This is a genomic window from Streptomyces sp. NPDC088707, assembly GCF_044752725.1.
Lineage (GTDB): Bacteria > Actinomycetota > Actinomycetes > Streptomycetales > Streptomycetaceae > Streptomyces.
The window spans coordinates 1-53,626 of sequence record NZ_JBIVLV010000019.1; the positions used below are offsets into that span (position 1 = coordinate 1).

General features: G+C 72.0%; 59 protein-coding genes (1 of these 59 cut by a window edge). 28 read left to right on the plus strand and 31 right to left on the minus strand.

The window, feature by feature from the left end:
- Positions 1-120: 120 nt before the first annotated feature.
- From ACIP84_RS37055 to ACIP84_RS37065, 3 genes are all read right to left on the minus strand, one after another.
- Positions 121-588, minus strand: a complete 468-nt coding sequence (locus ACIP84_RS37055) for a GNAT family N-acetyltransferase (RefSeq protein ID WP_401804508.1) — start codon at positions 586-588, stop codon at positions 121-123.
- Between the two features lie 168 nt (positions 589-756).
- Positions 757-1,107, minus strand: coding sequence for a hypothetical protein (locus tag ACIP84_RS37060; RefSeq protein WP_401804510.1), 351 nt, complete (start codon positions 1,105-1,107; stop codon positions 757-759).
- Between the two features lie 554 nt (positions 1,108-1,661).
- Positions 1,662-2,420: a phosphoglyceromutase gene (locus tag ACIP84_RS37065; protein ID WP_030323222.1), complete on the minus strand. Its 759-nt coding sequence runs from the start codon at positions 2,418-2,420 to the stop codon at positions 1,662-1,664.
- A 126-nt stretch (positions 2,421-2,546) separates the two neighbouring features.
- Between ACIP84_RS37065 and ACIP84_RS37070 the strand changes: the two genes are divergently transcribed.
- Positions 2,547-3,917, plus strand: a complete 1,371-nt coding sequence (locus tag ACIP84_RS37070; RefSeq protein ID WP_401804512.1) for an MDR family MFS transporter — start codon at positions 2,547-2,549, stop codon at positions 3,915-3,917.
- Here ACIP84_RS37070 and ACIP84_RS37075 read toward each other — a convergent pair.
- On the minus strand, positions 3,907-4,851 hold the full coding sequence (locus ACIP84_RS37075) for an MBL fold metallo-hydrolase (RefSeq protein WP_401804515.1): 945 nt from the start codon (positions 4,849-4,851) through the stop codon (positions 3,907-3,909). The two genes, ACIP84_RS37070 and ACIP84_RS37075, sit on opposite strands and share 11 nt — an antisense overlap.
- Before the next feature lie 115 nt (positions 4,852-4,966).
- Between ACIP84_RS37075 and ACIP84_RS37080 the strand changes: the two genes are divergently transcribed.
- Positions 4,967-6,037 carry an AraC family transcriptional regulator gene (locus ACIP84_RS37080; protein ID WP_401804518.1) on the plus strand — a complete coding sequence of 357 codons (1,071 nt, stop codon included), beginning with the start codon at positions 4,967-4,969 and terminating at the stop codon, positions 6,035-6,037.
- On the opposite strand, the gene ACIP84_RS37085 is transcribed toward ACIP84_RS37080, so the two are convergent.
- The 3 genes from ACIP84_RS37085 to mshA all read right to left on the minus strand — a co-directional run bounded on the left by ACIP84_RS37085 (position 6,024) and on the right by mshA (position 9,628).
- Positions 6,024-7,682: a glycosyl hydrolase family 28-related protein gene (locus tag ACIP84_RS37085; RefSeq protein ID WP_401804519.1), complete on the minus strand. Its 1,659-nt coding sequence runs from the start codon at positions 7,680-7,682 to the stop codon at positions 6,024-6,026. The two genes, ACIP84_RS37080 and ACIP84_RS37085, sit on opposite strands and share 14 nt — an antisense overlap.
- A gap of 85 nt (positions 7,683-7,767) precedes the next feature.
- Positions 7,768-8,268, minus strand: coding sequence for a YbjN domain-containing protein (locus tag ACIP84_RS37090; RefSeq protein ID WP_401804522.1), 501 nt, complete (start codon positions 8,266-8,268; stop codon positions 7,768-7,770).
- Positions 8,261-9,628: a D-inositol-3-phosphate glycosyltransferase gene (gene mshA, locus ACIP84_RS37095; RefSeq protein ID WP_401804524.1), complete on the minus strand. Its 1,368-nt coding sequence runs from the start codon at positions 9,626-9,628 to the stop codon at positions 8,261-8,263. Before mshA ends, ACIP84_RS37090 begins: the two co-directional genes overlap by 8 nt.
- Positions 9,629-9,900: 272 nt before the next feature.
- On the opposite strand from mshA, the gene ACIP84_RS37100 reads away from it, so the two are divergent.
- The 3 genes from ACIP84_RS37100 (at position 9,901) to ACIP84_RS37110 (ending at position 13,665) form a co-directional block, all read left to right on the plus strand.
- On the plus strand, positions 9,901-10,734 hold the full coding sequence (locus ACIP84_RS37100) for a class I SAM-dependent methyltransferase (protein WP_401804526.1): 834 nt from the start codon (positions 9,901-9,903) through the stop codon (positions 10,732-10,734).
- A gap of 207 nt (positions 10,735-10,941) precedes the next feature.
- On the plus strand, positions 10,942-11,991 hold the full coding sequence (locus tag ACIP84_RS37105; protein ID WP_355964387.1) for a C40 family peptidase: 1,050 nt from the start codon (positions 10,942-10,944) through the stop codon (positions 11,989-11,991).
- Positions 11,992-12,429: 438 nt separating this feature from the next.
- On the plus strand, positions 12,430-13,665 hold the full coding sequence (locus tag ACIP84_RS37110) for a PP2C family protein-serine/threonine phosphatase (protein WP_401804529.1): 1,236 nt from the start codon (positions 12,430-12,432) through the stop codon (positions 13,663-13,665).
- A 31-nt stretch (positions 13,666-13,696) separates the two neighbouring features.
- Here ACIP84_RS37110 and ACIP84_RS37115 read toward each other — a convergent pair whose 3' ends face one another.
- The 3 genes from ACIP84_RS37115 to ACIP84_RS37125 all read right to left on the minus strand — a co-directional run bounded on the left by ACIP84_RS37115 (position 13,697) and on the right by ACIP84_RS37125 (position 15,259).
- Positions 13,697-14,041, minus strand: coding sequence for a DUF2516 family protein (locus ACIP84_RS37115; RefSeq protein ID WP_055600520.1), 345 nt, complete (start codon positions 14,039-14,041; stop codon positions 13,697-13,699).
- Positions 14,042-14,130: 89 nt separating this feature from the next.
- Positions 14,131-14,709, minus strand: a complete 579-nt coding sequence (locus tag ACIP84_RS37120) for a hypothetical protein (RefSeq protein WP_401804531.1) — start codon at positions 14,707-14,709, stop codon at positions 14,131-14,133.
- Positions 14,710-14,761: 52 nt separating this feature from the next.
- Positions 14,762-15,259 (minus strand): helix-turn-helix domain-containing protein, encoded by a 498-nt coding sequence (locus ACIP84_RS37125; RefSeq protein ID WP_401804534.1) that lies wholly within the window; start codon positions 15,257-15,259, stop codon positions 14,762-14,764.
- Between the two features lie 119 nt (positions 15,260-15,378).
- Here ACIP84_RS37125 and ACIP84_RS37130 point away from each other — a divergent pair, with 119 nt between their 5' ends.
- Entirely contained in the window at positions 15,379-16,062 is a 684-nt protein-coding gene (locus ACIP84_RS37130) for an ATP-dependent endonuclease (RefSeq protein ID WP_355964383.1), read from the plus strand.
- A gap of 37 nt (positions 16,063-16,099) precedes the next feature.
- Here the strand turns inward: ACIP84_RS37130 and ACIP84_RS37135 are convergent, their stop codons facing one another.
- Positions 16,100-16,489 carry a winged helix-turn-helix transcriptional regulator gene (locus tag ACIP84_RS37135; RefSeq protein ID WP_401804537.1) on the minus strand — a complete coding sequence of 130 codons (390 nt, stop codon included), beginning with the start codon at positions 16,487-16,489 and terminating at the stop codon, positions 16,100-16,102.
- A 115-nt stretch (positions 16,490-16,604) separates the two neighbouring features.
- Here ACIP84_RS37135 and ACIP84_RS37140 point away from each other — a divergent pair, with 115 nt between their 5' ends.
- The 4 genes from ACIP84_RS37140 to ACIP84_RS37155 all read left to right on the plus strand — a co-directional run bounded on the left by ACIP84_RS37140 (position 16,605) and on the right by ACIP84_RS37155 (position 18,858).
- The gene (locus ACIP84_RS37140) at positions 16,605-17,012 is read left to right on the plus strand and encodes a RidA family protein (protein ID WP_401804539.1); all 408 of its coding nucleotides are present in this window, start codon (positions 16,605-16,607) and stop codon (positions 17,010-17,012) included.
- A 63-nt stretch (positions 17,013-17,075) separates the two neighbouring features.
- On the plus strand, positions 17,076-17,471 hold the full coding sequence (locus ACIP84_RS37145; RefSeq protein ID WP_401804541.1) for a helix-turn-helix domain-containing protein: 396 nt from the start codon (positions 17,076-17,078) through the stop codon (positions 17,469-17,471).
- A 115-nt stretch (positions 17,472-17,586) separates the two neighbouring features.
- Positions 17,587-18,003: a VOC family protein gene (locus ACIP84_RS37150; protein WP_266967640.1), complete on the plus strand. Its 417-nt coding sequence runs from the start codon at positions 17,587-17,589 to the stop codon at positions 18,001-18,003.
- A gap of 99 nt (positions 18,004-18,102) precedes the next feature.
- Positions 18,103-18,858 (plus strand): DUF5710 domain-containing protein, encoded by a 756-nt coding sequence (locus ACIP84_RS37155; protein WP_401804544.1) that lies wholly within the window; start codon positions 18,103-18,105, stop codon positions 18,856-18,858.
- 21 nt (positions 18,859-18,879) lie between these two features.
- Here the strand turns inward: ACIP84_RS37155 and ACIP84_RS37160 are convergent, their stop codons facing one another.
- Positions 18,880-19,164: a hypothetical protein gene (locus ACIP84_RS37160; protein WP_401804546.1), complete on the minus strand. Its 285-nt coding sequence runs from the start codon at positions 19,162-19,164 to the stop codon at positions 18,880-18,882.
- Between ACIP84_RS37160 and ACIP84_RS37165 the strand changes: the two genes are divergently transcribed.
- The 3 genes from ACIP84_RS37165 to ACIP84_RS37175 all read left to right on the plus strand — a co-directional run bounded on the left by ACIP84_RS37165 (position 19,163) and on the right by ACIP84_RS37175 (position 21,806).
- A complete protein-coding gene (locus ACIP84_RS37165) occupies positions 19,163-19,648 on the plus strand; it encodes a MarR family winged helix-turn-helix transcriptional regulator (RefSeq protein WP_401804547.1) in 486 nt (161 codons plus the stop codon). The genes ACIP84_RS37160 and ACIP84_RS37165 overlap by 2 nt on opposite strands.
- A 209-nt stretch (positions 19,649-19,857) precedes the next feature.
- Entirely contained in the window at positions 19,858-21,285 is a 1,428-nt protein-coding gene (locus tag ACIP84_RS37170; RefSeq protein ID WP_401804629.1) for an MFS transporter, read from the plus strand.
- Positions 21,282-21,806 (plus strand): HTH domain-containing protein, encoded by a 525-nt coding sequence (locus ACIP84_RS37175; RefSeq protein WP_401804549.1) that lies wholly within the window; start codon positions 21,282-21,284, stop codon positions 21,804-21,806. Before ACIP84_RS37170 ends, ACIP84_RS37175 begins: the two co-directional genes overlap by 4 nt.
- Before the next feature lie 103 nt (positions 21,807-21,909).
- On the opposite strand, the gene ACIP84_RS37180 is transcribed toward ACIP84_RS37175, so the two are convergent.
- Complete coding sequence (locus ACIP84_RS37180; protein WP_401804551.1) at positions 21,910-23,154, minus strand: GNAT family N-acetyltransferase; 1,245 nt, start codon at positions 23,152-23,154, stop codon at positions 21,910-21,912.
- Between the two features lie 65 nt (positions 23,155-23,219).
- Positions 23,220-23,840 carry an ABC transporter substrate-binding protein gene (locus ACIP84_RS37185; RefSeq protein ID WP_355964376.1) on the minus strand — a complete coding sequence of 207 codons (621 nt, stop codon included), beginning with the start codon at positions 23,838-23,840 and terminating at the stop codon, positions 23,220-23,222.
- Positions 23,841-23,979: 139 nt separating this feature from the next.
- On the opposite strand from ACIP84_RS37185, the gene dtd reads away from it, so the two are divergent.
- On the plus strand, positions 23,980-24,405 hold the full coding sequence (gene dtd, locus ACIP84_RS37190; protein ID WP_355964375.1) for a D-aminoacyl-tRNA deacylase: 426 nt from the start codon (positions 23,980-23,982) through the stop codon (positions 24,403-24,405).
- A 56-nt stretch (positions 24,406-24,461) separates the two neighbouring features.
- On the opposite strand, the gene ACIP84_RS37195 is transcribed toward dtd, so the two are convergent.
- The 6 genes from ACIP84_RS37195 to ACIP84_RS37220 all read right to left on the minus strand — a co-directional run bounded on the left by ACIP84_RS37195 (position 24,462) and on the right by ACIP84_RS37220 (position 29,310).
- The gene (locus ACIP84_RS37195; RefSeq protein WP_401804555.1) at positions 24,462-25,442 is read right to left on the minus strand and encodes a YgfZ/GcvT domain-containing protein; all 981 of its coding nucleotides are present in this window, start codon (positions 25,440-25,442) and stop codon (positions 24,462-24,464) included.
- Positions 25,443-25,451: 9 nt separating this feature from the next.
- Positions 25,452-25,889, minus strand: coding sequence for a Fur family transcriptional regulator (locus ACIP84_RS37200; RefSeq protein ID WP_055600541.1), 438 nt, complete (start codon positions 25,887-25,889; stop codon positions 25,452-25,454).
- A gap of 71 nt (positions 25,890-25,960) precedes the next feature.
- Positions 25,961-26,533 (minus strand): FABP family protein, encoded by a 573-nt coding sequence (locus ACIP84_RS37205; RefSeq protein ID WP_209496056.1) that lies wholly within the window; start codon positions 26,531-26,533, stop codon positions 25,961-25,963.
- 238 nt (positions 26,534-26,771) lie between these two features.
- Positions 26,772-27,647, minus strand: coding sequence for a hypothetical protein (locus ACIP84_RS37210; RefSeq protein WP_355964373.1), 876 nt, complete (start codon positions 27,645-27,647; stop codon positions 26,772-26,774).
- Positions 27,644-28,492: a hypothetical protein gene (locus ACIP84_RS37215; RefSeq protein WP_401804558.1), complete on the minus strand. Its 849-nt coding sequence runs from the start codon at positions 28,490-28,492 to the stop codon at positions 27,644-27,646. Before ACIP84_RS37215 ends, ACIP84_RS37210 begins: the two co-directional genes overlap by 4 nt.
- Before the next feature lie 17 nt (positions 28,493-28,509).
- Positions 28,510-29,310, minus strand: coding sequence for a hypothetical protein (locus ACIP84_RS37220; RefSeq protein ID WP_401804560.1), 801 nt, complete (start codon positions 29,308-29,310; stop codon positions 28,510-28,512).
- A 211-nt stretch (positions 29,311-29,521) separates the two neighbouring features.
- Between ACIP84_RS37220 and ACIP84_RS37225 the strand changes: the two genes are divergently transcribed.
- Positions 29,522-29,887, plus strand: coding sequence for a DsrE family protein (locus ACIP84_RS37225; RefSeq protein ID WP_209496053.1), 366 nt, complete (start codon positions 29,522-29,524; stop codon positions 29,885-29,887).
- Positions 29,888-29,893: 6 nt separating this feature from the next.
- On the opposite strand, the gene ACIP84_RS37230 is transcribed toward ACIP84_RS37225, so the two are convergent.
- From ACIP84_RS37230 to ACIP84_RS37265, 8 genes are all read right to left on the minus strand, one after another.
- A complete protein-coding gene (locus ACIP84_RS37230) occupies positions 29,894-30,157 on the minus strand; it encodes a DUF3099 domain-containing protein (protein ID WP_401804564.1) in 264 nt (87 codons plus the stop codon).
- Between the two features lie 97 nt (positions 30,158-30,254).
- On the minus strand, positions 30,255-30,542 hold the full coding sequence (locus ACIP84_RS37235) for a DUF1416 domain-containing protein (protein ID WP_015035121.1): 288 nt from the start codon (positions 30,540-30,542) through the stop codon (positions 30,255-30,257).
- Positions 30,543-30,591: 49 nt separating this feature from the next.
- Positions 30,592-31,437, minus strand: a complete 846-nt coding sequence (locus tag ACIP84_RS37240; protein WP_073911714.1) for a sulfurtransferase — start codon at positions 31,435-31,437, stop codon at positions 30,592-30,594.
- Between the two features lie 199 nt (positions 31,438-31,636).
- Positions 31,637-31,717, minus strand: coding sequence for a putative leader peptide (locus tag ACIP84_RS37245; protein ID WP_350497993.1), 81 nt, complete (start codon positions 31,715-31,717; stop codon positions 31,637-31,639).
- A 274-nt stretch (positions 31,718-31,991) separates the two neighbouring features.
- The gene (locus ACIP84_RS37250; RefSeq protein ID WP_355964369.1) at positions 31,992-32,678 is read right to left on the minus strand and encodes a DUF2993 domain-containing protein; all 687 of its coding nucleotides are present in this window, start codon (positions 32,676-32,678) and stop codon (positions 31,992-31,994) included.
- A 101-nt stretch (positions 32,679-32,779) separates the two neighbouring features.
- Positions 32,780-34,030: a hypothetical protein gene (locus ACIP84_RS37255; protein WP_401804567.1), complete on the minus strand. Its 1,251-nt coding sequence runs from the start codon at positions 34,028-34,030 to the stop codon at positions 32,780-32,782.
- A gap of 10 nt (positions 34,031-34,040) precedes the next feature.
- Positions 34,041-34,295, minus strand: a complete 255-nt coding sequence (locus ACIP84_RS37260; protein WP_355964367.1) for a MoaD/ThiS family protein — start codon at positions 34,293-34,295, stop codon at positions 34,041-34,043.
- A gap of 45 nt (positions 34,296-34,340) precedes the next feature.
- On the minus strand, positions 34,341-35,147 hold the full coding sequence (locus ACIP84_RS37265; RefSeq protein WP_401804570.1) for an alpha/beta hydrolase: 807 nt from the start codon (positions 35,145-35,147) through the stop codon (positions 34,341-34,343).
- Between the two features lie 226 nt (positions 35,148-35,373).
- Between ACIP84_RS37265 and ACIP84_RS37270 the strand changes: the two genes are divergently transcribed.
- The 5 genes from ACIP84_RS37270 to ACIP84_RS37290 all read left to right on the plus strand — a co-directional run bounded on the left by ACIP84_RS37270 (position 35,374) and on the right by ACIP84_RS37290 (position 40,694).
- Positions 35,374-36,204 carry a response regulator transcription factor gene (locus ACIP84_RS37270; RefSeq protein WP_401804572.1) on the plus strand — a complete coding sequence of 277 codons (831 nt, stop codon included), beginning with the start codon at positions 35,374-35,376 and terminating at the stop codon, positions 36,202-36,204.
- A 24-nt stretch (positions 36,205-36,228) separates the two neighbouring features.
- On the plus strand, positions 36,229-37,257 hold the full coding sequence (locus ACIP84_RS37275; RefSeq protein WP_355964364.1) for a LacI family DNA-binding transcriptional regulator: 1,029 nt from the start codon (positions 36,229-36,231) through the stop codon (positions 37,255-37,257).
- A gap of 124 nt (positions 37,258-37,381) precedes the next feature.
- The gene (locus ACIP84_RS37280; protein ID WP_355964363.1) at positions 37,382-38,518 is read left to right on the plus strand and encodes a trypsin-like peptidase domain-containing protein; all 1,137 of its coding nucleotides are present in this window, start codon (positions 37,382-37,384) and stop codon (positions 38,516-38,518) included.
- Positions 38,519-38,550: 32 nt separating this feature from the next.
- A complete protein-coding gene (locus ACIP84_RS37285; protein ID WP_401804574.1) occupies positions 38,551-39,279 on the plus strand; it encodes a response regulator transcription factor in 729 nt (242 codons plus the stop codon).
- The gene (locus ACIP84_RS37290) at positions 39,276-40,694 is read left to right on the plus strand and encodes a sensor histidine kinase (RefSeq protein WP_401804577.1); all 1,419 of its coding nucleotides are present in this window, start codon (positions 39,276-39,278) and stop codon (positions 40,692-40,694) included. The genes ACIP84_RS37285 and ACIP84_RS37290 overlap by 4 nt, the downstream gene beginning before the upstream one ends.
- Here the strand turns inward: ACIP84_RS37290 and ACIP84_RS37295 are convergent.
- A complete protein-coding gene (locus ACIP84_RS37295) occupies positions 40,659-41,510 on the minus strand; it encodes a phosphatidylinositol-specific phospholipase C (RefSeq protein WP_355964361.1) in 852 nt (283 codons plus the stop codon). The two genes, ACIP84_RS37290 and ACIP84_RS37295, sit on opposite strands and share 36 nt — an antisense overlap.
- A gap of 159 nt (positions 41,511-41,669) precedes the next feature.
- Positions 41,670-43,478 carry a bifunctional metallophosphatase/5'-nucleotidase gene (locus tag ACIP84_RS37300; protein ID WP_401804579.1) on the minus strand — a complete coding sequence of 603 codons (1,809 nt, stop codon included), beginning with the start codon at positions 43,476-43,478 and terminating at the stop codon, positions 41,670-41,672.
- A 162-nt stretch (positions 43,479-43,640) separates the two neighbouring features.
- On the opposite strand from ACIP84_RS37300, the gene mshD reads away from it, so the two are divergent.
- The 7 genes from mshD to ACIP84_RS37335 all read left to right on the plus strand — a co-directional run bounded on the left by mshD (position 43,641) and on the right by ACIP84_RS37335 (position 50,829).
- Positions 43,641-44,567 (plus strand): mycothiol synthase, encoded by a 927-nt coding sequence (gene mshD, locus ACIP84_RS37305; RefSeq protein WP_401804580.1) that lies wholly within the window; start codon positions 43,641-43,643, stop codon positions 44,565-44,567.
- Between the two features lie 104 nt (positions 44,568-44,671).
- A complete protein-coding gene (locus ACIP84_RS37310; RefSeq protein WP_401804632.1) occupies positions 44,672-45,055 on the plus strand; it encodes a GntR family transcriptional regulator in 384 nt (127 codons plus the stop codon).
- Positions 45,052-45,900, plus strand: a complete 849-nt coding sequence (locus ACIP84_RS37315) for an ATP-binding cassette domain-containing protein (protein WP_401804582.1) — start codon at positions 45,052-45,054, stop codon at positions 45,898-45,900. The genes ACIP84_RS37310 and ACIP84_RS37315 overlap by 4 nt, the downstream gene beginning before the upstream one ends.
- Positions 45,897-46,865: an ABC transporter permease gene (locus ACIP84_RS37320; protein ID WP_401804585.1), complete on the plus strand. Its 969-nt coding sequence runs from the start codon at positions 45,897-45,899 to the stop codon at positions 46,863-46,865. Before ACIP84_RS37315 ends, ACIP84_RS37320 begins: the two co-directional genes overlap by 4 nt.
- A gap of 259 nt (positions 46,866-47,124) precedes the next feature.
- Positions 47,125-49,392, plus strand: a complete 2,268-nt coding sequence (locus ACIP84_RS37325) for an RNA degradosome polyphosphate kinase (protein ID WP_401804588.1) — start codon at positions 47,125-47,127, stop codon at positions 49,390-49,392.
- Positions 49,379-50,380, plus strand: a complete 1,002-nt coding sequence (locus ACIP84_RS37330; protein ID WP_401804590.1) for a CHAD domain-containing protein — start codon at positions 49,379-49,381, stop codon at positions 50,378-50,380. Before ACIP84_RS37325 ends, ACIP84_RS37330 begins: the two co-directional genes overlap by 14 nt.
- Positions 50,377-50,829 (plus strand): NUDIX hydrolase, encoded by a 453-nt coding sequence (locus ACIP84_RS37335; RefSeq protein ID WP_355964354.1) that lies wholly within the window; start codon positions 50,377-50,379, stop codon positions 50,827-50,829. Before ACIP84_RS37330 ends, ACIP84_RS37335 begins: the two co-directional genes overlap by 4 nt.
- On the opposite strand, the gene ACIP84_RS37340 is transcribed toward ACIP84_RS37335, so the two are convergent.
- The gene (locus tag ACIP84_RS37340; RefSeq protein ID WP_401804593.1) at positions 50,780-52,195 is read right to left on the minus strand and encodes a recombinase family protein; all 1,416 of its coding nucleotides are present in this window, start codon (positions 52,193-52,195) and stop codon (positions 50,780-50,782) included. The genes ACIP84_RS37335 and ACIP84_RS37340 overlap by 50 nt on opposite strands.
- Before the next feature lie 525 nt (positions 52,196-52,720).
- On the opposite strand from ACIP84_RS37340, the gene pstS reads away from it, so the two are divergent.
- Positions 52,721-53,626, plus strand: partial view of a phosphate ABC transporter substrate-binding protein PstS gene (gene pstS / locus ACIP84_RS37345; RefSeq protein WP_355964352.1) — the 5' portion only. It continues 237 nt past the right edge of the window; only the first 906 of its 1,143 coding nucleotides appear in the window; the start codon lies at positions 52,721-52,723; the stop codon falls past the right edge of the window.

Below are 53,626 nucleotides of genomic sequence, written 5' to 3' on the forward strand. Positions count from 1 at the left end.
GGCAACCCCCTTTGGCGGTTTGTACCCGTCACGGCGCCCGGGGGGGGGGGGGGGGGGGGGGTTTTGGGGGGGGGGGGGGGGGGGGGGGGGGGGGGGCCCCACCCCACCCCTCCGCTCGCGCTATATGTCCAGAACGCCGACGGTCTGGTCGCCGCTGGTCTCCCCCGTCGTACGGAAGCCGAGACGGTCGTAGAAGGCGCCGGGCCCGTCCTCGCCGGGTTCCCAGGTGACGTACAGCTGCGAGGCGCCGCGCCGGCGCAGCTCGTCGCGGACGGCTTCGACGGCGAAGCCGCCGTATCCCTTGCCCTGCTTGTCGGCGGCGATGTTGAGCCGCCAGAGGCCGCTGCGCCGGTCGTCGGGGTCCTTCTTCGCGTTCCACTGGATGTCGACGAAGGCCATCAGGAAACCGACGAGCTCGTCCCCGTCGAAGATCAGCCGCGGCCAGACGACGTCCCCGAAGGCGTAGGCCTCGGCGAGGGAGGTCGAGACGGGAGCGACGTTCCGCTCCTGATGGGGGTGGACGCGCAGGGCGAGGGCGGCGTCGATGGTGGCGGGGGTGATCTTCTCCAGGCGGAGTGCGGTGGTCATGGCCCGGACGGTAGCGGAATCGTGGGCGGTCGTCGCGCCGATTGATCCGGGCGCGAGGGGCGGCGGCGGGCCTGCCCGGTCCGGGCCGCCGCCCGCTCGCGTTCCGCGTCCTAGGCCCTGTCGTCACACTCCCGTCGCGGGGCAGACGGGAGTGTGACGACAGGGGGCCTAGCCCCCGAACACCACGGAACGGAGCTTCAGCCGCTCCGAGGCGGGTCGGCCGTGGGGGCGCAAGGTCCAGGAGTCGCCCGTGCAGTCGGGCTCGGTGAAGACGATCGCGAACTCGTCGGTGTCGTTGTGCGGCGCGAAAGCGGGCTCGGAGGCGTCGGGGTCGGCGGCCTCGGGGATCGTGACGCACTCTCGGCTCGCCGGATCGAGCAGCGTGCCGGTCTGCGGCTCTCCGGTGATGCCGATGAACCGGTAGTGGAACTCGCCGGTCGCGGCGTGGGCGGGCGTGGCCAGGGTGGCGGTGAGGGCAAGGGCGCCGCAAGCGGCGGCGAAGGAGTGCCGGAGACGCACGTTTCTTCTCGATTCCGGTGTGGAGGAGCGGTTTCACCTGCACCTCTTTCACCATGCCTCCGCCGCCATGCGGGGAGCGCACGCCGGAAGGTTTCCCCCTCACCCGTCCGGCCGAACACCCCCGCCGCACGAGGGCTATCCGTCCGAGACCGACAGATCGATCATCCGCTGCGCGTTCCCGATCAGGGCGCCCGGCGCCACGACACCGCCGCTCGCGAACGTACAACCGCCCTCTGACAAGGGGGCGTTGTCACTGTCCGGATGCCGCAGCGCGGAACGTTACGGGAAGCGGCTGCGGGGTGCCGGCGACCGGTGGGCACTGCGGTGGAACGGGTTCCCGTACGCGCGTGACGTCGCCGCATCCCACACCTTCCCGCTGATCGGCCTTCCGGGCGCCACCACGCACGACGAAGGCGGCCGGCTCTCGCCCCGTCCGGACGAAGGATCCGAGGAGGCCCCGCCACCCCTCTGACGAGACACAGCCGACCCGGGGGCATGAACAAGGCCCCCACCCGCGGGGAAACCGCGGGCGGGGGCCTTGATCGCGTGTAGGGCTACTTCTTGCCCTGGTTCTTGACCGCCTCGATCGCCGCTGCCGCGGCCTCCGGGTCGAGGTAGGTGCCGCCCGGGTTGAGGGGCTTGAAGTTCTCGTCCAGCTCGTAGGCGAGCGGGATGCCCGTCGGGATGTTGAGGCCCGCGATGGCCTCGTCCGAGATGCCGTCGAGGTGCTTCACCAGCGCGCGGAGGCTGTTGCCGTGGGCCGCGATCAGGACCGTGCGGCCCGACAGGAGGTCCGGGACGATCGCGTCGTACCAGTACGGGAGCATGCGCTCCACGACGTCCTTCAGGCACTCGGTGTCCGGGCGCAGCTCCGGCGGGATCGTCGCGTAGCGCGCGTCGTGCGCCTGCGAGAACTCGCTGTCGTCCGAGAGCGGCGGCGGCGGGGTGTCGTACGAGCGGCGCCACAGCATGAACTGCTCCTCGCCGAACTCGGCGAGCGTCTGGGCCTTGTCCTTGCCCTGGAGGGCGCCGTAGTGGCGCTCGTTGAGGCGCCACGAGCGGTTCACCGGGATCCAGTGGCGGTCCGCCGACTCCAGCGCGAGCTGGGCGGTGCGGATGGCGCGCTTCTGGAGGGAGGTGTGCAGTACGTCGGGGAGCAGGCCGGCGTCCTTGAGCAGCTCGCCGCCGCGCGTCGCCTCCTTCTCACCCTTCGCGGTGAGGTTCACGTCCACCCAACCGGTGAACAGATTCTTCTCGTTCCACTCGCTCTCGCCATGGCGGAGGAGGATCAGCTTGTACGGTGCGTCGGCCATGCGTACGAGCCTAATGGACCTCTGACGATTGACGCGCGTCGTCAATCCGCTGGCGTCCGGCACATGAGATGCGTAAGTTACGAGAGCCGTAAGAGGGACTTACAGATAGCAGGGGGCCGGCCACACATGTCCATCGACTCGCTCAGACGATCAGCCAGCGCGACCGTCTCCGGCCTCCCGCAAGGCTTCTGGTGGCTGTGGCTGTCGACCCTGGTCAATCGGACCGGGGCTTTCGTCCTGACGTTCCTCTCCCTCTATCTGACGGTGGAACTCGGGCACTCGGCGTGGTTCGCCGGACTCGTCGTCGCCCTCCACGGCCTCGGCGGGGTCGCCGGCTCCCCGCTCGGCGGCGCGCTCACCGACCGCTGGGGCCGCCGCCCCACCATGGTCACCATGCACCTCGCGGCCGCCGCGTCCGCCGCCGCCCTCGCCGTCGTCACCAGCGCCTGGGCCATCGCGACGGTCGTGCTCCTCATGGGCGTCGCGATGCAGGCCGTCCGCCCGTCGATCAACGCCACGATCGCCGACATGGTCCCCGCCCACGACGTGCGCCGGGCCTACGCCCTCAACTACTGGGCCCTGAACCTCGGCTTCGCCATCGCCTCCATCGGCGGCGGCGCCGCGATCTTCCTCGGGTACCGGACGCTGTTCGTCGTCGACGCCGTCGCCACCACGCTGTGCGCCCTGATCGTCTTCCTCCGCCTCCCCGAGACCCGTCCCGAGGCCCGGACCGACAAGGCCGGCAAGCCGGTCGTCGAGGCCAAGGTCAGCATGCTCACCGTGCTGCGCGACGCGCCGTTCCGCACCCTCGTGCTCCTCAACCTCTTCGTCTGCCTCGTCTTCACCGCCCCCTGGATCGGCCTCCCCCTCACCATGGCGGACAAGGGCCTCTCGCCCTCGTCCTACGGCGTCGTCATCGCCGTCAACGGCATCGTGATCGTCGGTTTCCAGCTGCTCGTCAACAAGGTGACCGACAAGCGCTCCCCCGTCCTCCTGCTGACCCTCTCCTCTCTTCTCTTCGCCCTCGGCACCGGCGCAACCGCCCTCGCGGGCTCGTCCGTGGTGGCCTTCGCCGCGACCGTCGTCGTCTGGACCGTCGGCGAGATGATCCACGTCCCGACCAACGCCGCCGCCACCGCCCGCCTCGCCCCCGAGCACGCCCGCGGCCGCTACCAGGGCGTCATGGGCATGTCCTGGGCCGTGGCCGGTTTCGTCGCCCCGATCGGCGCCGGCGCCATCGTCGGCGGCCCCGGCCCGAACGTCCTCTGGGCCGCGACCTTCGCCATCGGCGTCCTGGCCGCCGTCGGCTACACCGTGCGGCTGCGCAAGACCCTCGACGACGACATCGACATCGACCGTGACGCCGACAGCGGCATCAGCACCGACAGCGGCGTCGACGCGGTCATCGACGCCGCCGTCGAGCCCGGCCTCGTCGTCGAGCCCGGCAAGGGCCTCGGCGACGTCGACCCCGCCGGGAAGTCCCCCGTCACCGCCTGACCCGGGGCTCCCTCCCGAGGAGCCCGAACCCGCTCCCCTCCCTGCGCACTTCGGCGATGCCCGACCCGCCGAAGTGCGCGGGCACGACCAGCTCCCGCTCGTCCGCGGCCCGTCCGAGGATGCGGCGGCGGCTCGCCGACGCCCCTCGCGCGTCCAGGCAGAAGCAGCTGTTGTGCGCGGGGTCGAGGATCTGTACGGGACTGTGCAGCAGGTCCCCGACGAAGACCGCCCGCTCCCCCGCCGACGCGAGCCTCAGCACGGCCGATCCGGGCGTGTGGCCGGGCGCGGACTCCAGGGTGAGGTGCTCGTCGATGCGGTGGTGGCCGTCCCAGAGCACGATCCGGCCCGCGCGGTGGAGGGGCGCGACGCTGTCCTCGTAGACGAACCGGTCGCTCTGGCTCCGGCCGCCGCCGTAGGCGTTGTCCGGCCCGAAGTGGGCGTCGTCCGCCGCCGGTACGAGGTACTCGGCGTGGGGGAAGGTCGGCACCCACTCCCCGCCGCCGCTGTCACCGCCGCCGTCGGTGCCGTCGGCGGCCCGGGTGTTCCAGCCGACGTGGTCGGCGTGGATGTGGGTGTTGACGACGACGTCCACGTCCTCGGGGCGGACCCCGGCCCGTTCCAGGTGGCCGAGGAAGTCCCCCTGCCAGTGGTGGAACTGCGGCGAGCCGGGCCGCTCGCGCCCGTTGCCCACCCCGGTGTCGACCAGGATCGTCCGTCCCCCGCTGCGCAGCACCCATGTCTGCAGCGCCATGACCGCCCGGTCGCTCTGCGGGTCCCAGTGGTCAGGCGCCAGCCAGTCCTCGTTGTCCTTCCAGGTCTCCTCGCCGGCCGAGGGGACCAGCTCGCCGGCGGCCGCGAACGGCCCCTGCCACTCGACGACCCGGATGACCTCGACGTCCCCCACCACCATGCGCTGCGCGCTCTCCTGTGTCATGCCGTCGACGTTAGGGAGCTCCGATGAGCCTCTCAATGCACCTACGGCTCCACCGGATACGCGTACGTCTCACCGTGGAGGCCGTCGGCCGGGCGGGCAGGGCTACGCTGGCGCGATGGACGTGGTGAGCGACGCGATCTCGGCGGTGCGGATCGGGCGGCCCTCCTCCCAGCGGGTGCGGGTCGCCGGGAGCTGGTGCACCCGCCTCGCCGCGTACGACGGCGCGGGCTTCCACGTCGTCCTGGAGGGGCACTGCTGGCTGCTGCCCGACGGCGGCGACGCGATCGAACTCGGCCCGGGCGACGCCGTCCTGCTGCCGCACGGGACCGGGCACGTGATCGCCGACGGGCCGGCCGACGCGGCGCGGCTCGCGCGCGCCGTTCCCTTCGAGCGGTGGCGGGCCGGGACCGGGTCGCGGCCGCGGAGGACGGAGCCCTCCGGCCCCGGGGACGGCGCCGTGGTGGAGATGCTGTGCGGCAAGTACCGGCTCGACCGGAGCCACGTCCACCCGCTCCTCGCGGAGCTCCCCGCGCTCCTCCATCTGCCGAACCGGACCGACCGCACCGGCCGTGCCGGCCGGACCGACCGCTCCGACAGCTCCGACAGCTCCGACAGCCGAGGCGGCACCGACGGCACCTGCGGTCCCGGCGCCCCCGCCGGCGTCGATCCCGGCCTCCGCTCCGCCATCGCCCTGCTCGGCCACGAGGTGGACGAGCGGCTTCCCGGCTCCGGGGTCGCCCTGCCGAGCCTGCTCGATCTGCTCCTCGTCTACATGATCCGGTCCTGGACGGCCGAGCACGCCGCCCCGGGGAGGCGGGTCGGCACGGCCGGGACCTGGCCGGCCGCCCTCGGTGATCCGGTGACCGCCGCCGCCCTGCGGGCCCTGCACACCGACCCGGCCGCCCCCTGGACCATCGAACTCCTCGCGGCCGAGGCCGGGGTCTCCCGGCCCACCCTGGCCCGCCGCTTCACCGCGCTCGTCGGCCGGCCCCCGATGGCGTACCTCACCTGGTGGCGGCTCACCCGCGCCGCCGCCCTGCTCCGCGACACCCCGGACCCGTTGGCCGCCGTCGCCCGCCGCGTCGGCTACAGCACGCCGTACGCCCTCTCGCACGCCTTCCGCCGGGAGTTCGGCACGACACCGGGGCAGTACCGGGCGGGCCTGGCCGCGGCTACCGCCGGCTGAGCGCGCGCTGCGCCTCGTACAGGTTCGCCGGGCGCACCGCACCCGGGCTGCCGTACGCCTCCACGCGCGCGTGGAGCTCGCCGGTGAAGTCCGGGACGTCGATCTGGTCGAACTCGCGGACCTCGCTGATGCCGACGGTCGCGCTGTACGGGGCGATGGTGTCGATCTTCACCAGACCGGCCCGGCCGTTCGTCACCGTCACGTTCCAGTGGGTGAACCGGGCCCCGTAGAGGGGGCCGGCGGAGGCGTCGCCGCCGTGCCGGCCGTCGTTCTCGACCGTGATCTCGGTCCGTACGTTCGCGAAGGGCATGCCCCGGTGGGTGTCGAAGGTGCCCGTCTCCATCACCCCGCGCGACCAGACGTTGTGGCTGGACAGGCCCTCGACGTTGATGCCGTGGAGCTGGGTGCCGGCCGGGGCGGGGACCGTACGGGCCGCGATGCGGAAGTCCTCGACCAGGTTGTCGTGCGCGCCCTCCCGGCAGAAGTACGGGTGGTGGGAGCCGCGGCCCTCCACCCGGGTGCGGCGCAGGGTGCAGGCGGAGGCGGCGACGAGCCCGAAGCCGTTGTCGACGTGCCGGACCACCACGTCCTCCGCCCAGCAGTCGTACGCACACTGGAAGGTGACGCCGTTGAAGCCCTTGTCCAGGAGGTGCGGGGACTGCGGGGTCTCGACCGCCTCCAGGGTCAGGCCCACCACCCCGGAGTCGGTGAGCGCCTCCGCCCCCGCGATGAGCCGGGGGTCCCACTCCGGTCGGGCGTCGAGCGGGAGCGGGCGTTCCAGGGTGACCGTCCGGCCGCGGACGGCGGTGATCCGCACGGGCCATTCGTAGGGGACGTAGCTGGTCAGCTTGGTCTTGTCGTCCCAGACGTACGCCTGCGGGCCCGCGCCGTCGCCCGCCATGTGCTCCAGGAGCGTGTGGTCGGCGTCGTCGGCGAGGCGGAGGATGACGAGTCGGCCTCGTCGGAGGGCGGAGGGGTCGTCGACCGTGATCGTGCGGTCGCCCCGGCGGGCGGGGCGGACGGTCGTGAGGGTGCTCCATTCGTCGCGCCTGTTGCCGGTCCAGCCCTCGAAGGGCCAGGCCCGGTCCCGTATCGCGGCGACGAGGGAGGCGTGCCGGGCCTGCGGGGAGAGCCAGATCAGGCCGCCGGCCCAGGACCAGGAGGACTTGTCGCCGCCGTAGCGGGAGCCGTAGGGGCCGATCAGTTCGGTGAGGTGCCGGGTGGCGAGCAGTCTCGTACGGCCGGAGCCGGCGCCGCGCAGGACGACACCGCTGTGGCCGATCCGCAGGTAGTCGTCGATCCGGTACGTGCCGGGCGGGAGGAGGACCGTGCCGCCGCCGCGCTCCCCCGCCTCCGCGAGGGCGCGGTTGATCGCGGGCGCCGAGTCGGTCGAGCCGTCGGGGGTGGCCCCGTGGGCGAGGGCGTCGGCGACGACGCGGGGGCGGGGTGCGCGGCGGGCGCCGCCGTGGGCGCCGGCCCGGCCCACGTACGGGATCTGGGGGTGGGTGCAGGGGGCGGCCTCGAACTCCCGCCAGAGCCCCGCGGGGCGGGTGGGGGCAGTGAAGCCGGTGGTGCCGAGTGCCGCGGTCGCGGCTCCCGCGACGGCCACCGCGCCGCCGACGAACTGCCTTCTGCTCAGTGCCATACCCCTGAACCTTTCATGTATATGAACGGTGTTCAGATCTGCGTCGGGCGTGAGCATGGCACTGGAAGAACCGTGCGGGAAGAGGTCAGCTACCGGATTTCTGGATCAGGTTCTTGAACGCGTCGAGGTTCCGGGTCGACTCGCCGCGCGAGACCCGCCACTCGTACTCACGCCGGATCGCCGACGCGAAGCCCAGCTCCAGGAGCGTGTTGAAGTCGCCGTCCGCCGCCTCCAGGACCGAGCCGAGGAGCCGGTCCAGCTCCTCGGACGTCACGGCGGAGAGCGGCAGCTTGCCGGCCAGGTAGATGTCGCCGAGGCCGTCGATCGCGTAACCCACCCCGTACAGCTTGAGGTTGCGCTCCAGAAGCCAGCGGTGGACACCGGCCTCGTTCTCGTCGGGGTGGCGGATGACGAAGGCGTTGAGGGAGAGCGAATGGCGTCCGACGCGCAGCGACAGCGTGGTGAAGAGCTTGCGCGTGCCGGGGAGCTTGACCACGTAGGAGCCCAGCTCCGGGGACTCCCACTCCAGTTCCGCGTCCTTGAACGTGTCCTCGACGGTCCGCCGGACGGCCTCAAGATCAGACATGGTGGGAGCGTACGCGACGGCGGTTCTCGCGCAGCCGATGGTCGTGCACGGCGGCCGTGTACACGTCCGCGGTGCCCGAGGCCGCCGTGTCCCAGCCGAACGAGCCGGCGTGCAGCGCCGCGGCCGCACCCATCCGCGCCGAGAGCGACGGGTCCGCCACGAAGCGGCCGAGCGCCCGGGCGTAGTCCACCGGGTCGTGCCCCTGGACGAGGAAACCGGTCACATCGTCCCGAACGGCCACGGGCAGGCCGCCCACCGCCGCCGCGACGACCGGGGTGCCGGCCGCCTGCGCCTCGATCGCGACCAGACCGAAGGACTCGCTGTACGACGGCATGACGAGGACGCTCGCCGCCCGGAACCAGTCGGCGAGCCGGTCCTGGCCCACCGGCGGGTGGAAGCGCACGATGTCCGCGATGCCCAGCCGGGCCGCCAGCTTCTGCAGCCCCTCCGGCTTCGCCAGACCGCTGCCGCTCGGGCCGCCGACCACGGGAACGACCATGCGCGAGCGCAGCGAGGGGTCCCGGTCGAGGAGCTCCGCGGCGGCCCGCAGCAGGATGTCCGGGGCCTTCAGCGGCTGGATGCGGCCGGCGAAGACCGGGATGAAGGCGTCCTGCGGCAGCCCCAGCCGGGCGCGGGCGGCGGCCCGGCCGTCGGCCGGGCGGAAGTGGTCGAGGTTGACGCCCGGATGGACGACCGCGATCTTGCCGGGGTCCGCGTCGTAGAAACGGGCGAGCTCGTCGGCCTCCTCGGCCGTGTTCGCGATCAGCCGGTCGGCGGCGTCGACGATCTGCGTCTCGCCGATCACCCGGGCCGCGGGCTCGGGCGTGTCGCCCTCGGCGAGCGCCGCGTTCTTGACCTTCGCCATGGTGTGCATGGCGTGGACGAGCGGGACACCCCAGCGCTGGGCGGCCAGCCAGCCGACGTGGCCGGAGAGCCAGTAGTGGGAGTGGACCAGGTCGTAGTGGCCGGGCCGGTGCCCCGCCCATGCCTGCATCACGCCGTGCGTGAAGGCACAGAGCTGGGCGGGCAGCTCCTCCTTGGCCAGACCCTCGTACGGACCGGCGTCGACGTGCCGGACGAGGACACCGGGGGTGAGCTCGACGACCGGCGGGAGGCCGCCGGTGGTGGCCCGGGTGAATATCTCGACCTCGATGTCGATGGCGGCGAGTCGTTTCGCCAGCTCGACGATGTAGACGTTCATGCCGCCCGCGTCGCCCGTGCCGGGCTGGTGCAGCGGGGAGGTGTGGACGCTGAGCATGGCCACGCGGCGCGGGGTGCGGCTCCGGCCGGGGAGCCGGAGTCGGGCCGGAGCCGGGTGCCGGTGCCGGGTGCCGGCGAACCGGGACACGTACTGGCTCACGTCGGCGGTCCTTCCGCTCGGGGGCGAACGTATCGGGTCCGACACGTCCGGGCTGAGCACGTCGGGCTGAACAAGTCGAACAGGTCGGGCCGGGCAGGTCGACCCGGACGGGTCGGCCGAGCTCGGCGCCATGGCATGACGGCCGGAGGGCGTGGTGCGCCCTCCGGCCGGGACAACACCGGAACGGACCCTTTCATTTCCATCGGCGACGCCACTTTGCCAATTCATTGCCGGGGCGCGCCACCCCCACCCCCACCCCGTAACCTTTCGGCATGGCCCCGCGCACCACCCGCCCCCGGAGCTCCGCCTGGGGGCACCCCCAGTCCGCTTCGCTCGTCGGCACCCCGACCCGCGGGACCACCAACCCCAACCGGCTGCGCCGCATGGACCGCTGGATCGCCGCCGTCCACGGGCCCGCCCTGCGCCGCTCCCCCGAGCCGCCGCTCGCCGTGGACCTCGGATACGGGGCCGCCCCCTGGACCGCCGTCGAACTGCTCGCCCGGCTGCGCACCGCCGAACCCCGCACCCGTCTCTACGGCATCGAGATCGAGCCCGCCCGCGTCGAGGCCGCGAAGCCGTACGAGCACGAGGGCCTCTCCTTCGTGCACGGCGGCTTCGAGGTGCCCGTACCCGGCCGGGTCGCCCTGATCCGGGCGGCGAACGTGCTGCGCCAGTACGACGAGGAGCAGGTCGCGGCCGTCTGGGAGCGGCTGCGCGGGCGGCTCGCCCCGGGCGGACTGCTCGTGGAGGGCACCTGCGACGAGATCGGGCGCCGGCACGTCTGGGTCGCGCTCGACGGGGGCGGGCCGCGGACGGTGACCTTCGCGACCCGGCTCGGCTCGCTCGACCGGCCGTCGGACCTGGCGGAGCGGCTGCCGAAGGCGCTGATCCACCGCAATGTGCCGGGCGAGCCGGTGCACGCGTTCCTGCGGGACTTCGACCGGGCGTGGGCGGCGGCGGCCCCGTACGCCTCGCTCGGCGCGCGGCAGAGGTGGATCCGCGCGGCCCGCGACCTGGCGGCGGACTGGCCGCTGACGGACGGTCCCCGGCGGTGGCGCCAGGGCGAGGTGACGGTGCGGTGGGAGGCGCTGGCGCCGCGGTGGTGAGGGAACGAGACCTCTCTTTCACCAACTGCCGCTGAATTTCCGGTACGCCGGGAACGCCACGCGCGTATCCCTCGTCCCCCGAGGGGGGGAGCAGGCCCGACAGGCCCCGGTTTCCCCTGTTGCTTTACGGTTTCGCATGGCACTATCGCCAAGGTCACCACCAAGTTACTGACGGTAAATCAGATTTGGTCACTCGAGGGGGAGCTCGTGAACCGACGCCGCCACGCCACCGCCGCGATCACCATGATCTGCGCCTTGACCGTGCTGGCCTCGCCCGCGCTGACCCTGCAGGCCGCCGCCGCACCGCTCCCGCCGCCCCCTCCGAAGAAGACCCTGGAGGAGGTGCGCAAGGAGATAGACACCCTGTACCGGCAGGCCGCCGTCGCCACCGACGCGTACAACCTCGCGGAGGAGAAGACGAAGGAGCAGTCCGCCGAGATCGTCCGGGTCGCCGTGATGATCGTGGAGGGCCGCGAGAAGATCGAGGCCCTCAAGGCCAAGGCCGGCGCCACCGCCCGCGCCCAGTACCGCAACGGCGGACTCCCCGACGGCGCGCAGCTCGTCCTCACGAACGACCCCCAGCTCTTCCTCGACAACGCGGGACGCCTCAAGGCCGGAGCGAAGGCCACCACGGACCTGCTCGGTGAAATGACCCGCACCCAGGCCCAGTTGGACGTCTACGCCAAGGACGCGGGGGTGAACTGGACCAAGCTGGAGGCCAACCGCGTACGGCAGGCCCAGGCGAAGAAGGAGATCGACGGCAAGATCGCCGCCGCGAAGAAGCTGGAGTCCGAACTCGCCGCCGAGGAGCGCGAGCGGCTGCGCCGGCTCGAGGAACTGGAGCTGTCCAGGGCCCAGACGACCTGGCTCGGCACCGGTGTCCTGGCCGGCCTCAAGGGGGACACGACGCCGGCGGCGAAGAAGGCGATCCAGTTCGCGACCGCGCAGATCGGCAAGCCGTACGTGTGGGGCGCGGAGGGACCGGACTCGTACGACTGCTCGGGACTGACCCAGCTCGCCTGGGGCACGGCGGGCCGGCCGATCCCGCGCACCTCGCAGGAGCAGTGGCGCCTGCTGCCGCGCGTGGACATCAAGGACATGCGGCCCGGCGATCTGATCGTCTACTTCAAGGACGCGAGCCACATCGGGATGTACGTCGGAAACGGCACGATCGTGCACGCCCCGCGCCCCGGCCGGGACGTGACGCTCGCGGGCGCGGGCTCGATGGAGATCCTGGGCGTCGTCCGCCCGACGTGACGGCTCGTCGTCCGACGGTACGACGGGTCGCCGTCCGCCCGACGTGACGGGTCACCGTCCGCCGGTACGACGGCGGGCATCGCATGCCCTCGATCCCCCCGACGTGACGCAGTCCACGCGCGGTGGCGGAACCGCGGGCGCCTCCCCGGCGTGACCTTTCTCATTGCCTCGGGGGCGCCCCGTCCGCCGTACGGGGGCAAGTACCTCCCCTTCCGCGGCATATGCCAATCGCGACGCGGACGCCGACCCGCTGATCGCCATTCCGCTGCGCACCGCCCTACCGCTATCGTCCGGGACGGGCGGGACGCCACCCGGCGCCCTGCGCACCCTCGGGGGGAGGGAAGGAAACCCGGACCGATGCCCGTATCCGTACCGCGTCAGAGAAACGTCTCTGCCGTTGCGGGACCCGGCGACGTCGCCACTACGGACGCCACCGCCATGGACGCCACCGCTATGACAGGCACAGTCACAGGCACCGACCGCACCGATCTCACTCTCCTGGTCGTCGAGGACGACCCGGCGGGTGCCCTCGCCGTACCCGAACTGCTCGACGCGGCCGACGCCGCCGGCACCCGGGTCCGCATCCGCACCGCCCGCAACCTCACCGAGGCCGAGCGGCTCCTCACCGACGACGTCCACTGCGTCCTCGTCGACCTGTCCCTGCCCGGCCCCCGCGCCGCCGCGGGCGACGACCCGCTCGCCCCGCTGCGGCACATCCTGCGGCTCGCCCCGCGCCACGCCGTCCTCGCGCTCGCGGCCTCCGCCGACGCCGAGCTGGCGGCCGAGGCGGTACGCGTCGGAGCCCAGGACCACCTCTTCCGCGAGGAACTCGACGGGCGGCTGCTCAGCCGGGCCATCCGGTACGCGGTCGAGCGCAAGCGCGCCGACGCCGTCCAGGTGAAGCTCGCCGAGTCCCGGCTCCGCGCGCAGGAGAACGCCCGCCTGGAGCGCGGACTGCTCCCCACGCCGCTCCTGGAGGGCTCCGACCTCCGGTTCGCGGCCCACTACCGGCCCGGCCGCTCGCGCGCGCTGCTCGGCGGCGACTTCTACGACGTGGTCCGCACGCCCGACGGCACCGTCCACGCCATGATCGGCGACGTGTGCGGCCACGGCCCCGACGAGGCCGCGCTCGGCGTCGAGCTGCGGATCGCCTGGCGCGCCCTGACCTTCGCGGGGCTGTGCGGGGACGAGCTGCTCTCCACGATGCAGCAGGTCCTGGAGCACGAGCGGGAGAGCGAGGAGATCTTCGCGACCCTCTGCACCGTCGACATCGCGCCCGACGGCCGCCGCGCGGGCCTCTGCCTGGCCGGACACCCGTCGCCGCTGATCGCCCGGCAGGGGCTGGTGGCCCGGCTGCTTCCCTACGAGGACGGCGGCCCGGCACTCGGACTGCTGCCGCGCGCCCGCTGGCCGCGCCGGCAGGTCGAGCTCGGCGGGGCGTGGAGCCTGCTCATGTACACGGACGGACTGATCGAGGGACGCTCGGCAGGACCCGGCTCGCCGCGGCTCGGCCAGGACGGGATGGTCGACATGATCAACCGGCAGCTGGCCTCGGGCCTGCGGGGCGACGAGCTCCTGGAGGCCGCGGTGACGGAGGTCCGGTCCCTGAACGGCGGCGAGCTGACGGACGACGTCGCCGTCCTGGCCCTGGAAAGGGACAGGGCCCGGGGATGACCCCGGGCCCTGCTGTCGTCGCCGCTTGCGGCTAGCGGCCGCCGTTGTACGGGCCGTACGGTCCGTCGCTGCTGGAGCCGCCGCCCCGTCGGCCGCCTCCGCCACCCGACACCTGCTGGAGCGCGGGGCGGACGTCGACCATGAAGACGATGGCCGCGATCACGCCCGCGATCTGCAGGAACAGCATCGGGAAGAGCAGGTTCAGGGCGAGGTTGATACCCAGGATGATCAGCCAGAACTTCTTCGTCTGCTTCTCGGCGGCGCGGTAGGCGTCCTCGCGCGCCATGGCGGCGAAGACGAGCGCGGCGACGGCGAAGCCCGTGAAGATCAGGAACATCACCAGGGAGAGGAGGGAGTCGAATCCCGCGCGCAACATGCTGAGCACCGCCTAGAGAAGAGGGAAAGAGCGCCTCGCGGTCAAGGTACCCGGTTCAACGCACCAGGTACCCGTATTGGTGCCCGGTACTACTCCTTCTCGGCGGCGACGGCGGCCTTCTTGGCGGGAGCCTTGCGGGCGGTGGTCTTCCGGGCGGGCGCCTTCTTGGCCTCGGCGGGCTCGGACGCGGCGGACTCGGCGGAGGCCTCCACCGGCTCCTCGGCCTTGGTCTCATCCGGCTCGACGACGACGGCGATCTCGACGATCTCCTCGGCGACCTCCCCGCGCCAGGCCTTGATGGCCTCCTCGCCGTGGGCGGCGACCTCCTCGTACTTCTCGCGCGCCTTCACGGCGTACTCGGCGGCGACGCCGACGCCGCGCAGGGCGAGGTCCTGGGCGGTCTCGCCGAGCTTCTTGAGGTCCGTGTCGAGACCGCCGACGACATCGGCGAACTTCGACTGCACGGTGGCCTGGGCCTCCTTGGCCTGCGCGGTCACCTTCTCCTGCACGGCCTTGGGGTCGGTGTTCCGTACGGCCTCGATGCGGGCGGGCGCCTCGGCGGCGATCTGCTCGATCAGGCCGGGAACCTTCTTGGCCTGCTGCACGGCGAGGTCCGCGGTGCCGGCGGCGAAGTAGAGAGGGGTACGCAGTTCGTCGATGATGGCCATGCTGGTGGTCCTCCCGGTGGTGACGTACGAGCGAGCGCTGGGCTCAGGGCGGTCAGGCATCGGGCGCGTCGGCGGGCCGCTCGGCGGCGGCCGCGGCGGGGACGCCCGCGGGGGTCTCGGTGGCTCCGGCGGTCTCGGTGAGGCCGGCTCCGGTGGCTCCGGCGCTCTCGGTGACGCCGGCTCCGGTGGCCGCCGCGGCCGCCTCTGCGGCGTTCTCCTTGCGGAAGGAGTCGTAGATCTGGAGCAGCACCTGCTTCTGCCGCTCGTTGATCGAGGGATCGGCGAGGATGACAGCGCGCGTCTCCAGCTCCTCCCGCTCCTTCTCGTCGAGGATCCCGGCCCGTACGTAGAGCGTCTCGGCGGAGATCCGCAGCGCCTTCGCGACCTGCTGCAACACCTCGGCGCTGGGCTTCCGCAGCCCCCGCTCGATCTGACTCAGGTACGGGTTCGACACGCCGGCCGCGTCGGCGAGCTGCCGCAGGGACAGCTGCGCGGTCCGCCGCTGTTCGCGGAGGTACTCACCGAGATTGCCGACGTTGAGCGATGCCATGCCCCGACCATGCCAGCCTTTGCTAACTATTGCAAGCAGCCGCTTGCAAGAGTCGCCCCTTTGCGGCAGCCCCCCGTAATCCCCGTGATCTTCGCTGTCGCTGCTGCGAGACTGAGCCGATGAAGACGACGACGGGGCGCTTCCGGGCGGCGGTCAGGGAGTGGGCGGCCGATGGCGCGGAGGCTTCGGCGGCCGCCGCGGTCGCGCGCGAGCTCGCGGCCGGCACCGAGCTGCGTACGGCCGTGCTCGTGGAGGGGGTCAGCGACCACATCGCGCTCGACGCGCTCGCGGCCCGGCACGGCCGCTCCCTCGACGCCGAGGGCATCGCCGTCGTTCCGCTCGGCGGGGCGACCAACATCGGCAGGTTCGTGCACCTGCTCGGGCCTCAGGGGCTCGGCGTCACGCTGGCGGGTCTGTGCGACGCAGGTGAGGAGGGCCACTTCTCCCGCGCGCTCGAACGCGAGGGACTCGGCCACGACCTCGCACGCGCCGACATGGAGCCGCTCGGCTTCTACGTGTGCGACGCCGACCTGGAGGAGGAGCTGATCCGCTCCCTCGGCGCCGAGTCGGTGCAGCGGGTCGTCGACGCCCAGGGCGACCTGCGGGCCTTCCGCATCTTCCAGAAGCAGCCCGCCCAGCGGGAGCGGGAGGTCGAGCGGCAGCTGCGGCGCTTCATGGGCACCATCAGCGGCCGCAAGAGCCAGTACGCCCGCTCGCTCGTCGACGCCCTCGACCTCGCCGACGTTCCCCGCCCGCTGGACCGCCTGCTGGCGCACGTGTCCGCGTCCGCCTCCGCGAGCTGAGGAACCCGTACGCCGCCCCTCCGTTCCCTCCGGCCCCTCAGGCCGCCGGGGTGTCGAAGCGGCGGCGGGCCGTCTCGATGGCGCCGAGGTACTGGTGGGTCCAGTCGCACATGCCGCCGATCGTCGCCTGGAGCGCGCGGCCCGGCGCCGTGAGGGTGTACTCGACGCGGGGCGGGACCTCGGGGTGCACGGTCCGGTCGATCAGGCCGTAACGCTCCAGCATGCGCAGGTTCTGGGTGAGCATCTTGTGGCTGATGCCCTCGATCCCGTTCCGCAGCTCGCTGAAGCGCAGGGTGCGCTCACCGAGCTGTTCGACGATCAGGAACGCCCACTTGTTGGCCAGGTCGGAGAAGATCTCCCGCGCCAGGGAGTCCGCGCGCCTCAGGTCCGCGTCCTCGGGCGAGCCGCTGTACTGCTTGGTCACCATCAGGTTCCCCAGTCACCGAAAAGTGCGTTCTTCCATGTCAGAGCACACTCTCTTACGGTTCCCGAGTCACCACAAGAGACCGACCCTGCTCGCCGCTCTGCCACGGAGGAACCGCATGCCCATCACCCTCGTGAACCCCACCGGACTCCCCACCGTGGACGTCTACCGCCAGGTGTCGGTCGCGACCGGCTCGAAGCTGGTCTTCCTCGCCGGCCAGGTCGCCTGGGACGCCGACGGCGCCACCGTCGGCGCCGGTGACCTCGCCGCGCAGGTCGAGCGGTGCTACCTCAACGTCGGCACCGCCCTCGCCGGCGTCGGCGCCTCCTTCGACGACGTCGCGAAGCTGACCGTGTACGTCGTCGACTGGACCCCCGACAAGATGCCCCTGCTCCTGGAGGGGATCGCCCGGGCGGCCGCCTCGCTCGGGGTCACCCCCGTGCCGCCCGGCACGCTGATCGGCGTCGCCTCGCTCGACGTGCCCGAGCACCTCGTCGAGGTCGAGGCCACCGCGGTCCTCGACTGAGGCCGCGGGACGCATCACCGTCGACCGAGGCCCCTCCCGCCCCGCCGTGCCATGCTGGTGGGCGTGGAGCTGGAGGACCTGGTACGGCTGCGCCGCGCGCGGGACGTGATGGATCGCGACTACGCGCAGCCGCTCGACGTACCCGCACTCGCCTCCGTCGCCCTCATGTCGACCGGGCACTTCGCCCGCAGCTTCCGCGCCGCCTACGGCGAGACGCCGTACAGCTACCTGATGACCCGCCGGGTCGAGCGTGCCAAAGCACTGCTCCGACGGGGTGACATGAGCGTCACGGACGTCTGCTTCGCCGTCGGATGCACCTCGCTCGGGTCCTTCAGCTCGCGCTTCACCGATCTCGTCGGCGAGACGCCGTCCGCCTACCGGGCCCGCCGCCACGAGGACGGCGCCGCGATCCCCGCGTGCGTCGCGAAGGTCCGTACGCGACCGGTGCGGAGGCCCTGAGCCACCGAGCCGCCTCTGGTCCCGCGGCCTTGCGGTGCCGCGGTCCCGCGGTCCTTCCGCCCATCGATCAGTTTCGGAGAAGCGGGATCCTGTGGTCCGCCGTAGCTTCGAAGGCATGAACGTCAAGCTCTCGCAGTGCTTCATCGCAGTCGACGACCACGACAAGGCCCTCGCCTTCTACCGCGACGCCCTCGGCCTCGAAGTACGGAACGACGTCGGTTTCGAGGGGATGCGCTGGGTGACCGTCGGGTCCCCCGCGCAGCCGGACGTGGAGATCGTCCTCGAACCGCCGCTCGCCGACCCCAACGCCTCCCCCGCCGACCGGCAGGCGGTGGCCGAGCTGCTCGCCAAGGGCATGCTGCGCGGCGTGATCTTCTCCACCGAGGACGTCGACGCCACCTTCGAGCACGTCCGGGCGGCCGGCGGCGAAGTCCTCCAGGAGCCGGTCGACCAGCCGTACGGCGTCCGCGACTGCGCCTTCCGCGACCCGGCGGGCAACATGCTGCGCTTCACCCAGCCCCGCTCCTCGTAGCACCCCGCACCTTCCCGAACCCCCTGCCGGCCTCTGCCGCCCGTGCCACCATGGCGCGGGGGTGCCCGCGTCGGGCCGAGGCCAACAGGGGGTTTCCGCATGCCGGTTGAACGCGTCTGGCTGGACGTGCCGTACGCCGAGAAGGACGCGGCCAAGCGCGGCGGGGCCCGGTGGGACCCCGCCGCCAAGCGGTGGTTCGCACCCCGGGCCGGAATGACCGAACTCGCGCGCTGGGCCGCCGCCGACGCCGTCCCCGACCTGCTGCCCGGCGAGGACCGCACCCTCGGCAGCGGGCTCTTCGTCGACCTCGTGCCGCGCACCTGCTGGTTCACCAACGTCCGGTCCTGCGTGGCCCAGGCCGACTGGGAACGGCTCCGCCGGATGATCACCGGTCGGGCCGGGCAGCGCTGCGAGGCCTGCGGGGCGGGTGAGGACCGCGCGGCCCGGCGGTGGCTGGAGGCCCATGAACGATGGACCTACGACGCCACCACCCGCGTCCAGACCCTCAAGCGGCTCATCTGCCTCTGCACCGACTGCCACACCGTCACCCACTTCGGCCTCGCCCAGGTGCGCGGCATCGAGGACCGGGCGTTCGCCCACCTCGTGAAGGTCACCGGGATGAGCGAGCCGCGGGCCCGGGACCATGTCAGGACCGCGTTCGCCGTCTGGGAGGACCGCTCCCGGTACGACTGGGAGCTGGACCTCGGCATCCTCACCGGGGCGGGGATCGCCCTGGCGCCGCCGCCCGGCGCCGGCGACCGCGCCCGGGTCGCCGACGAGACCCTCCTGCCCCGGCAGCCGGGGGCGCGGCCGGCCCGCGGGACCGGGGCCGGCACGCGTCCCGGCCACGACTGAGGCGCGGCCCCCGGCCCCCGATCAGGCGGGGCAGCGCGGCATCACCAGCGGCGGGTGCTCCCGCCCGCCCGCCCCGACGGGGATCAGCGGGCCGTAGACGTCCAGGAAGCGCAGGGGGTCGTCATGGGTCCCTCCTGGCCGGGTGCCCGCGCCCGTCCACCCGGCCAGGCGCCCACAGCCTCCGTTCGTCCCCCCGGCCCGGCGCCCGCAGCCGCGCCCGTCCACCAGGCCCGGCGCCCGCAGCCTGCCGTTCGTCCACTTCGCGATAATCCGCGACGGATCGATCCTCGTTACCCTTGCCGTCATGACAGCCATGGCACCCACCCGCACCGAGCCCGACCTCTCCTATCTCCTCGATCACACCAGCCACGCCTTGCGGACCCGGATGACCGCCGCGCTCGACGCGATCGGGCTCACCCCCCGGATGCACTGCGTCCTCGTCCACGCCCTGGAGGAGGAGCGCACCCAGGCGCAGCTCGCGGAGATCGGGGACATGGACAAGACGACCATGGTCGTCACCGTCGACGCCCTGGAGAAGGCCGGACTCGCCGAGCGCCGGCCGTCGAGCACCGACCGGCGCGCGCGGATCATCGCCGTGACCGAGGCAGGGGCCGAGGTCGCCGCGGAGAGCCAGAAGATCGTCGACAGCGTCCACGAGAGCGCCCTCGCCTCCCTGCCCGACGACGCCCGCGCCGCCCTGTTGCAGGCCCTGAACCTGCTGGTCACCGGCCATCTGGAGACCCCGATCGAGAGCCCGCGGCCGGCCCGTCGGGCCCGTCAGCGCGGCTGAGTCGGGCACCGGGGCGACACCGGGGGCCCTCGGACCACACCGAAAGCCCCGCACTCGTTCCGTAAAAAATAGTCTGCAACAAAACCTTCTGCTAACGTCACTCCTGTCGGCTCCACCGAACAGGAGTGATCGCCGTGCCCACGCCTCCCGTGCCCACGCCCCCGCGCACCCCCTCCCGCAGGCTCGCCCTCGGCGTCCTCGCCACCGGCATGCTCATGACGATCCTCGACGGCAGCATCGTCACCGTCGCGATGCCCGCCATCCAGAGCGACCTCGGCTTCACTCCCGTCGGCCTCAGCTGGGTCGTCAACGCCTATCTGATCGCCTTCGGCTCGCTCCTCCTCCTCGCCGGCCGCCTCGGCGACCTGATCGGCCGCAAGCGGATGTTCCTCGCGGGCACCGGGATCTTCACCGCCGCCTCGCTCCTCGCCGGGGTCGCCACCTCGCCCGGCGTCCTCATCACCGCCCGCTTCCTCCAGGGCGTCGGCAGCGCGATGTCCTCCGCCGTCGGCCTCGGCATCCTCGTCACGCTCTTCACCGTGCCGCGCGAACGGGCCCGCGCCATCGCCGTGTTCAGCTTCACCGGCGCCGCCGGCGCCTCCCTCGGCCAGGTCCTCGGCGGCATCCTCACCGACGCCCTCGCCTGGAACTGGATCTTCTTCATCAACTTGCCCATCGGCTTCGCCACCCTCCTCGTGGCCCTCCGCGCCCTCCCCTCCGACCAGGGCCTCGGGCTTCGGGCGGGCGCCGACGTCCTCGGCGCGGCCCTCGTCACGACCGGCCTCATGACCGGGATCTACGCGGTCGTCAAGATCGAGGAGTACGGGGCGGGTTCGGCGCACACCCTCGGCCTCGGCGCCCTCGCGCTCGCCCTCCTGACCGGCTTCCTCGTCCGCCAGGCGAAGGCCGCGAACCCGCTCATGCCGCTGCGGATCCTCCGCTCGCGCAGCGTCTCCGGCGCCAACGCCGTCCAGATGCTGATGGTCGCCGCGCTCTTCTCCTTCCAGATCCTCGTCGCGCTCTACCTGCAGAAGGTCCTCGGGTACGGGGCAGCCGAGACGGGTCTCGCGATGCTGCCCGCGGCAGCGGTCATCGGCGCCGTCTCCCTCGGGGTCTCGGCCCGCCTCATCGCCCGCTTCGGCGAGCGGAACGTCCTGCTCACCGGCCTCGTCCTGCTCGTCGGCGTCCTCGGCCTCCTGGCCCGCGTCCCCGTCCACGCCTCCTACGCCACCGATCTGCTCCCCGTGATGCTGCTCGCCGCCGGCTTCGGCCTGGCGCTCCCCGCCCTCACCTCACTCGCCATGTCGGGCGCCGAGGAGCAGGACGCCGGCCTCGCCTCCGGCCTCTTCAACACCACCCAGCAGATCGGCATGGCCCTCGGCATCGCCGTCCTCTCCACCCTGGCCGCCACCCGCACCGAGTCGCTCACCGCGGCCGGCCGACCCGCCGCCGAGGCCCTGACCGGCGGCTACCACCTGGCGTTCGCCGTCGGTGCCGGTCTCCTGCTCGCCGCCCTCGCCCTCGCCTTCACCGTCCTGCGCCGCCCCGGAAAGCCGGGAACACCGGGAACACCGGGAACGCCGCAGCGGACCACGAGGAAGAGGAAGCCGAAGTCCCCCGCGACAATGGCGGCATGAGAGCCGACCGACTCGTCGCCGCACTGCTCTTCCTCCAGACCCGGCAGCGCGTCACCGCCGCCGAACTGGCCGCGGAACTCGACGTGTCCGAGCGCACCGCACGACGGGATCTCGAAGCTCTCGCGAGCTCCGGGATCCCGGTGTACTCGCAGGCGGGCCAGGGCGGCGGCTGGTCCCTCGTCGGCGGCGCCCGTACCGATCTGACCGGCCTCACCGCCCCCGAGATCCGCGCGCTCCTCCTCCTGACCGGACCGGACGCCGACACCGACCCCCGGACCCGGACCGCCCCCGGCACGGAGTCGGTCCTGGAGGGCCTGCTCGGCGGGCGGATACGGTACGGGGAACGCACCGCCGACGACTGGGCGCCGTTCGAGGCCGACGGCCCTTCCCCCGAGGTGGTCGCCGCCCGACTGGCCGGACTCGGCGCCCGCGTGGAGCTCCTCGACCCGCCGGAGGCACGCACGGCCCTCGCCCGCATCGGAGCCGAACTCACCCTGGTCTACGGGCAGTCGACGCCGTAGGGCAGTCCCGGATCAAGCCGTCGGACAGTCCGGAATCGGCGCCGTCGGACAGTCCCGGATCGGCGCCGTCAGGCAGTCCGGAAGCTCCGCCTCGTGCGCCGCCTCAGAAGATGTCGGGCGAGAAGGGCCGCAGCGGCGTACGGAACAGCAGGTCGGCGCGGGCGGCCGCGCCGGCCGTCAGCTCCTCGACGCGCCCGAGCCGGGTGAGCCGTACCGCCGACTCGTCGCCGAAGGCGAGCACGCCCAACTCGGCGATGTCGAAGGCGAGATCGGCGGACTCGTCCGTACGGACGCAGGAGACGCCGTCCGGGGACGCGTCGAGCCGGTAGCGCCCGCCGGCGAACCCGCCCCCGTCCCGCAGGTCGAGCACCAGACCGTCCGCCACCGGGTACGTCCGGCTCTCCAGGACCCGGACGACATCGAGGACCCGCACCCACAGCATGTCCACGTGGGTCAGCACCCGGGCGGCACGCGGGTCCGGCAGCAGCAGCGGCAGCGGCTCGTCGGGCGCCCGGTAGCCGGAGCGGACCGTGGTGATCCAGTCGACGGAGCAGAGGTAGTGCCAGAGGGCCCGCTCGGCGGCCGGGGTGACGGCGATCAGGTCCCGTACCTTCGCCGTGTTCAAGGGCTGCTTGCCGTCGTCCCACTTGTCGTCCGAGGTGTACGCCACGAAGCCCTCGACCTCGCCGGACTCCGACCGGTACACCGCGTAGTACGGCTCCCGCCACGGATCGCTCTGCACGCTGCGGCCGGTGCCGACCTCCCAGTCGCGCGGGGAGCGGTCGGTGACCCCGGCGCGGACGCCGGCGAGCCTGCCGTGCACCTCGGGGCCGATCTTGCGGATCTCGTCGGCGTCGGTCAGATCGATCCGGCCGCCGTCCTCCGGGCGGCCCGAGCGCCGCGGGTCGAGCCCGGCCCGGGCCACGTCCACGCTCCACTCGGTGCTGTGGCTCGCCGGGCCGAAGCCGAAGCGCCCGTAGATCGGGTACTCGGCGGCGATCAGGGTGGCGATCGCGTCGCCCCGCTCCTTCGCGGCGGCCAGGTCCTCGGACATCATCCGGCTGAGCAGTCCGCGCCTGCGGTGCGTCGGGGAGACGGTGACCTGGGTGATCGCGTCGGCGGTGAGACTGCCGCCGCCGACCGTGCTGACCTCCTGCCGGAAGGACCGGAAGGTGGCGACGATCCGGTCCCCGTCGAAGGCCCCGGCGGTCCGCGCGAGGTCGACGTGCGGCAGCCGGTCGGCGACCTCCGCGTCGGTCACGACCGGCGGGCGGAGGAAGCCGGTGCGCAGGGCGCGCTGCCAGTCGTGGAACTCGGACTCCGTCACCGCGCGTACGTCGACAGTCATCCTTCGACCCTACGCACGGCCCCGACCCACCCGCACCCGAGTTTCCGGGGGCCTCCCCTGCCGGCTCAGGCCAGCAGGTCGTCGACCTGCGCCTCGCCCTCCCGGTAGCGGCGGGCGATCTCCGCGCTGCAGTCGTCCGCGGTCCGCTGGAGGTGCTGGCGGCGGCGGGAGATCTGCTGCTCGTACCCGGCGAGCCGCCCCATCCCCGCGTGCAGCTCGTCGTCCGTGCGGGCCGTCAGGTCCGACAGCTCGACCTCCGACAGCATCTCGGACGCGAGCCGCCGGTACTCCTCGCTGCGCGGCGTCGACAGCGTCACGTGCCGGGCCGACGAGCGGTGCCGCGAGGGCACGTCGGCGAGGATCTCGGAGAGCCGGTCGAGGACCGGGGCCTCCGGGTCGGTGCGCCGCGCCAGCTCGGCCCGCAGGATGTCGATACGGCCCTGGAGCATCCGGCGCACGTAGCTCAGGTCGGCCTCGTCGCTCTGCGCCTCCCGGCGCAGGGCGCGCAGCTCGGGCAGCCGCAGCGCACCGAGCTCGGGCTGGGTCCGGTCCGGCAGGGCGGGTTCGGCGGTCCTCTGTACGGGTGGGCGCGAGGCCGGGCCTCCGCCCGGTCCACCGCCCCTGGTTCCGGCGCGGATCAGCGGTACGGGGCCGGACGGCGTCGGCCCGGTGCCAGGTGCACTCATGAGAATCGTCCCCTCGACCGGTGCGGAGCCGCACCGCCTGACACGCATCGTGCCACTCATGCCTGTGCGCGTGCAGGCGCTCTGCACCCGTTCGGCCCCTCATCCGTCGGACTGGTGGCCACTCGGTAGGTTGGGGCCCATGCGTGCAGTGGTGCAGAGGGTGGACGGTGCGAGTGTCGTCGTCGCAGGGGAGACCGTCGGTGAGATCACCGGCGAGGGCTTGTGCGTGCTGGTCGGGGTGACCCACGACGACACCCCGGAGAAGGCCGCCCAATTGGCCAGAAAGCTCTGGTCCGTCCGGGTGCTGGACGACGAGAAGTCGTGCTCGGACGTGAACGCGCCGCTGCTCGTCATCTCCCAGTTCACGCTCTACGGGGACGCCCGCAAGGGCCGCCGCCCCACCTGGAACGCGGCCGCGCCCGGCCCGGTGGCCGAGCCCCTCGTGGACGAGGTCGTCGCCCGGCTGCGCGACCTAGGCGCGCACGTGGAGACGGGCCGGTTCGGAGCGGACATGCGCGTCTCGCTCACGAATCACGGCCCGTTCACGGTGCTGCTGGAGGTCTGACGGCTGACGGAGGGTGAGCGCCAGGGCTGCCGGAGGGCGAGCGACGCCCGACGGCGCTACGGCTCGACGACGGTCTCCTGCGCGGCCGCCGTCGTCCCGGCGATCAGCGGGGCGTCCACCGGCACGTTCCGCTTCACCAGGGCCAGGGCGATCGGCCCCAGCTCGTGGTGGCGGACGGAACTGGTCACGAAGCCGAGCTGGCGGCCCTCCTCGCCGTCGGCGGCGAGCCGGAGCGGGGTGCCGTGCCCGGGCAGCAGCACCTCGCTGCCGTCCAGGTGCAGGAAGACCAGGCGGCGCGGCGGCTTCCCCAGGTTCTGCACCCGGGCGACGGTCTCCTGGCCCCGGTAGCAGCCCTTCTGGAGGTGGACGGCGCTCCCGATGAGGCCGACCTCGTGCGGGATGGTCCGGTGGTCGGTCTCGAAGCCGAGCCGGGGCCGGTGGGCCTCCACGCGCAGCGCCTCGTACGCGAGGATGCCGGCGGCCGGGCCGTGCGAGGCCCCGAAGGACTCCAGGCCCGCGCGGGGCAGGAAGAGGTCGCGGCCGTGCGGGGTCTCCCGTACGACGACTCCCTCGGGCACCTCGGCGATGGAACCGGCCGGGAGGTGGACGACGGCGATGTCGTCCGTACGGTCGGCGACCTCGACCCGGTAGAAGAACTTCATCGACTCCAGGTACGCGACGAGCTCCTCCCGCGTCCCCGGCTCGACGTGCGCCCACACCGTCTCGCCGTCGTCGACGAGGTACAGGGCGTGCTCGATGTGCCCGTTCGCGGAGAGGATCAGCGCCTCGGTGGCCTGGCCGGGCGCGAGGTCGGTCATGTGCTGGGTGACGAGCAGGTGCAGCCAGCTCAGCCGGTCGTCACCGGTGACGGCGACGACACCGCGGTGCGAGAGGTCGACGAAACCGCGTCCGTCGGCGAGGGAGCGCTGCTCGCGGAACAGGTCGCCGTAGTGCGCGGCGACACCTTCGTCGCGGCCTTCCGCGGCGACGGCGCCGGGCAGGGACAGCAGAGGGCTGGTCGTTGAATGTCGCTGCATGGGGCAAGCCTACGACTCGCTGTCCAGCGCCTTCCGCGTGCAGTCCGCGCACCGCCCGAAGATGGCGAAGTGCTTCATGTCGGTCTCGAAGCCGAAGGTCTCGCGGAGCTTCCCGGTGAACTCGGCGGCCACCTCGACGTCCGCCTCGATCACCTCGGAGCAGTCCCGGCAGACCAGGTGCAGATGGTGGTGCCGGTCGGCGAGGTGGTACGTCGGAGCCCCGTGCCCCAGATGGGCGTGGCTCACCAGACCGAGCTCCTCAAGAAGCTCCAGGGTCCGGTAGACGGTGGAGATGTTCACCCCGGACGCGGTCCTGCGGACCTCGACGAGGATGTCGTCGGGCGTCGCGTGCTCCAGGGCGTCGACCGCCTCCAGGACGAGCTGACGCTGCGGCGTCAGCCGATAGCCGCGCTGCCGCAGGTCGCTTTTCCAGTCGGTACTCACCACGCCCCCCAGTGTAGGAGGGCGCGGCGCTCAGCCCCAGGTTCCGGCGGGATCCCGAGGGATCCCGGGGGTTTCTAGCGGAAGAAGGCGATGCCGTCGTCGGGCAGGTCGCCGAGGTTGCGGGCCATGTCCGCGACCTCTTCCGGGGTCACGACCTTCTTCAGGTGCGCCGACATGTACGGCCGCAGCGGGACCTCGGGGGTCGCCTTCTCGCCCACCCACATGAGGTCGCTCTTGACGTAGCCGTAGAGGCGCTTGCCACCGGTGTACGGGCCCGAGGCCGCGGTGCGGGCGACAGCGTCCGTGGCCAGGTCGATCTGCGGCTTCTGGTCGGCGAGCTCGCCGTACCAGATCTCGACGATGCCCTGGTCACGGACCATGACGACCTCGACCTTGCGGTCCTTGTCGATGCGCCAGTAGCCGCTCTCGCTCTCCAGCGGACGGACCTTGTTGCCCTCGTTGTCCAGGACCCAGGAGTGGGACGTGTACTCCAGGAAGTCCCGGCCGTCGTGGCTGAAGGTCACGGACTGCCCGAAGTTGCACTTCTCGGCGCCGGGGAAGTCGGAGACACCCGCGCCCTCCCACGTGCCGAGCAGGAACGCGAGGGGGACGAGGTCCGGGTTGAGGTCGGACGGGATCTCGATCATGAGCAGCTCTGGCGTTCTCTAGAAGTGGTTGGCGAGAAGGATTAGCGCTGGCCCTGGTACAGCTTCTTCACGGCCAGACCGGCGAAGGCGATCACGCCGACGGCGACCAGGACCAGCAGGATTTCGAAGAAGATGATCACAGGGTGCTCCTCGACTGAGCAGTGAAGGCGGAACGGGCCGGACCCCAGCTTAGTGGGCGGGGGCCCGGCCCACTCGGTGAGGTGGGTCTCGCCGATGATCAGCTCAGCAGCTGGGCCTGCAGCGTGACCGTCTGCTGGAACGGGACGGGGAGCGCCGCGCCCTCGCGGGCCTGGACGACCAGGCCGAGCGTGTCACCGGCCTGGATGTAGGCCCACCGTGTCTGCTCGGGTCCGTAGGGCTTCCGTTCGTCGAAGGAGTACAGCGAGAGGAACGGGAGACGGACGTCCTTCAGGGAGGAGTCCAGCGTCTCGCCGTCGACGCCGGCCGGGAGCCGGCTGCCGCGCGTGCCCGTGTCCAGGACGTCGTCCTTGAACGCCTCCGCGAACGCGACCGAGGTGAACCGCATCAGGTACACCCGGGTGGACGTGCCGTCCGGCGTCGTCCAGCCGCGGGCCGCGACGTGCCGCAGCGCGGACTCGGCCAGGGCCTCCTTCACCGCGCCCCGGTCGTCGGCGTGGAAGTGCGCCAGGTACGTGTCGAGGCCGACCCAGCCGCCCTTGAGCTTCGGGTCGACCGTGGCGCCCGCCGGCGCGGGCAGCAGCAGCTGCCGGAGGTCGGCGTGGTGGATCTCGCCGTCGTTGCCCTCGGTGTACGGACGCAGGGCGCCCTCGGGCAGCGCCGGAAGGGTGAGCTTCGGGTACTCCCAGCGACCGTCGGACTCGGTCGCGAGCCCCGGTACGTCGGTGCGCTCCATGGCGGTGATCCCCATGGCCGTACCGGTGCCGACACCGCCGAGGACGAGCACGGCGGCGGTCCAGCGGGCGATGCCCCGGAGCAGCGGCCGGCGGGACTTCTTCGGCTTCTCCGGCTTCCCCGGCTTCCCCGGCGCGGGGCCGGCGACCGGGGCGGGGGCGGGTGCCTGGCCCTGCGGCGGGGCCTCCGTCTCGGGCTGGGTCAGGGTCTGCTCGGTCATACGTACTCCCCCGGGGATGCGATGTGGTCGAGCTGCTGCGTCAGCAGCTTCGCCACCCGCGCCTTGTCGAACGGCTTGGCGCCCGCCGCCTTGACGGTGACGAAGACCTCGGAGTCGTACGCGAGGCAGAACATCTCCTCCAGCGCCGCGGCCCGCTCCTTCTTGTCCAGCGAATCGTCGACGGGCGCGACGTAGCAGACGGCGTTCCGGTGGTCCTTCACCTTGGGCCCCTTCGGGAACTCCAGGAACTCCATGACCTCCTTGCGCAGCCGGTAACTGTCCTTGATCCGCTTCTTGTCCTTCATCCGCGCGAGCTCCACGGAGACGACGACGTCGTTGTTCAGGTCCGCGAAGGAGCGGACGCCGATGCCCTGGACGCCGAGCTTGTCCACGTTCTTCTCGAAGGTGCGGCGCTTCTTCCCGGAGAGACCCTCGCCCGACTGCTTCATCAGGGCGGTGGCCTCCGCGGCGCCGAGCTCGCCGTCGTTGCCGTACAGCTCCTCGTCGGGGCCGAACTCGTACCCCTCCGGGAGCGGCAGGAGAAGCTTGCTCAGCGGCGTTCCGGCCTTGCCACGCGCCAGCGGGGCGGCCGGGTCCTCGTCCTGCGCGGACTCCTCGGCCGCGCCCCACACCGTCGTCGGCGCGGTGCGGTCGGCGGAGGAGGCGGTGAGCGCGGTGTAGGTGACGCCGCCGCCGATCAGGCCGAGGACGAGCACGGAGGGCAGGACGACCCGGAGCAGGACCCGGCGGGCACCCCGGCTCACCACCGGCTCGGCTTCGGTCCCGGCTTCGGTCCCCGCTTCGGCGGCGGGTTGGGCGGCGGGTTCGGTCACGGGTTCGGTCACGTCGTTCCGGTCCTCACTCACAGGCGCCCCAGCTGTCGCTCGGCCAGCGAACGGATGTCTTTCGCGGAGATCTTCCTGGTGTCGATGACGAAGATCTCCACCGCGATGTCACCGCGGTAGAAGTAGGCCCTGGCCTCGTACATGTCGAGGTAGCCGGCCTTCTTCCGCACCGGGAAGACGTAGTAGCGGCCGTTGGCGGAGCCCTTGAGCTCCGTGCCCTCGCTCTCGGCGAAGTCCTCCTCCGGCATGTAGGCCTGCTGCTCCTCGACGAACTCCTGCGCTCCGAGGACGTCGCCGGCGCGGTACTGGACCAGCCGGATCTCGGTCTCCTTGTACTCGCCCGTCGCCCAGGACGCGACCGCGATCCGCCGGATGCCGATCTCCAGCTGGTCGTCGAGAGCGTTGCCCGGCCTGTTGAACTGCGAGGCGAACGCGGACACCGGCATCCAGCCGTCGGCGTCGGCGAACTCGGACTTCTTCGCTCCGGCGGGCTTCGGCAGCAGCAGCTTCCGCAGGTCGCCCTCCGCCTTCGTCCGGAGATCCTCGGAGGCCGGGAGCGGCTTCGCCTTCTCCCCCTCGGGGAGCGGCTTCGCGGGGTACGCGAGGCCCGGCTGGTTCAGGGCGGGCAGTGCGGTCGGCTCGCGTTCCGCCTGGATGCCGTATCCGACGGCGGTGCCGCCGACGAGGCCGATGACGGCGGCGACGGCGATCAGCCCGACGGTACGCAGGACCCGGCGGCGGGGCCGTACGGCGACGGGCGCGGCCGACTCCGCTACCGGCTCAGCTTCCGACGCGACCGGCCCTGTGACCGGAGCCACATCCTCCGGCGCATCCCGCGACACGACCGGAGGCGCGGTTTCCGTACCCGGGTCCGGGTTCGGCGGTGGTGCCGTTTCCGGATTTCGGGTGCTTTCTTCGTTGCTCAAGAGTCCCCCCACGAGACCTGAAGCGCGGATTCCGTCATCCGCGCACCCACCAGACACGTGGGGGACACCGGGGGTTGCGGTGGCGCACATTACAGTTCGGCATATGCCGAAGAAGCTCGTGATCAAGGTGACCGCGGGGGCCGAGGCCCCCGAACGCTGCTCCCAGGCCTTCACGGTGGCCGCCGTGGCCGCCGCCAGCGGCGTCGAGGTCTCGCTCTGGCTGACCGGCGAGTCCTCGTGGTTCGCCCTCCCCGGCCGCGCCGCCGAGTTCGAGCTCCCGCACGCCGCGCCGCTCCCGGACCTCATCGACGGGATCGTGGCGGCCGGTGGGCGCATCACGGTCTGCACGCAGTGCGCGGCCCGCCGTGACATCGAGGAGAAGGACCTTCTGGAGGGCTTCCGCATCGCCGGCGCCCAGCTCTTCGTCCAGGAGGCGATGGCGGACGGGACGCAGGCGCTCGTCTACTAGGCCCGGTCAGGGCTCCCGGCGCTTCTTGCCGTCCAGCTCGTCCCACCACTCGTCCGACTTCGGGTCGCCCGAGGGGTCGTCCCACCAGCGGTCCTCCGGGCCCCGCCGGTTCGCGACCATCGCGGCGACCGGCGGGATGGCCATGGCGACCACACACATGCCGATGGCCACCGGCATCGAGAAGAGGCGCACGACGGCCCAGGCGCCCACGAAGAGCAGCAGGCAGGCGCCCATCATCCAGAAATAGACGTGGCGACGTCGTGCGTACACACCTTCAGGGTACGACCGAAGGGCCGTGCCTCAAGTCCTGGCAATGGCGTCCAACCCCCCAGGAGGCACGGCCCTTCGGCCGGTACGGTGTCGCGGATCAGACCGCGATGGCGACCTCGGCGAGGCCACCGTGCTGCGCCACGACCTGACGGTCGGCGGTGCCGCCGGGGACCAGGGCGCGGACGGTCCAGGTGCCCTCGGCCGCGTAGAAACGGAACTGGCCGGTGGCGGAGGTCGGGACCTCGGCCGTGAACTCGCCGGTCGAGTCCAGGAGGCGGACGTAACCGGTGACGGGCTGGCCGTCCTTGGTCACGAAGCCCTGGATGGTGGTCTCACCGGGCTTGATCGTCGAGGCGTCGGGGCCGCCGGGCTGCGCTCCACACATGTCGTTCTGTCCTTACGGTCGAGGGGTCCGGAGGAGGGAGGGTCCGGGGTTACTTGTTGGCGCCGAGCTCGATCGGCACGCCGACGAGGGAGCCGTACTCGGTCCACGAGCCGTCGTAGTTCTTGACGTTCGTGACCTCGAGCAGCTCGTGCAGGACGAACCACGTGAGCGCGGAGCGCTCACCGATGCGGCAGTAGGCGATGGTGTCCTTCGCCAGATCGACCTGCTCGTCCTCGTAGAGGGCCTTGAGCTCGTCGTCCGACTTGAACGTGCCGTCGTCGTTGGCGTTCTTCGACCACGGGATGTTGCGGGCGCTCGGCACGTGGCCGGGGCGCTGCGACTGCTCCTGCGGGAGGTGCGCCGGGGCGAGCAGCTTGCCGGAGAACTCGTCGGGCGAGCGGACGTCGACCAGGTTCTGGGCGCCGATCGCGGCCACGACGTCGTCGCGGAAGGCGCGGATCGAGGAGTCCTGGGCCTTGGCCTTGTACTCGGTGGCCGGGCGGGCCGGGACGGCGGAGCCGTCGACCAGGTCGCGGGAGTCGAGCTCCCACTTCTTGCGGCCGCCGTCGAGGAGCTTCACGTCCTGGTGGCCGTAGAGCTTGAAGTACCAGTAGGCGTAGGAGGCGAACCAGTTGTTGTTGCCGCCGTAGAGGACGACCGTGGTGTCGTTCGCGATGCCCTTGGCCGAGAGGAGCTTCTCGAAGCCCTCCTGGTCGATGAAGTCGCGGCGGACCGGGTCCTGCAGGTCCTGGGTCCAGTCGATACGGATGGCGTTGCGGATGTGGTTCTTCTCGTACGCCGAGGTGTCCTCGTCCACCTCGACGATGGCGACCTGCGGGTTGTCGAGGTTGGCCTCGACCCAGTCCGCGTCGACCAGGACGTCGCTGCGAGCCATGCTGTTCTCCTCCGGGGCAGTGTGCGGCGGTGTGGTGCGGGTGTGCGGTGCGGTACGCCTCGTCGCGGGCGGCTCGTCGGGTGACGTGTCAGGGACGTGTCGGGCAAGCGGACGTGCGTGACGGACGTGCGTACGGCTACACGGGGCGGCCCCGACCTCGGTCGGAGGGCCTGAGGAATACGGGAGTGGTGAGTCCCGCTCAGACGGAGCGACAGAGCATGGCGGCGACGCGGCACAGGTCTACTGCCCGCCGCTTCGTGAGATCCGCCTGTCGCTTCATGCCCTCGATCGTAGGGACGGACAGGCGGCCGTGTCACCGGTGTGTCGTATTTTGAGACGCGATCGTCCGAGATGCGAGACGCGATCACGGTACGAGAGTGCTCCGGACGTCTCCGTACCGGGGCGTCCGGTTCTGATTCTGCTGGTCGGACAGCAATGTCTCAGCATGTGACCAACGAGTACGCGCCCGAGGCCGTACGGCCGGACGGCTCGACGGGCCGGGTGGCCCTCCGGGGCCGGGTGGCCCTCCGGGGCCGGGTGGCCCTCCGGGGCCGTCAGCCCGCCAGGACGACGTCCTTGCCGGTCACCGAGATGGCGAGGCCGTCCGGCCTCGGTTCGACCTTCTCCACCTTCATCCCGGCGATCGCGCCGATCGACCGGTCGAAGTCGGTGCGCGCGCGGACCAGGTCCTCGATACCCGGGATGCCCTCGCCGGGCACCTCGTCGGCGCGGACGCGGATGGTGTCGCCGTTCACCACGGTCACCGTCGAGAGGACCGTACGGGTCAGGGTGCGGCCCATCACCTTCACGCCGCCGGTCACCTTCACCTTGCCGTTGCCGCCGTAGGCGACGACGGCCTCGCGGTCGGACGCGGCCGTGAGGTCCGCGTACGAGATGAGGGCCGTCCCGGTCGCGGAACCCGCCTTCGCACCCGACCAGTCGCCGGTCACGGTCACGTCCCGCAGCGCCACGTTCAGCTCGCCGACCCGGATGCTCTTGTCGCCCGCCGTCGCGGTGACGCCGGTCAGCCTGACGTCGACCTCGTCGAGCCGCTTGTCCGCGACCTGGGTCAGGAACGGGAAGCCCTTGATGTCGACCTCGACGGCCTCGCTCTTCGCCGAGGAGAGCTTCACCCGGCCCGCCGCCTCGTCCTCGGCGTATGCCACGGCCAGCCGGTCGATCCCCACCAGGACCCCGCCCAGCACGACGGCCACGATCAACAGAATCCGCAGTGCTCGCATGGACTGTGCGTCCCCCCTGGAAATGGATGAAGTCCGGCCCCCCGACACGAAGATCGACGTGCCGGGGGGCCGGTTGGTTCCCTCCTGGTCCCCCGGAGGGGTCAGACCAGAGCCCGGCCCAGCAGGTAGACGGCGGGTGCGGCGGCCGTCAGCGGCAGCGCCACGCCGGCCGTCATGTGCACGAAGCGGGACGGGTAGTCGTAGCTCGCCACCCGCAGGCCGACGAGCGCGCAGACCCCGGCCCCCAGGCCGAGCAGCGCACCGGAGGAGCCCAGGTCGGTCAGACCGCCGGCCGCGACGCCCGCGCCCGCCGAGGCCAGCAGCGCGGCGATCAGGGAGACGGGTCCGGGCAGCGGGAGCGCCCGGGCGAGGACGGCCGCGGCGACCGCGACCCCGCCGACGACGACCGCGTCAGGGTCGGCGCCCAGGTGTCCGGTGGCGACGACGGTGAGCGCCGCCGAGGCGATGGTGGCCATCAGGCCGTACATGCGCTCGTCCGGGTCGGCGTGGCTGCGCAGCTGGAGGACCAGGCAGAGCAGCACCCAGACGCCGAGCGTGCCGAAGATCGCGGCGGCCGCGTTCTCCCGGCCGGTGACGAGCAGGGTCGCGTCGGCGGCGAGGCCGCCGGCGAAGGCGAGGGCGATGCCCTGGCGGGCGGGCCACATGCCGTTGAGCCGGAACCAGCCGGCGGCGGTGAGGCCCTGGAGCAGCACGAGCGGGACGAGGAGCCCGTACGTGCCGAGGGCGGCGCCGCCGGCGAGCAGCAGTCCGAGGACGGCGGTCAGCGCGGCGGGCCGCATCCCCGGCTCGATGATCGGCGAGCGGCCCTCGGCACGGGCGCGCTGGGCGTCGGTGATGCGGGTGTTCCCCGAGGTGGTCGGCGAGGACCAGCCGGGACCCGCCTCGGCGGCGGGCGCGGGGGACGCCGGAACGGGCTCCGCGACGGGCGCGGAGGCAGGGGCAGGGGTGACGGCGGCGGCGAACGGCTGCGGCTGGTGCTGCGCCTGCGCCTGCGCCTCCCCGTAGTACGCGGCGGGGGTCCCGTACGACTCGTAGGGGGCCTGGCTCGACGCGTACGCCTCGTACGGCTGCTGCTGCTGCTGGGGCTGGTGGTGCGACGGGTGCGGCTGCTGGTAGCCCTGCTGTGCGTGCGCGGCCTGCGCGGCCTGCGCCCGGTCGGCCTGGACCTGCTCGTACGTGACGGCCGGCTGGAACTGGGTGTCCCAGGTCTGGCCCTCCCAGGTCTGGGTGACGTCCGCGGGGTTCTGCTGCTCCTGGTGACCGTCCCCGGTCCCGTTCCCGTTCGCGTACGGGTCGTACTGCTGACCGCCGTAGTACTGGTCGTTGCTCATGCTCTGGGGTTCACCCTCCTGCGAACGGGGGGAGCACCTCGACCGTGCCGCCCTCGGCAAGCCGTACCGTCTCATGGCTCCTGGTCCCGACGGGGTCGCCGTCGACCAGGAACGAGCACCGCCTGAGGACCTGGACGAGCTCGCCCGGGTGCTTCGCGCGGGCCGCGTCGAGGGCCTCGGCGAGGTGCTGGGCGGTGTACGGCTCCTCCGCGACACCGGCGGCGGCCTTGGCCGCGGCCCAGTAGCGGATGGTTCCCGCTGCCATAGCGGCGCTCCCTTCGTTCGTGTGCGCGCCGCCCCCCATGATGGGCTATGCGCGCGTCAGCCAGTTCCCGATGCGGGCGAGCAGCTCCTCGTCCGCCGCGTTCTCGGCGTGGCCCATTCCCCGCTCCAGCCACAGCTCCGCCTCGCCGGCCCCGGCCAGCATCCGGGGGTGGTCGAGCGGGAAGTACGCGTCCCGGTCGCCGTGCACGATCAGCAGCGGGGTCGGCGCGATCAGCGGCACCGCCTCCACGGGGGAGAGGGGTACGGGGTCCCAGGCGCGGCTGTCGATGCGGGTGCGGAGCCCGTACCGCCCGACGAGGCGCCCCGCCGGCCGGGTGACCATCCAGTGCAGGCGGCGCATCGGCTGCGTCCCCCGGTAGTACCAGCGGGCGGGCGCGGAGACGGCGGCGACCGCGTCGGCGTGTCCGTCCGTCTCCCGGGCGAGGGCCGCGTGGCGCAGGACGACGGAGCCGCCCATGGAGAAGCCGACCGTCGCCACGCGCGCGTGGCCGAGCTCACGTGCCCAGCGGACGGCGGCGGCCAGGTCGAGGACCTCCCGGTCGCCGAGGGTGGAGAGGCCGCCGGAGGCGCCGTGGCCCCGGAAGGAGAAGGTGATCACGGCCGCGCCCCGCTGGGCGAACACCCGTGCGGCGCGGCGGACGGCCGGGCGGTCGGCCGACCCGGTGAACCCGTGGGCGACGACGACCGCCGTATCGGTGACACTTGCCGGAGAGGGTTCGTAAACCGCCTCGATCCGGACATCGTCATCCGTACGCAACATTGCCCGCCGGGAGCCGGAAGTGATCAGGGAGACATCCACCATATGAAATCGACCCTCTCCCTCTGAACTCATGTGGGCTATTCTCCTTGGCAGAGGATCCGGGCGACGCAGCCCCCGGGTCCTTTTGCGTTTTCCGACCGTTGTTACGGACGGATGAACAAAAGCTCTCCGGGCGCGAGAGCCGGCAGTGATCTGTACGAAGCAGTGCACGTCCTCGCAGGGACCGAGGAGGAACCGACGTTATGAGCGAGCGACCGAAGCACGACCGACCGACGGCAGGGACGGCAGGTGGTGCGCGATGAGCGCCTTGCTGCTCCTGACCAACGCTCTCCAGCCTTCCACCGAGGTGCTGCCCGCCCTCGGTCTGCTCCTGCACAACGTCCGGGTGGCCCCGGCCGAGGGCCCGGCCCTCGTGGACACCCCCGGCGCGGACGTGATCCTCGTCGACGGGCGGCGCGACCTCCCCCAGGTCCGCTCGCTCTGCCAGCTGCTCCGGTCCACCGGGCCCGGCTGTCCGCTGATCCTCGTCGTCACCGAGGGCGGTCTCGCGGCCGTCACCGCCGACTGGGGCATCGACGACGTCCTCCTCGACACGGCGGGGCCCGCCGAGGTCGAGGCGCGGCTGCGGCTCGCGATGGGCCGCCAGCAGATCGTCGCGGACGACTCCCCCATGGAGATCCGCAACGGCGACCTGTCGGTCGACGAGGCGACGTACAGCGCCAAGCTCAAGGGCCGGGTCCTGGACCTGACCTTCAAGGAGTTCGAGCTCCTCAAGTACCTGGCTCAGCACCCGGGCCGGGTCTTCACCCGCGCGCAGCTCCTGCAGGAGGTGTGGGGGTACGACTACTTCGGCGGCACCCGGACGGTGGACGTCCACGTACGGCGACTGCGGGCCAAGCTCGGCCCCGAGCACGAGTCGCTCATCGGCACCGTGCGCAACGTCGGCTACCGCTTCGTCACCCCCGAGAAGGTCGAGCGGGCGGCGGAGGAGGCACGCGCCAAGGCCGAGGAGTCCCGTGTGCAGGAAGAGGCGCGGGCGACCGCCCGCGTCAAGGACGCCACGGGGGAGGTCACCCCCCTGGCGGACAGGAACGTGGCGGATGCCACAGTGCGACCTGCCGGTAGGTAGGTCACCCCGCGTAGACTGCCGCGCGTGGCCAAGGTGACGCGGGATGACGTAGCTCGACTGGCAGGTACTTCGACCGCGGTCGTGAGCTACGTCATCAACAACGGACCCCGGCCGGTCGCCCCGGCCACGCGCGAGCGTGTCCTCGCCGCGATCAAGGAACTGGGCTACCGCCCCGACCGGGTCGCCCAGGCGATGGCGTCCCGGCGCACGGATCTCATAGGCATGATCGTGCCGGACGCGCGGCAGCCGTTCTTCGCGGAGATGGCGCACGCGGTCGAGCAGGCCGCCGCCGAGCGCGGGAAGATGGTCCTGGTCGGCAACTCCGACTACCGCGACGAGCGCGAGGTCCACTACCTGCGGGCCTTCCTCGGCATGCGGGTCTCCGGTCTGATCCTGGTCAGCCAGGGCATGAGCGAGCGGGCCGCGAGCGAGATCGAGGCCTGGGACGCGCGCGTGGTGCTGCTGCACGAGCGGCCCGAGGCCCTGGACGACGTGGCCGTCGTCACCGACGACATCGGTGGCGCACAGCTCGCCACCCGGCACCTCCTGGAGCACGGCCACGCGTACGTGGCCTGCATGGGCGGCATCCCGAACACCCCGGCCGTCGGCGACCCGGTCGCCGACCACGAGGAGGGCTGGCGGCGGGCCATGCTGGAGGCGGGCCGCTCGATCGAAGGCCGGCTCTTCCAGGCCCCGTACAACCGCTACGACGCCTACCAGGTGGCCCTCAAGCTGCTCGCGGGCCCGGACAGGCCGCCGGCCATCTTCTGCTCGACCGACGACCAGGCCTTCGGTGTCCTGCGGGCGGCGCGCGAGCTGCGCATCGAGGTGCCGGCGGAGCTGGCGGTCGCGGGCTTCGACGACGTGAAGGAGGCGGCGCTCACCGACCCGCCGCTGACCACGATCTCCTCGGACCGGCCGGCGATGGCCCGTGCGGCGGTCGACCTGGTCCTGGACGACTCGCTCCGCGTGGCGGGTTCGCGCCGCGAGCGCGTGAAGCTCTTCCCCTCGGCCCTGGTGGTCCGCCGCTCCTGCGGCTGCGACGGCGACTGAGCGGTTCGCCCCGCCGAGAGCCCTCCCTTCCGGGAGGGCTCTTTATATCGGGCATACAGGCTTCTGTCGGGCTTCTCAGCCGGTCCTCAGACGGCTCTCATGAACAGCTCCGAGAGTCATTGCCATGACGGACTTCCAGGAGCAGCAGCCGCAGCAGCCCTACTACCCGCCGCACCCGCCGAGGCCGCCCTACGCCCCGGCCCAGCCGCCGGTGGGCGCCGAGCAGACCGCCACCCAGCCGATCGTCACCGAGCCCGGCACCACCGTCTGGCCGTCGGGTGGGCACGTACCGCCGTCGGGTCCGCCCGCCCCGCCCGTCGCCCCCCTGGGCGCCCCGGCCGCCGCGCCCGCCGGAGGCCCCGGCTCCCGGCGCCGCGCCAAGCGCGGGGTCGGTCTCATGGCCGCCGTGGCCATCGCGGCCGCCGCGATCGGCGGCGGTACGGCGACGCTGGTCCAGCAGGCCACCTCGGACGCCCCCGTCGCCGCCGCCTCCTCGAACGTGAACGGCACCAACGTCTCCACCGGCAACACGGGCACGGTCGCCGGCGTCGCCGAGGCCGTCTCCCCCTCCATCGTGGAGATCTCGGCGAGCTCCACCTCCGGCAAGTCCACCGGCTCGGGCGTGATCATCACCGCCGACGGCGAGATCATCACCAACAACCACGTGATCTCCGGGGCGTCCGAGATCACCGTGCAGCTCAGCGACGGCAAGTCCTACCGGGCCGAGGTCGTCGGCACCGACCCCGACAAGGACCTCGCCCTCATCAAGCTCCAGGGCGCCTCCGGCCTCAAGACCGCCACCCTCGGTGACTCGTCCAAGGTGCGGGTCGGCGACCAGGTCGTCGCGATCGGCTCCCCCGAGGGCCTGACCGGGACCGTCACCAGCGGCATCGTCTCGGCGCTCGACCGGGACGTGACCGTGGCCAAGGACGACGGCGGCCAGGAGCAGCAGCAGGGGCAGCAGCAGTACGACCCGCGGCAGGGCTGGCCGTTCGAGTTCGGCGGACAGCAGTTCAACGGCGACACCGGTTCGTCGAAGACCACGTACAAGGCGCTGCAGACCGACGCCTCGCTCAATCCGGGGAATTCCGGCGGCGCGCTGATCAATATGAACGGCGAGATCATCGGAATCAATTCGGCCATGTATTCGCCCAGTTCTTCGAACGGTTCGACGGCCGGCAGCGTCGGTCTCGGATTCGCCATCCCGGTCGACACGGTGAAGGCCGACCTAGACCGCCTGCGCGCGGGCGGCGACAGCTGACCGGCGACCGGGCGGCATGCGACGCTGAGCCCATGACCGCCCAGCGACACGAGCCCGAACGCATCCTCATCGTCGACGACGAGCCCGCCGTACGGGAGGCCCTGCGCCGCAGCCTCGCGTTCGAGGGGTACGGGACGCAGGACGCCGTGGACGGACTCGACGCGCTCGCCCGGATGGAGTCGTACGCCCCCGATCTCGTCGTCCTCGACGTCCAGATGCCCCGCATGGACGGGCTGACGGCGGCCCGCCGCATCAGGGCGTCCGGCTCGACCGTGCCGATCCTGATGCTCACCGCGCGCGACACGGTCGGCGACCGGGTCACCGGGCTCGACGCGGGCGCGGACGACTACCTCGTGAAGCCGTTCGAGCTGGACGAGCTGTTCGCCCGGATCAGGGCGCTGCTGCGGCGCAGCTCGTACGCCTCCGTGACGGCCTCCGGCCCGGCCGACGCCGACGTCCTGTCGTTCGAGGACCTGCGGATGGACCTGGCCACCCGCGAGGTGACCCGGGGCGGGCGGACGGTGGAGCTGACGCGGACGGAGTTCACGCTCCTGGAGATGTTCCTGGCGCACCCGCGGCAGGTGCTGACCCGGGAGCAGATCCTCAAGGCCGTATGGGGCTTCGACTTCGAACCGAGCTCGAACTCACTGGACGTGTACGTGATGTACCTGCGACGCAAGACGGAGGCGGGCGGCGAGCCGCGCCTCGTGCACACGGTGCGGGGCGTGGGATACGCGCTGCGCGGAGGGGGCGGGGAGTGAGAAGTCCGCTCGCCTGGTTCCGGTCGCGGCCGCTGCGGTCGCGGCTCGCGCTGCTCACGGCGTTCGCGGTGGCCGTGGCGGTGGCGGCGGTCTCGCTGGCCTGCTGGTTCGTGACACGGGCCCAGCTGGAGGCCGAGCTGGACTCCTCGCTGCGCAACAGCAGGCTGGACACCGCCTCGGTGGAGACCCTGCTCGGCATGTGCCGCCAGGGCGCCAACCCGCCGCCGCTGGGCGGCTCGTACACGGTGCAGGTGATCCTCGCCGACGGCACCGTGTGCACCTCCGGCAAGGCCGGGATCCCGGCCGGGGCCGGGGATCTCGCCGTGGCGCGGCGGCAGCTGGATTTCGCCCTGCACACGGTGAAGGACGACGCCGGACGGGAGATGCGGGTCTTCACCTACCCGCAGCAGGGCCCGCTCGCGATCGCCGTCTCCGTCGCCCGCCCCCTCGACGAGATCGACAACTCGATGTCCACCCTGCGCTGGGTGCTCCTGCTGGTCTCCGGGATCGGCGTCGTCGGCGCGGGCGCGGCCGGTCTGTGGGTGGCGCGGACCGGTCTGGAGCCGGTGAACCGGCTGACCGGGGCGGTCGAGCACGTGGCCGCGACCGAGGACCTGACCGTGCGGATCCCGGTCGAGGGCGAGGACGAGATCGCCCGGCTCTCGCGTTCGTTCAACGCGATGACGGCGGCGCTCGCGACGTCCAGGGACCGGCAGGCGCAGCTGATCGCGGACGCCGGGCACGAGCTCCGCACGCCGCTGACCTCGCTCCGTACGAACGTCGAGCTGCTCGCGCGCAGCGAGGAGACCGGCCGGGCGATCCCGCCGGACGACCGGCGGGCGCTGATGGCCTCGGTGAAGGCGCAGATGACGGAGCTGGCGGCGCTCATCGGGGACCTCCAGGAGCTGGCGCGGCCGGACGCGGCGCAGCAGGGGCCCCTCGAAGTGGTCCCGCTCCACACGATCCTGCGGGCGGCCCTGGACCGGGCGCGGCTGCGCGGCCCCGAGCTGGCCTTCGTGACCGATCTGGCGCCCTGGTACGTACGGGCGGAACCGGCCGGCCTGGAGCGGGCCCTGGTGAACGTGCTGGACAACGCGGTGAAGTTCTCACCGCCCCGGGGCAGGGTCGAGGTGACCCTGATGCGCGGCGAGCTGACCGTCCGCGACCAGGGTCCCGGCATCGCCCCGGACGAGCTCCCGCACGTCTTCGACCGGTTCTGGCGCTCCCCGTCGGCCCGCAGCCTCCCGGGCTCGGGTCTGGGCCTGTCGATCGTGGCCCGTACGGTCCACCACGCGGGCGGCACGATCGCCCTGACCCCGGCGGAGGGCGGCGGCACCGTGGCGACGCTCCGTCTGCCGGGGGCGCCGACCCCGCCGCCGTCAGTTGTGGCGGATGAGGGACTCGACGAGGCCTGAGCGGGTGTTCGGGTAGTCCAGGACGGTGATGCCGAGGCCCTTCCAGGTGTTCGCCGTGCCGTCCAGGAAGCCGTGGACGCGGGGGTTGAGGTTGTCGGAGTTCCACCGCGGCGGCAGCGAAGCGGACGTGCTGACGAAGTTGATGTACAGCTTGCCGGGCTGCTCGACGGCCTTGCGGTAGTGGGCCTCGATCTTGGGGTACTTGGCGTTGGGCAGGGCGTTCCAGTCGTCCTGGAGCGCGATGGCCCCGCCGTCCCACCACTTGAGGCCGGGCAGTCCGCCGTTGTCGGCGATGAGGACGACCTTGCCGCGGGCCTCGCCCAGGGAGGGGACGGTGTCGCCGATGCGGAACAGCGGACGCCAGCCCCGGTTGTCGAGGTAGTCGGTGAAGACGGCGCCGAAGGTGGCGTCGGAGTCCGAGGAGTACTCCTGCTTGACCCTCATCAGGACGGTCTCGGAGGGGTGGGCGGCCAGGAAGTCGCGGCAGGCGACGAGGACGTCGCCGAACATCATGTTCTGGTACGAGGCGCCGTGGTGGATGGCGAAGGAGCCGCCGGTGACCCGGCAGCGCACGTCGAGGAATCTGATTCCGGCGGCGAGCTGCTGCGCGATGGTGGTGTTCTGGCACTCGGACCAGGGGCCGCCGAAGCGGGCGCCGGAGTCGTGGGTGCCGGGGATGGTGAGCTTCTGGAGCGGGGTGGGGTCGCCGTGGCCGGCCATCCAGTCCTGGGTCGTGGCCGCCCGTGCGGAGGGGGCGCCGACCAGGAGGACGGCACCGGCTGCCGCGGCTCCCGCGAGAAAGCTTCTACGGTCCATGCGCGGAGTATGACGTGCACGCGTCAGCATGCGCCAGGGTGCCGCGGCCCTGGACACGCCGGAGCGCCGCGCCCGTAGACACGCCGGAGTGCCGCGTACCCGAAACGCGAAGGGGCGGCGGACCGTCGAACGGTCCGCCGCCCCCTCGGACGTACGGAGTTACTTCACGACCGTGATCCGGCCCGTCGCCGGCGGGGCCAGCGGGGCGGTCGCGGTGGAGTGCGCCGCCAGGTAGGCGGTGAACACGTCCAGGTCGGACGCGCCGACCAGCTTGTTCTTGTGCTCCTTCAGGACGGCGAAGCCGTCACCGCCACCGGCCAGGAACTCGTTCATCGCGACCCGGTAGGTCTTCGACGGGTCGATCGCCTCGCCGTTCAACTTCACCGAGGACACCACGATCCGGTCGGCGCCGATCTTCGTCATGTCCAGGGTGTAGGTGAAGCCCTTCGAGATCTGGAGGATCTTCGGAGCGGCCTGGTTGGCTCCGCTGACCTGCTGCTGCAGCGTGGTGATGAGCTGGGCGCCGGTCAGGTCGACCGCCGTCATCATGTTGGTGAACGGCTGGACCGTGTACGCCTCGCCGTAGGTCACCACACCGTCGCCCTCGGCGCCGGACGCCTTGTGGACCAGCGGCGCGCGGACACCGCCCGGGTTCATCAGGGCCAGCTGCGCGCCGCCCTTGTCGGCCGGGGCCATGCCCTCGAGCTGCGCGTCGGCGATCAGGTTGCCCAGCGGCTTCTCGTACGCCGTCGCGTCGAGGGGGTTGTCGATGTCGGCGGAGATGTGGCCGACGGGACGGCTCGCGATCGGCGCCGCCAGCGCGTTCCAGCGGGTGATCAGCCGGGTCATGTCCTCGGCCTTCGGCACGTCACGGGTGACGACGTGGTTCGCGGAGGCGACGGCCGTCCGGACGATGTCCTTCGTACGACGGTCGTAGGTGAGCGTCGTGTCGGTGTAGAGCCGGCCGAAGGAGGCCGCCGAGGTGACCGTGCGCGGCTTGCCCGCGGGGTCCGGGATGGTGCACGCGTACGCCTGGTGGGTGTGGCCCGTGACCAGGGCGTCGACCTGCGGGCTGACGTTCTTCGCGATGTCCACGATCGGGCCGGAGATGCCGTTGCCGGGACCGGGGCTGTCACAGTCGTAGTTGTACGCGCCCGAGGCCGGCAGGCCGCCCTCGTGGAGCAGGGCGACGATCGACTTCACGCCCCTGCGCTCCAGCACCTTGGCGTACTTGTTGATCGTCTCGACCTCGTCGCCGAACTTCAGGCCCTTGATGCCCTCGGCGGAGACGATGTTCGCCGTGCCCTCCAGGGTCACGCCGATGAAGCCGATCTTGACTCCGTTGCGCTCCCAGATGAAGTACGGGTCGAGCAGCGGCTTGCCGCTCTTCTCGTTCGTCACGTTGGCGGCGAGGTACGGGAAGTCCGCGCCCCGGAACCGCTTGCCCTCCTCGAAGCAGCCGGCGGTCGGGTGACAGCCGCCGTTCTGGATGCGGGCCAGCTCGCGCGCGCCCTCGTCGAACTCGTGGTTGCCGACCGAGCTCACGTCGAGCTTCAGCTTGTTGAGCGCCTCGACGGTCGGCTCGTCGTGGAACAGTCCGGAGAGCAGCGGCGAGGCGCCGATCATGTCGCCCGCGGCGGCGGTGACGGAGTACCGGTTGCCCTGGCGGGCCTGCCGCAGGTGCGTGGCCAGGTACTCGACGCCGCCCACGTCGTTGAGGGTCTCGGTCGTGCCGTCTTCCTTGAGGCGGGTGAGCCGCCCCGCCGAGCCGGTCGGCGGCTCCAGGTTGCCGTGCAGGTCGTTGAAGGAGAGCAGCTGGACGTCGACGTACCGCCCGTGGCTGCCCCCGCTCTTGGTCCCCGAGGCGCCCGCGGGCAGCGCGGCGACGAGTGCGCCGACGGTGGCGAGCCCCGCGCCGACGGCGAGTATCCGCGCGGCTGTCCTCTTCTTCTTCGGTGTCGCTGCCATCGCTCCCCTTGTCCCCGCGCCCGTTCCGGTGCGCCTCTCGACTGCTGACGTGCCAGCGAAGCCTAGAGTCAACGCGCGTAGCGCAACAGGGGGTAGCGGGTTACGAGACAGTTGCCGTCGCCTTTCCCCGGGGCGGCCGTGCGTCACCGTAGTCTCGGGTCCATGACTTCCGACGCGGCGCCGGCCCTCGAACCCGGACGGCAGATCCACACCTACGACGAGCTCACGCCCGAGCAGATCCAGGACGTACTGGACCTGCTGAAGGCCGCGGACCAGGCCGACGGCGTGCACGCCGTCTCCGAGCAGGGCCGGCTCTACCTCCGGCACGGCGGCCGGGAGGGCGTGCGGCACTTCCTCCTCACCGTCGGCCCCCACCTCTACGGCTACGCCCAGCTGGAGGAGACCGACCCCATCGAGGCCCCGGCCGCCGAGCTCGTGGTCCACCCCGGCCACCGCGGCCGCGGCCACGGCCGGGCACTGGGCACCGCCCTGCTGGCGGCCTCCGGCAAGCGGCTGCGCGTCTGGGCGCACGGCGGGAAGTCCGCCGCCCGGCACCTCGCCCAGGTCCTCGGCCTGACCCTGTTCCGCGAGCTGCGCCAGCTCCGCCGCTCCCTGACCCCGCTCGACATCCCGGAGCCGGTGTTCCCCGAGGGCGTCACCGTCCGCACCTTCGTCCCCGGCCAGGACGACACGGCCTGGCTGGCCGTCAACTCCGCGGCCTTCGCGCACCACCCGGAGCAGGGCTCGCTCACCCAGCGGGACCTGGACGACCGGATGGCCGAGCCGTGGTTCGACCCGAAGGACTTCTTCCTCGCCGAGAAGGACGGCCGGGTCGTCGGCTTCCACTGGACGAAGACCCACGCCGAGGAGCAGCTCGGCGAGGTGTACGTGGTCGGCATCCTGCCCGACGCCCAGGGCGGCGGCCTCGGCAAGGCGCTGACCGCGACGGGCCTGCGGCACCTGGCGGCCCAGGCCCTGCCGACGGCGATGCTGTACGTGGACGCGGACAACACGGCGGCGGTGACGGTGTACGAGCGGCTGGGCTTCGTCACGCACGAGGTGGACCTGATGTACCGCACGGAGTCCTGACATCGGCGTCCTGAACACATAGGCGGCAGGGGGCGGTTGACACCGCCCCCTTCTTTCCACCACCCTTTCACTACTTGATTAGTGAAAGGGTGGTGGAAGCGATCGTGGTCGAGTACCGCATCGACCGGCGCAGTGGCGTCGCCACCTACCTCCAGATCGTCCACCAGACGAAACAGGCCCTCCGGATGGGCCTCCTGGAGCCCGGCGACCGACTGCCCACCGCACGTGAGGTCGTCGAAGCGACGGCCATCAATCCCAACACGGTCCTCAAGGCCTACCGCGAGCTCGAACGCGAAGGTCTCGTCGAGGCCCGCCGCGGCCTCGGCACCTTCGTCCGCGCCACGCTCGGCACCGGACCGGCCGACTCGCCCCTGCGCGGCGAACTCGCCGACTGGGCCCGCCGCGCCCGCACCGCGGGCCTGGACCGCGAAGACGTGGCCGCGCTCTTCACATCCGTACTGAAGGAACACTTCGAGGGGGACGAATGACCGACCTGGTCATCGAAGCCGAGGATCTCGGCCTGCACTACCGACGGCGCGGCGGGATCTGGGCCCTGAAAGACTGCACCTTCGCCCTGCCCGCCGGCCGTATCGTCGCCGTCGTCGGCCCCAACGGGGCAGGCAAGTCGACCCTCCTCACCCTGGCCGCAGGCCTGTTGCGGCCCACGCAGGGCCGAATCAGGACACCCGCGCGGGACCGTCTCGCATACGTCGCCCAGGACAAGCCTCTCTACGGACAGCTCACCGTCGCCGAGACACTGAGGCTGGGCCGCGAGCTCAACCCGGAGCGCTGGGACCCCGCCACCGCCGAACGCGTCGTCGCGGCTGGGCCCCTGCCCCAGAGCGCCCGGGTCCAGTCCCTCTCCGGCGGCCAGCGCACCCGCCTCGCACTCGCGCTCGCCCTCGGCAAGCGGCCCGAGATCCTGCTCCTCGACGAGCCGATGGCCGACCTCGACCCGCTCGCCCGGCACGAGCTCATGGGCGCCCTCATGGCCGACGCCGCCGAACGCGGCACGACCGTCCTCATGTCGTCACACATCCTCACCGAGCTGGAGGGCGCCTGCGACCACCTGCTCCTCGTGCAGGACGGCCGGATCCGCCTCGACGGTGCGATCGACACGCTGATCGCCGCGCACACGCTGCTGACCGGGCCGGTCGCCGACCTCGCCCCTCACACCGTCGTCGACTCCCGCACCACGGGCCGTCAGCTCACGGCGCTGATCCGTCGGGAGGGCCCGATCGAAGGCCCCTGGAAATCCGCCGAACCATCCCTTGAGGAACTCCTCCTCGCGCATCTCCGTGCCACGCGCACATCGGAAGGAGCCTCCGTATGAGCACCCTCGTCCTCAAGGGCCCCTACTGGGTGACGGTTCGCCAACACCGGAAGGCTCTCTGGTGGTCGCTCGCACTCGCCGCCGTCGGGGTGGTGGTGATGGCCGCCTCGCGGCTGTGGTCCGACAGCGCGGTGGAGGGGCTGCGTGCGACAGGCTGCGCCTTCGACAGCACGGACCCGGCCTGCTTCCAGAACGCCCGCGACTTCGCCGACGGCCAGTGGTTCGCCAGGAATCTCCTTGGCTACGTCTCCATGGGCATGCTCGTCCTGCCCGGCCTGCTCGGGGCGTTCGTCGCGGGCCCGATGCTCGCCCGCGAGCTGGAGTCCGGGACGTACAAGCTGGCATGGACTCAGTCGATCAGCCCGGCCCGCTGGCTCGCCTCCAAGGTGGCCGTGCCCACCGCGCTCACCCTCACCGTCGTCACACTGCTGAGCCTGGTCTTCCACTGGTCATGGTCGACGGGCCCCACCAACGACTTCCCCACGTACTGGTACGACCCGGCCATGTTCGTCTCCTTCGGCATCGTGCCGGTGGCGCACACCCTCCTGGGTCTGGCCCTGGGCACGGTCATCGGCCTCCTCGTCCGACGTACGGTCGTCGCGATGGGGGTCGCAGCGCTTGTCATCGGAATGGCCATCGCCGCCCTCGCCTGGCTGCGCGAAGGGCTCTGGCCCATCCAGACGCTGACCGGCCACGGGCTGTCACCGCGAGGCGACGTCTGGCAGCTGAGCACGGGCATGCTCACCACGTCCGGCGAGCGCCTCTCCTGGGACGACTGCTACGTCGCCCGGCCGCAGAACGCCAGGCAGTGCATGACCGACCGAGGTGGCGTCGCCGAGTTCATCGACGTCCACCCGGCCTCGCACTACTGGCCTCTCCAGCTCGTCGAGACCGGCATCTGCCTCGCCCTCGGCGCGCTCGCGCTGTACGCCGCCTTCCGCGTCCTGCGCACCCGGCACCCGTAGGGGCGCACCGACACCCGTAAGGCGCACCGGCACCCGTAAAACATTCGAACGATCAGAGGCGGGGCCCGCACACGGCCCCGCCCCCGATTCCCGTACGACATGTCGTCGTTACCGGCCATTCAGACGCGCTTGCGACGCTCACGCAATGAAGCGCTCCGTGACCCCGCCCGGCAGGGCGGCCCTCCCCAAGGGGAGACTTCCCTCCCCCACGGCCCGCTCCGACGCGCCCGACCACCCCTTCGCGCGGAAGAATGGGGCCATGAGCCAGCAGCCCGCCGAGGTCCCGGTCCAGTCCTCCGCCACGCCGTCCGTTCCGCCGTCCGCTCCGTCGGCCGCCTCGCCCTCCGCCGACTCCATAGCCGCGCGCCGCGCGACCGTGGTGAACGGTGCCGTCGTGACCGACCTCGACGCGGAGCTCGACTCCGACCCGGACACCTACGAGGACGACGGCGCGCTCGGCGACGAGCTGCCTCAGGGCCGTTTCCTCGACCGGGAGCGCAGCTGGCTCGCCTTCAACGAGCGCGTGCTCGAACTGGCCGAGGACCCCACAACGCCGCTCCTCGAACGGGCGAACTTCCTCGCGATCTTCGCGTCGAACCTCGACGAGTTCTTCATGGTCCGGGTCGCCGGCCTCAAGCGCCGCATCGCCACCGGCGTCGCCACCCGTTCCGCCTCCGGCCTCCAGCCCCGCGAGGTCCTGGACCTGATCTGGACGCGCTCGCGCGAGCTCATGGCCCGGCACGCCGCCTGCTTCCAGCAGGACGTGGCCCCGGCCCTGGCCGACGAGGGCATCCACCTGATCCGCTGGCCCGAGCTCACGGAGAAGGAGCAGGCGCGCCTCTTCACCCTGTTCCGGCAGCAGATCTTCCCGGTCCTCACGCCGCTGGCCGTGGACCCGGCCCACCCCTTCCCGTACATCTCGGGACTCTCGCTCAACCTCGCCGTCGTCGTGCGCAACCCCGTCAGCGGCCACCGGCACTTCGCCCGCGTGAAGGTGCCGCCGCTGCTGGCCCGCTTCCTCGAAGCCTCCCCGCAGCGCTACGTCCCCCTCGAGGACGTCATCGCGGCGCACCTGGAGGAGCTCTTCCCCGGCATGGAGGTGCTCGCGCACCACATGTTCCGGGTGACCAGGAACGAGGACCTGGAGGTCGAGGAGGACGACGCCGAGAACCTTCTCCAGGCCCTGGAGAAGGAGCTCATGCGGCGCCGCTTCGGCCCGCCGGTGCGCCTGGAGGTCGAGGAGTCCATCGACCCGTACGTCCTCGACCTCCTCGTCCGCGAGCTGAAGGTCTCCGACGCCGAGGTCTACCCGCTGCCCGGCCCGCTCGACCTCACCGGCCTGTTCGGCATCGCCGGGCAGGACCGGCCCGAGCTCAGGTTCCCCACGTTCGTGGCCGGCACCCACCGGGACCTCGCCGAGGTCGAGTCCGCGTCCGCACCGGACATCTTCGCGGCGCTGCGCGAGCGCGACGTCCTCCTCCACCACCCCTACGACTCGTTCTCGACGTCCGTGCAGGCCTTCCTGGAGCAGGCGGCGGCCGACCCCGACGTCCTCGCGATCAAGCAGACGCTGTACCGGACCTCGGGCGACTCGCCGATAGTCGACGCCCTCATCGACGCCGCCGAGTCCGGCAAGCAGGTCCTCGTCCTCGTCGAGATCAAGGCCCGCTTCGACGAGCAGGCCAACATCAAGTGGGCGCGCAAGCTGGAGGAGGCCGGCTGCCACGTCGTGTACGGCCTCGTCGGCCTGAAGACCCACTGCAAGCTGTCGCTCGTCGTACGGCAGGAGGGCGAGCTGCTGCGCCGCTACTCCCACGTCGGCACCGGCAACTACCACCCGAAGACGGCCCGCCTCTACGAGGACCTGGGCCTGCTGACCGCCGACCCGCAGGTCGGCGCGGACCTCTCGGACCTGTTCAACCGGCTCTCCGGCTACTCCCGCCGCGAGACGTACCGCCGGCTGCTCACGGCCCCGAAGTCGCTGCGCGACGGGCTCGTCTCCCGGATCACCAAGGAGATCGCCCACCACCGCGCCGGCCGGCCCGCGTACGTCCGGATCAAGGTCAACTCGATGGTCGACGAGGCCGTCATCGACGCCTGCTACCAGGCCTCGCGTGCGGGCGTCCCGGTCGACATCTGGGTCCGCGGCATCTGCGCCGTACGCCCCGGGGTCACCGGCCTCTCGGAGAACATCCGGGTCCGCTCGATCCTCGGCCGCTTCCTGGAGCACTCCCGGATCTTCGCCTTCGGCAACGGCGGCGAACCCGAGGTGTGGTTCGGCAGCGCCGACATGATGCACCGCAACCTGGACCGCCGGATCGAGGCCCTCGTGCGGGTCTCGGACCCGGCGCACCGGGCAGCGCTCACCCGGCTCCTGGAGACCGGGATGTCCGACACCACCTCCTCCTGGCACCTCGGCCCCGACGGGAACTGGACGCGGCACGCGACCGACCCCGAGGGCCGACCGCTCCGGCACGTCCAGGAGATGCTCATCGACGCGCGGAGGCGCCGGCGTGCACAACCCTGACCAGTCGCAGGACGTCTCGGCGGGCGAGGTCCTGGCCCCCTACCTGCACGCCCGGGCCGCGGACTTCCTCCGCGGGCTCCGGCTCCACGGCGAGAGCGGCTCGGACACGGCCGGATCGGAGGAGGCGGCCCGCACGCTGCGCGGTGCCGCCCGCCGCATCAGCGGGACACTCCACACCTTCCGGCCGCTGCTCGACACGGCCTGGGCGGACCAGCTGCGCACCGAGCTCGCCTGGCTCTCGGGCACCCTCGCCCTGGAGCACGCCTGCACCTCGCGGCTGGTCCGCCTGGTGGACGCGCTGTCCCGCCTGTCGAGCGGCACGGGCGGGATGAACGGCAGCGGCCCCGTCCCCGCCGCCCGCGGCAGCGAGGCGGCCGGCCTCACCGTCGGCGCCGCCCGCGCGGGCGCCCTCCTGGAACGGCAGCTGACACTGGCCCGGACGCGCGCCCACTCGGCGTCGCTCCAGGCACTGGGCTCGGCCCGATTCCACGCCGTCGCCGACGCCGTCGCGCTCCTCGCCTCCGAGGTCCCGCTCGGCCCCGCCGGCAGCGCCCCCGCCGTCGAGGTCCTGGACGGCCCCGCCGAGGTCGCCGAACGGCGCCTCCTGGACGCGGTGGCCGCCCTGCCGCTGACGCGGGCGGCCCACCCGTACAACGCGGACGCCCTCGCGCTGGCCGCCGGGGAGAGCCAGGACGCCCCCTGGCACCACACACGGCTCCTGCTCCGACTGCACCGCTACGCCACCGAGGCCGTGCACACCGGGGGCGAACCCGACGCCGTCCTGTTCGAGGCCGCCCGCGCCCTCGACCGGCACCGGGACGCCGCCGAGGCCGCGGCGGCCGCCGCCGCGGCGGCCCGCACCCCCCGGATCGCCCCGGTGACCGCGTACGCCCTGGGCGTCCTCCACGCCGACCAGCGCCACGAGGTCGAGGCCTCCCGCTTCGCCTTCCAACACGCCTGGCGGAGAACGACGGCCTCCGTCCCGTGAGCGTCCCCGCCCCCGAGCCCCCGATCCTCGCCGCCGGCTGCCTCCTCTGGCGCCCGGCGCGTTCCGGCCACGGCATCGAGATCGCCCTCGTCTTCCGACCGAAGTGGTCCGACTGGTCCCACCCCAAGGGCAAGCTCAAGTCCGGAGAAGAGGCCCGAGCGGCCGCGGTCCGCGAGGTTCGAGAGGAGACAGGCATGACGTGTGTGCTGGGCGTCGAGTTGCCCACCGTCCGCTACCAGGTCCAGGGCCGTCCCAAGGAGGTCCGCTACTGGGCGGCCGAGGCCACGGGCGGCTCGTTCGAACCGAACCGGGAAGTGACACGTCTGCTGTGGCTCGCCCCTGAAGCCGCCCGCGCCTGCCTCACCCAGGAGAGGGACAAGCACTTGATCGGCGTGTTCCTCAGGGGGCGCGGCGCCCGGAAGTCGTCTCCCGGCGCCACTCGGGGATGAGCAGGGCGGGGTCGAACGGCGCCTTGTCGCTGATGCCCTCCGGGACAGGCAGGACGAGGACCGACGCGAGGATGCGTGTGATCACCGCGCGCTTCTCGTGCACGGTCGTGCGGGCCCACTTCTCCGGACTCCACGCGCGCAGCAGCTTCTCCTCCGCCTGCTCCTCGGCGTGCTCCCGCCGTTCCGACTCCAGACTCTCGATGTGCCGCCCGAGCCTCATCAGCAGATCCCGGACGTCGTCCCAGGCCACCTCACCGCTGACGAGCGACGACTCGATTCCGCCTCGCGCTGCTCGCAGCTCGGCCAGCTTCTCCTCGCCGCGCCACGCGGCCGTGTCAGGAGCACCGTCCGTGGCGTGTTCCTCGAGATGGCCGATCACCAGCCCTTCCAGAAACGCGTCCACGGGAGCCACCCTCCGGCCCACACCTCTGCAGTTGGGGTCCCCGCAGCGGTAGTAGTCGCCGTACTTCGCGTTGCGCCCGGTGGCCCTGTTTCCGCAGAGCCGGGACCGGCAGATCTGCCCCAGGTCGTTGAGACGCCCGCACCGGAGTACGCCCGAGAACAGGTAGACCCGGGGAGCCCGCGCGATGGCTTCCGGGGCCGCGGCACGTCCCAGCGCCAGGCCTCGTCGCGCGCGCCCGGCCCGCACCTCGTTCATGATGCCGATCCATGTCGCGCAGCCGACGCCGTCCCGAGCCTCGTCGGCGTGGTCCCACCGGCCGATCACCGGTTCGCCGGTGGCGGGATCCCGTACAAGTGCACCGTCCAGGACACGGCCGCCCCACCAAGCGGGATGGGTCACCAGCCCCCTCACTCCCTGCTCCGACCAGCGACCCTCCCTCGCCGTCCTGACCCCCCTCCGGTTCAGGTCGGCGGCGATCCCCCGCCATGACCCGCCGGCCGCCCGCGCCTTGATCATGCTCAGCAGGTGGGGCCACTCCTCGTCGTTCCTGTGTTTGTTCCCGATCCGGTGAGGGTCCGTGGAAGCCCCCAACCAGCCGAACCGACGCGGCCCGGCGTGAACCCCGCCTTCCTCTGCACGGTCGGCTCGGCGCCTGGCTGTACGGGCCCGCACTCGGTCGACTTCGCCCGGTCCCGACGGCGCGTCCGCCTCGGTGAGATCAACCGCCACGGCCCCCTCGACGAAGACCCCACCACCGGCCATGGCAAAGGCGTCCTGGAAAGCGACGAAGTCACGGGAGAGGCGGTAGACCCTCTCCCGCTCGACGCTGACGCACCCCCGGACCGGAACACCCGTCTCCCTCTCGGAGCCGTGAGCGATGTCCTGGCACATGCGCCGGAACGCCGGCCTCGGCGTCTCCTCCTTGGCAGCCGTCAGATTGTTGTCCTCGTAGTGCAGGACCACGGCACACCCGAGAGCCGCCGCACTCCTGGTGTTGCCGCGGTGCTGACGCGTGACACCGACGGAGTCCCCGTCCAGTCGGTCTGCGGAGATCCGTGCGTACGAGATCAAGGGTGTACGTCCGTGCAACCAGCCCTCCACGGTCCCGCCCCCGTCGAGCCACGCCTGGAGCGCGGGGGCGACGAAACAGCGGGAGAAGGTCCTGGACGGTCGCTCAGGGTCACGCGTGTCGAGCATGCGCATGTCGCCTTCCTGCATCGCGGTCGACACGACGACGGCCAGTAGCACCGGAAGGGCACGCGTCCGCCCCGCCCAGCCTCACCCCCGCCCCCACGACCCGCACCCGGCCTTACGGCACGGTTCACTTTCCGTTCACTCTGTTCCGTCGACCGCTTCACCTGTTCTGCCTAATTTCGGCCTTACACGGTGCAAGAGCACAGCGATGCACCACCCACCGACACACGCCGCCGTAGAACGTTCAGGACACTCGGTCCGCGACAGGGCGGCTTCTGGAAGGAACACCCGAAAGTGAAGCTTTCGCGCAAGAACGGGCTTCGCGCCTCCGCGATCGGTGCCCTCGTCGTCTCCGGTGCGCTCGTCCTCTCGGCGTGTGGCTCGGACAACAACACGGAGACGCCGGCCAAGGAAGGCGGCACGAAGACCTCCGCCGCCGCCTCGGACATCGCCTGTGAGGGCGCCAAGGGCCAGCTCCTCGCCGCCGGTTCCAGCGCGCAGAAGAACGCGATGGACCTCTGGGTCAAGAACTTCCAGGCCGCTTGCTCCGGTGTCGAGATCAACTACCAGGCCATCGGCTCCGGTGGCGGTATCACCAAGTTCAACCAGGGCCAGGTCGCCTTCGCGGGCTCCGACTCCGCCCTGAAGGACGAAGAGGTCGCCGAGTCGGCGAAGATCTGCAAGACCGGCAAGGGCGTCAACCTGCCCATGGTCGGCGGCCCCATCGCCATCGGTTACAAGCTGGACGGCGTCGACAACCTGGTCCTCGACGCCTCCACCATCGCCAAGATCTTCGACAACAAGATCACCAAGTGGAACGACCCGGCGATCGCCAAGCTGAACCCGGGCGCCAAGCTTCCCGACAGCACGATCCAGGCCTTCCACCGCTCGGACGAGTCGGGCACCACCCAGAACCTGGGCAAGTACCTCTCCACCGCGGCCGCCGCCGACTGGAAGCACGACCCGAAGTCGAAGTCGTGGCCCGCCCAGGGTGGCCAGGCCGCCAACGGCTCCTCCGGTGTCGCCACCTCCGTCAAGGACGCCGAGGGCTCCATCGGCTACTTCGAGCTCTCGTACGCCACCGCGAACAAGATCTCCACCGTCAGCATCAACACCGGTGCCGCCGCCCCGGTCGCCGCCTCCTCGGAGAACGCGTCCAAGGCCATCGCCGCCGCCAAGGTCAAGGGCACGGGCAGCGAC

What these genes read in the sequence shown, in the direction of transcription:
- ACIP84_RS37055 (WP_401804508.1), bottom strand. Translation starts at nt 588, where the DNA reads ATGACCACCGCACTCCGCCTGGAGAAGATCACCCCCGCCACCATCGAC.
- ACIP84_RS37065 (WP_030323222.1), bottom strand. Translation starts at nt 2,420, where the DNA reads ATGGCCGACGCACCGTACAAGCTGATCCTCCTCCGCCATGGCGAGAGC.
- ACIP84_RS37070 (WP_401804512.1), top strand. Translation starts at nt 2,547, where the DNA reads ATGTCCATCGACTCGCTCAGACGATCAGCCAGCGCGACCGTCTCCGGC.
- ACIP84_RS37075 (WP_401804515.1), bottom strand. Translation starts at nt 4,851, where the DNA reads ATGACACAGGAGAGCGCGCAGCGCATGGTGGTGGGGGACGTCGAGGTC.
- ACIP84_RS37080 (WP_401804518.1), top strand. Translation starts at nt 4,967, where the DNA reads ATGGACGTGGTGAGCGACGCGATCTCGGCGGTGCGGATCGGGCGGCCC.
- ACIP84_RS37085 (WP_401804519.1), bottom strand. Translation starts at nt 7,682, where the DNA reads ATGGCACTGAGCAGAAGGCAGTTCGTCGGCGGCGCGGTGGCCGTCGCG.
- ACIP84_RS37090 (WP_401804522.1), bottom strand. Translation starts at nt 8,268, where the DNA reads ATGTCTGATCTTGAGGCCGTCCGGCGGACCGTCGAGGACACGTTCAAG.
- ACIP84_RS37100 (WP_401804526.1), top strand. Translation starts at nt 9,901, where the DNA reads ATGGCCCCGCGCACCACCCGCCCCCGGAGCTCCGCCTGGGGGCACCCC.
- ACIP84_RS37110 (WP_401804529.1), top strand. Translation starts at nt 12,430, where the DNA reads ATGGACGCCACCGCTATGACAGGCACAGTCACAGGCACCGACCGCACC.
- ACIP84_RS37115 (WP_055600520.1), bottom strand. Translation starts at nt 14,041, where the DNA reads ATGTTGCGCGCGGGATTCGACTCCCTCCTCTCCCTGGTGATGTTCCTG.
- ACIP84_RS37120 (WP_401804531.1), bottom strand. Translation starts at nt 14,709, where the DNA reads ATGGCCATCATCGACGAACTGCGTACCCCTCTCTACTTCGCCGCCGGC.
- ACIP84_RS37125 (WP_401804534.1), bottom strand. Translation starts at nt 15,259, where the DNA reads ATGGCATCGCTCAACGTCGGCAATCTCGGTGAGTACCTCCGCGAACAG.
- ACIP84_RS37130 (WP_355964383.1), top strand. Translation starts at nt 15,379, where the DNA reads ATGAAGACGACGACGGGGCGCTTCCGGGCGGCGGTCAGGGAGTGGGCG.
- ACIP84_RS37135 (WP_401804537.1), bottom strand. Translation starts at nt 16,489, where the DNA reads ATGGTGACCAAGCAGTACAGCGGCTCGCCCGAGGACGCGGACCTGAGG.
- ACIP84_RS37140 (WP_401804539.1), top strand. Translation starts at nt 16,605, where the DNA reads ATGCCCATCACCCTCGTGAACCCCACCGGACTCCCCACCGTGGACGTC.
- ACIP84_RS37150 (WP_266967640.1), top strand. Translation starts at nt 17,587, where the DNA reads ATGAACGTCAAGCTCTCGCAGTGCTTCATCGCAGTCGACGACCACGAC.
- ACIP84_RS37155 (WP_401804544.1), top strand. Translation starts at nt 18,103, where the DNA reads ATGCCGGTTGAACGCGTCTGGCTGGACGTGCCGTACGCCGAGAAGGAC.
- ACIP84_RS37165 (WP_401804547.1), top strand. Translation starts at nt 19,163, where the DNA reads ATGACAGCCATGGCACCCACCCGCACCGAGCCCGACCTCTCCTATCTC.
- ACIP84_RS37160 (WP_401804546.1), bottom strand. Translation starts at nt 19,164, where the DNA reads ATGACGGCAAGGGTAACGAGGATCGATCCGTCGCGGATTATCGCGAAG.
- ACIP84_RS37170 (WP_401804629.1), top strand. Translation starts at nt 19,858, where the DNA reads ATGCTCATGACGATCCTCGACGGCAGCATCGTCACCGTCGCGATGCCC.
- ACIP84_RS37175 (WP_401804549.1), top strand. Translation starts at nt 21,282, where the DNA reads ATGAGAGCCGACCGACTCGTCGCCGCACTGCTCTTCCTCCAGACCCGG.
- ACIP84_RS37180 (WP_401804551.1), bottom strand. Translation starts at nt 23,154, where the DNA reads ATGACTGTCGACGTACGCGCGGTGACGGAGTCCGAGTTCCACGACTGG.
- ACIP84_RS37185 (WP_355964376.1), bottom strand. Translation starts at nt 23,840, where the DNA reads ATGAGTGCACCTGGCACCGGGCCGACGCCGTCCGGCCCCGTACCGCTG.
- dtd (WP_355964375.1), top strand. Translation starts at nt 23,980, where the DNA reads ATGCGTGCAGTGGTGCAGAGGGTGGACGGTGCGAGTGTCGTCGTCGCA.
- ACIP84_RS37195 (WP_401804555.1), bottom strand. Translation starts at nt 25,442, where the DNA reads ATGCAGCGACATTCAACGACCAGCCCTCTGCTGTCCCTGCCCGGCGCC.
- ACIP84_RS37205 (WP_209496056.1), bottom strand. Translation starts at nt 26,533, where the DNA reads ATGATCGAGATCCCGTCCGACCTCAACCCGGACCTCGTCCCCCTCGCG.
- ACIP84_RS37210 (WP_355964373.1), bottom strand. Translation starts at nt 27,647, where the DNA reads ATGACCGAGCAGACCCTGACCCAGCCCGAGACGGAGGCCCCGCCGCAG.
- ACIP84_RS37225 (WP_209496053.1), top strand. Translation starts at nt 29,522, where the DNA reads ATGCCGAAGAAGCTCGTGATCAAGGTGACCGCGGGGGCCGAGGCCCCC.
- ACIP84_RS37235 (WP_015035121.1), bottom strand. Translation starts at nt 30,542, where the DNA reads ATGTGTGGAGCGCAGCCCGGCGGCCCCGACGCCTCGACGATCAAGCCC.
- ACIP84_RS37240 (WP_073911714.1), bottom strand. Translation starts at nt 31,437, where the DNA reads ATGGCTCGCAGCGACGTCCTGGTCGACGCGGACTGGGTCGAGGCCAAC.
- ACIP84_RS37245 (WP_350497993.1), bottom strand. Translation starts at nt 31,717, where the DNA reads ATGAAGCGACAGGCGGATCTCACGAAGCGGCGGGCAGTAGACCTGTGC.
- ACIP84_RS37250 (WP_355964369.1), bottom strand. Translation starts at nt 32,678, where the DNA reads ATGCGAGCACTGCGGATTCTGTTGATCGTGGCCGTCGTGCTGGGCGGG.
- ACIP84_RS37255 (WP_401804567.1), bottom strand. Translation starts at nt 34,030, where the DNA reads ATGAGCAACGACCAGTACTACGGCGGTCAGCAGTACGACCCGTACGCG.
- ACIP84_RS37260 (WP_355964367.1), bottom strand. Translation starts at nt 34,295, where the DNA reads ATGGCAGCGGGAACCATCCGCTACTGGGCCGCGGCCAAGGCCGCCGCC.
- ACIP84_RS37265 (WP_401804570.1), bottom strand. Translation starts at nt 35,147, where the DNA reads ATGAGTTCAGAGGGAGAGGGTCGATTTCATATGGTGGATGTCTCCCTG.
- ACIP84_RS37270 (WP_401804572.1), top strand. Translation starts at nt 35,374, where the DNA reads ATGAGCGCCTTGCTGCTCCTGACCAACGCTCTCCAGCCTTCCACCGAG.
- ACIP84_RS37280 (WP_355964363.1), top strand. Translation starts at nt 37,382, where the DNA reads ATGACGGACTTCCAGGAGCAGCAGCCGCAGCAGCCCTACTACCCGCCG.
- ACIP84_RS37285 (WP_401804574.1), top strand. Translation starts at nt 38,551, where the DNA reads ATGACCGCCCAGCGACACGAGCCCGAACGCATCCTCATCGTCGACGAC.
- ACIP84_RS37295 (WP_355964361.1), bottom strand. Translation starts at nt 41,510, where the DNA reads ATGGACCGTAGAAGCTTTCTCGCGGGAGCCGCGGCAGCCGGTGCCGTC.
- ACIP84_RS37300 (WP_401804579.1), bottom strand. Translation starts at nt 43,478, where the DNA reads ATGGCAGCGACACCGAAGAAGAAGAGGACAGCCGCGCGGATACTCGCC.
- mshD (WP_401804580.1), top strand. Translation starts at nt 43,641, where the DNA reads ATGACTTCCGACGCGGCGCCGGCCCTCGAACCCGGACGGCAGATCCAC.
- ACIP84_RS37315 (WP_401804582.1), top strand. Translation starts at nt 45,052, where the DNA reads ATGACCGACCTGGTCATCGAAGCCGAGGATCTCGGCCTGCACTACCGA.
- ACIP84_RS37320 (WP_401804585.1), top strand. Translation starts at nt 45,897, where the DNA reads ATGAGCACCCTCGTCCTCAAGGGCCCCTACTGGGTGACGGTTCGCCAA.
- ACIP84_RS37325 (WP_401804588.1), top strand. Translation starts at nt 47,125, where the DNA reads ATGAGCCAGCAGCCCGCCGAGGTCCCGGTCCAGTCCTCCGCCACGCCG.